Source organism: Brevibacillus sp. NPDC058079, assembly GCF_042885155.1.
GTDB lineage: Bacteria > Bacillota > Bacilli > Brevibacillales > Brevibacillaceae > Brevibacillus.
Genome location: NZ_JBHVSO010000008.1, coordinates 173015 through 229592, shown reverse-complemented (window position 1 = coordinate 229592; position 56578 = coordinate 173015). Strand labels below are relative to the sequence as shown.

Here is a 56578-nt window from a genome sequence, read left to right as displayed (position 1 = left end):
ACGTGACGGCTACTGATATCGTGACGGCGATTCTGGCTACGGTGCCAGGTGGACTCGCCGAAATGAGCTTGACTGCCTTGGCGACAGGAGCCGATCCGCTCTTAGTGACGGCGTTTCATCTGTTTCGTGTGGTCCTCGTACTCACGTTGTTTTCCTTCGGCGCTCGTGCGTGGACGAACCGCCACAGCAGGATCAAACAGCCAAAGGAGACCGGCGCTTGACGCAGTATTACAGTCGAATCAATGGTAAGGCCTGTACGTTCCCTGATCGGAACGGCAGGTCTTTTTGGCGTGAAAAAAATGAAAATAATCATAAATATGGTGTTTATCCAAATTATCTGAACAAACTAGGAAGCGTTTTCATCGGATGCTATGATCTCCTTAACATATTTGAAAACGCTATCATTCGAGGGGGTTATAAAGATGAAAAAATCAAACAAATGGACAAAGTGGACCGGAGTACTCCTCACTACGGCAATGGCACTTAGCCTCGCAGCCTGTGGAGGCGGTGGGCAGACAGCATCCTCTGGAGGAGCTTCTACCTACCCAGAAAAACCTATCTCGGTTATCGCTCCGTCTGGGGCAGGCGGCGGTTTGGATAAAACAGCGCGTTCCCTCGCAAAGGTGATGTCAGCAACGAAGCTGGTAGACAAGACGATCTCCGTTGAAAACAAGCCAGGTGGCGGACAGGCAGTAGGCTTGGCTGATTTCGTGACGCAGGATAAGAAAAACAACTATAAACTCCTGCTTCCTTCTACACCAATCGTCATCAACAATGTGAAAAAAGAAGGAAACAGCCCGCATTCCTACAATGATATGACTCCGTTGGCACAATTGACGAAAGATTACGGCGCGATTGTAGTAGCAGCCGATTCTCCATACAAGGATCTGAAATCGTTAATGGATGCAATCAAAGCTGATCCAACCAAAGTAACGGTTGCAGGCGGTTCTGCTCCTGGCTCGCTTGATCACTTGACCTTTTTGATGCCAGCTGTAAAAGCGGGAATTGATCCGAAATCAGTGAAATACATTTCTTACGATGGCGGCGGAGAAGCGATCGCATCTCTCTTGGGTGGCAATGCTGACGTACTGGCTACAGATGTATCCGGTTCGGGTGAATACTTGAAATCCGGCAAAGTAAGAATCTTGGGCGTTTCTTCCCCTGAGCGCTTGAAAGGTATGTTCAAGGACATCCCGACGTACAAAGAATCCGGTTATGACACGGAGCTGATCAACTGGCGCGGTGTATTTGGACCAAAAGACATGACGCCAGATGCTGTTGCTTACTGGGAGCAAAAATTGAAAGCGATGACAGAGACTCCTGAGTGGAAAGCAGAGCTGGAAGCAAACGGCTGGGACGATGGCTACAAAAACGGTGCAGACTTCAAGAGCTACCTGGGTGAGCAAGAAAAAATGTTCAAGGAAATCCTGGGCTTGCTCGGAATGGCGAAATAAAAAGGTTTGATGCGGGATGGAGAAGGAGCGATTCTTCTCCTCCTTCATTCTGGATTCTTGTACGAACAGGAGGGAACATACGTGAGCAAAACATTTGACCGCTTCGCCAGTCTGATTTTTCTCGTGTTGGGCGTAGCATTTGTGGTCGGAAGCCAAAACATCTCGGCGAGCGCTTACGGTAGCAATGTCGGACCAAACATTTTTCCGATGGGACTCGGAAGTCTGCTGATCCTGCTCAGCCTGCGATTATTTTATGAGACGTTCAAATACAAGCAAGAGGACGAGAAAGAGAAGCAAAAGCTCGATTACAAACGGTTCCTCATCATTCTTGTCGCGGCATTATTCTACGTATTGCTTTTAGAGGAAATCGGCTATGTGATTAGTACCTTCCTTTTCCTTTTAGTTGGATTTCAGACGATGCAGAAAGGGAAATGGCTCAACAGCGTGCTCATTTCCGGTGCGTTTTCATTCGGTGTCTACTTGTTGTACGTAGAAGTTCTCGATGGCACTTTGCCTGGTTTACCAACATGGTTAGGCTTGTAGGAGGTGGATGAAATGGGTGCAATTGATTATTTGCTGAACGGATTTGCTACTGCCCTGCAATGGCAAAATATCATCTTTGCGTTTGTCGGCGTCTTGATCGGGACAGTAGTCGGGGTATTGCCAGGGATTGGGCCAATCAGTGGCGTGGCCTTGTTGATTCCAGTGACAGCTTCGTTGACGAGTGGACTGCCGCCAGAAGCAGCGGCGACCAGTGCCATTATTTTGCTGGCAGGGGTTTACTACGGAGCGATGTACGGCGGCTCTACCACTTCGATTTTGTTGAATACACCTGGTGAGTCATCTTCTGTTGTTACCGTACTGGACGGATACCCGATGGCTAAGCAGGGAAGAGCGGGCGTCGCTCTCTCCATTGCTGCGATTGGTTCGTTTTTTGCAGGGCTAGTCTCGCTTATCGGTCTAGTATTTTTGGCAGAGCCACTCTCAGAGGTAGCGCTCAAGCTCAGTCCGGCAGATGAGTTTTCACTGATGATCTTGGGGTTATGTGCACTGAGCGGGTTGGCAGGTAAGTCCGTAACCAAAGCATTGATGATGACGGTTTTTGGCTTATTGATCGCGACGATCGGGCTGGACAATGTATCCGGCGTGGCGCGTTTTACTTTTGATATGCCCGAGCTTTATTCCGGTTTGGAATTTTTGACGATTGCCGTAGGGGTATTTGCGCTTGGGGAAGTGTTCAAGACGATCCTCGAACGTGATGTGAATGAGGGGGAGATCGCCAAAATCTCCCGAATCATACCGACCAAGGAAGACTTGAAGGAAAGTGCTGGACCGATTCTCCGTGGATCACTTGTTGGATTCTTTAAAGGAATCGTTCCTGGTTCTGGTGCAACACTGGCCTCTTTCCTCGCTTATTTGCTGGAAAAGAAAATCAGTAAAACGCCTGAAAAATTCGGCAAAGGGGCAATCGCTGGGGTAGCGGCTCCTGAGTCGGCGAACAACGCAGCATCTGGCGGGGCGATGATCCCACTTCTGACCTTGGGGATTCCAGGTACAGGGACGACAGCGGTATTGATGGGTGCATTGATTATGTACAACGTGCAGCCAGGTCCACTCTTGTTTGAAGATCATCCAACCATCGCTTGGGGCTTGATCGCCAGTATGTTCATCGGAAACGTGATGCTCTTGATCCTCAATATGCCGCTTGTAAAGGTGTTTGCGAAGCTGATTGAGACACCACCTAAATATTTGATCCCGATGATCGTTGCCATTTCCGTGTTTGGTGTATACGCAGTCCGAGTCTCGGTCTTTGATCTAGTCTTGCTGCTCCTCTGTGGACTCGTCGGTTACTTTTTGGCGAAAAACGATTTCCCAATGGCACCACTCGTTCTTGGCTTGGTGTTGGGTCCGATGATTGAAAACAATTTGCGACGCGCGTTGACGACGTCCAATGGTGATTTTTCTATCTTTATTGAAAAGCCAGTATCGTTGGTGTTCCTCATCATTGCGGTTCTCTGGATCACCGTTCCCTTGATCATGAAAATGAGAGGGAAGAAAGTAATCGTGAACGAAGAATAGAGGAGGGCGATTCTCATGCGCGATGACAAAAAGATCAAAGAGGAAGTCAAACAGCAGTTCGGTGCGAATGCCGAAAAGTATGTGAACAGCCAGACACATGCTACGGGAGAGGATCTCGCTCTCCTGAAGCCTTGGCTGATTCCTTCGCCTGATTGGGTGTTTCTCGATGTGGCAACGGGCGGCGGTCATCTTACCAAGGCAATCGCTCCACATGTCGGTCAAGTCTTTGCGACTGATTTGACACAGCCGATGCTTGCAGCGGCGCGAAACCATCTGAAATCTCACACTAGCAATGTCTTTTATGTGGTTGCGGATGCGGAAACACTGCCGTTTTTGAGTGAATCCTTTGACGCAGTCGGGTGCAGAATTGCGGCTCATCACTTTCCGAACCCAGAGGCGTTTGTAAAAGAAGTGGCCCGTGTCTTAAAGCCAGGCGGAAAATTCGTGTTGATCGACAATATCGCAGCAGAGGATGAAAAGCTCGATCGATTTGTGAATACGCTGGAAAAGCTTCGGGATCACAGCCATGTACGAAGCTACTCACGCTCCGAATGGTTAGCATGGATAGAGCAAGAGGGACTGGTGGAGAGTCATTCGCGCATCCGTAAAAAGACGTTTCCGTATGCGACTTGGGTCAGACGTACGACTGAGACTGAGGAGCAGGTTGAGCAAGTAACCGCGCATATCACAAGCGCCGATGAGGAAATCCAGGCCTACTTTGCTGTAGGAAAAGAAGGAGAGCAAGTCGTTTCCATCCAAGTTGATGAGTGGATGGCGTTGTTTGAGAAACCAGAATGATAAGGACGATGCTTCTAAGCTGGTCCCCGCTTACAATCAAGCGGGGGCTTGTTCTTTTTTGTATGGGTACCTAAGTAACGATTCGTAATGATAAGGGGGCTTTCACGACGGTTTTTGGCATTTTTTTTTTTGGATATTTTGCTCTGTATTTACTATTCGTTTGAATTCGGTCAATATAGAGTACGAATGGTCTATATGAAGGAAAATATGCTACTATAACCACAGGAGGTATGTGATGGATGAGGTTGACCTGAGAATTGTTCAATTGCTCGAGGAAAACGGTAGGATATCTCATGAGGAAATCAGCAAGCTACTGCACATCTCGCGACCGGCTGTCCACCAACGGGTTGCCAAGCTCGAAAAGAATGGTGTTATCAAGGGATACCGTGGCATCATTGACTGGAGAAAATTAGACCAAAGGCTGAAGGTATTGATCTTCGTCAATGCAAGATGTCAGGACTTCAAAGAAATCACAACAAAGATTGTGAACGTTCAGGTACCGAACGTGACCATCATCGAATGCCAGCGGCTCGCGGGAGAGTGGTGTATGATGCTAAAAGTACGTGCGACGGCACCGGAAGATATCACCAATCTGATCGATGAAATGGTCCAGTATGACGAAATACTGGAAACCTCCACGACCTTCATCTTGTCGACGATCTACGAGGATGGCTGGAAAGAAATTTGAAGACCAAGGTGGAAACACAATGACAGGAAAAAAAGATTCGAAATTATTTGTCGTTACGATTGCGTTGCTAGCGGTCTACCTGTTTTGGGGAGGCACTTATCTCGGAATGAAGATCGCCATTGAGTCGATGCCACCCTTTATTATGGCGGGTGCGCGATTTTTTCTAGCGGGATCGATCCTGTTCCTGATCGGGCGTTGGAAAGGGGCAGAGCTGCCCAGTGCAGCAGAATGGAGAGGGGCCGGAGTTGTTGGGGCGTTGCTGCTTCTCGGAGGTAACGGTGTAGTCGCATGGGCACAGCTCAAGGTACCGTCAGCAATCGCGTCCTTGCTGATCGCTACGGTTCCATTATGGATTCTCGTCTTCAACTGGATCGGTGGCAACAAAAAGAAGCCAACAGTTGGAGTCATGGGAGGAATCCTGTTTGGCTTGGCGGGGATCGCTGTGCTGGTTGTCCATCCCGAGAGCAGAAGCAATCAAGGGATCGATACCATCGGAATCTTGGCGCTCCTGTTTGCCTCGATCTGTTGGGCAGTGGGATCGCTGTATTCGCGCTATGCAAAGCTCCCAGCATCACCTGTGATGGCGACGGCCTTACAAATGATCATTGGAGGAAGTTTGCTGGGGATCGCGTCGCTGTTTCTCGACGATTGGACGAAGCTGCATATATCGGAGATTTCTCTGCGTTCCTGGATTGCCTTTGGCTATTTAGTTGGATTTGGTTCCATTGTGGCCTACACGGCGTACATTTGGCTTTTGAAAAATGCAGAGCCTTCCCTGGTCTCCACGTACGCCTATGTGAACCCGATTGTCGCAGTATTTCTAGGTTGGCTGATCGCTGATGAACAATTGACAAGCCAAACCTTGATTGCTGCTGTCATGATCATCGCATCCGTTGCCATTATCACGATGTTTCGGGAAAAGAGTCCAGGTGCGACACAACCGGTAGCAAGAAAAGAAAAAGGGAAGCTTCAGGTTCATAAATGAAGCTTTCCCTTTTTTTGCTATCAGGCATTATTTGGCCGTTTTTGCGGTACCCAGCGGTATTTTCGTTCCGGACGCCCGACGGTTCCATAGAACGTCTCGACAGTCACTTCATTAATAGAGACGAGAAATTCGAGGTATCTGCGCACAGTCGAATGGCTCATGCCAGCCAGTGCAGCCAAATCATCGGCATTCATGCTTTGGGTGGTCTCCTGCATTTTGTCCCTGATCAGCTTTAACGTCAGCTTGTCGATGCCTTTCGGGAGTGTGGTGACTGTCTCAACGGTTTTGGTAGCAGGAGTGTGTGCAGCTTTTGTAAACAGCTTGTCCACTGCTGTTTGATCAATGGTTGTATGCTGCTGCAACTGGCGTCTCGTATTTGCATATTGCTCCAAGGTAGACATGAATTTATCGATCATAATCGGCTTGATGATGTAGCTGTATGCCCCGCCACGTATCGCTTCTCTCACGGTTTCCACATCGTTTGCGGCTGTGATCATGACGACATCGATCCCGCGAAAATGCTTCCGAACTTCACGCAACAGGTCAATCCCATTCATATCCGGCAAATAAATGTCCAAAAGCAGAACATCCGGCGTAACGACGTGAAGCATCTCCAATGCCTGTTTTCCAGTCGTGGCCGTGGCAATAATCTGGAATCCTTCCAGTTTACTTGTGAATTGTTCATAGATTCTAGCTGCAATTTCGTCATCTTCCACGATCATGACGGTAATGGGTTTCTCAGACATTATGGATTGCCTCCTCTCTACTTGCTTTGTCCCATTTCTTAGGGACGACGACGGTGAAACGTGCTCCGCCAAGATCACTTTTTCCGAGTGAGATTTGCCCCTCTAATAGCTCGATGGCGTTTTTCACAATAGCCAAACCGAGTCCTCGATTTTCACCTGATTTCGTAGTGACACCGCTTTCAAAGATACGGGGCTCCAATTCTTTTGATACCCCATGTCCATTGTCCTCGATATCAAAAATGATATCGCCACCTAAATCAGTAAAGGATATGTGAACCATTGCGTCAGAGCCTTTGTATTCGAGGGCAGCTTCCATCGCGTTGTCGATCAAATTACCGAGAATGGTGACAAGTACCTTCGTATCGATGCTGTCAGGTACATCTCCCAAATAGCTGTCCTGATCTATTTCGAGTAATACCTTCAGCTCTTTGGAGCGATTGATTTTCCCTAGCAGACAAGCTGCGATGAAGGGCTCTTTGACTGAACTCATAATGAAGGCGAGAATATCCTGCCGTTCTTTAACTTCATCGGTGATGAGTTCGATTGCTTTGTCGTACTCCTTTAGCTTGAGTAGACCGTAAATAGTGTTCAAACGATTTAAATATTCGTGATTTTGTGCACGCATATTGTCCGAAAAGGAACTGATCTTCGTAATTTCTTCGGTGAGCTGCTCGATTTCAGACTCTGGACGAAATGTGAAGACGACGCCTCTAATTTCATTATTGCTCAAAATAGGAGAGTAGTCGGTTATAAAAATTTCGTGCCCCAGCAAAATTTTGTAGTTCATTTCTTGCGTATTTCGATTGACAGAAAGAATGATGTCGCGCAATTGCGGGCTAGCGATCGATTTCCCTACGGTCAAATCCTCTTGGAGGAGGGAACGTGCGCGTTTATTCATCGAGACGACACGCCCTTGCATATCGACTGCTACCGTAGCATCGCGAATCGATTCAAGAATAGCTGCTTTTTCCGTAAACAAAAATGAGATTTCTTCTGGCTCCAGACCAAAGATCAATCGCTTGACTCTTCTGGCAATGATAATAGCGCCAATAATTCCGATAACCAACAGCACCAAGGATAAGGAGACGACTCTTTCCTTGTATTCCGCGACCTTTTTCTCTACATCACTCATGACATAGCCGACAGAGGAGACGCCGATTGTTTCGCCTTTTTTGTTGACGATCGGTGTTTTCGCTTTGATGGCTGGACCTGAAATGCCTGTCCCCCGATAAATGACCGAGCGGTTTTCTAAAAAGACGGGGTCATTGCTGGTTCCCATCGGTAAGCCAATCTGCTTTGGGTCGTAGTGAGAGTACCGAATACCGTCCTTGTTTCCAATCACCACATAGCTGGCGCCCGTTTCCATCCGAATGGTTTCGGCTATCGGTTGTATCACCTTGGAAGGATGATCGGTCTCGAAGGCTGCAATGATGCGCTCGTCCATGGCAGATAGCTTGGCGACCGTCATGGCTTGCTGTCCAATATAACGATCCAAAATGTCATCTAATATGAAGGAAAATAAGGCAGTTCCTATCCCCATGCTGATCAGGACAACGATGGAAATGAGCAGAACCATTTGGGTCAAGAGGCTGATGCGGGCTTTTTTGGGTGTATGAACCATGGGCAAACCACCTTTGATGACAGGTCAAGATGTTAGGAATGTATGAAACCGTTTACTCCATTCATTATAACAATAACGCTTTCACATTTGTGACACAAAGTAAAAATGTAACAACGCGACAGCCAATAGGTTTATGAAAAAAGTTTTGACAATTTTTTTATAAAAAATTGAACAAAATATGAACAACAAGTGAATATTATGTTACAATAAGAGCATCAAACAAACACGGTCACGCAAAAAATCTATGATGATAGGGGTTTTGTGTTATGAATAACGATCGAAAAGCAGCGGATGTATTAAGATGGATGGCTTGGACAGTATTATTTGTCGGTGCTGTTATTATGGCTTTCACTGCAAGCGATTTCAGATCGCAGAACATGCCGTTGATGGTGTCGATCGGATTTTTGATCGCTGGTATGAATATCTTCATTATGAGCACGGTATTTCGCTTGATGACACTAAAAAGAACTGACGCCTAACAAGATAAAAATAGTCCCATAGAGAACCTCTCATTTTCTTCATTATTATGAGAGGTTTTTTTATTTATACGGAATTTTGCCGTCAGCCAAATGCGCTGGCGTTTTTTTGATTTTTTTATTAAAAGTGAAAAGAAATCTTGACATTCAAGATTGGGCGAGATGACCAAAAATGGGTGCTGGACTTCATTAGAGGAGAATCCTAACAAGAATATGATCAACTCGTGAATGCTATGTGAACACTTTGTAACAGAAAAGCTACGAAATATTGAACGTCGTTAAAAACGAGTACAAAAGCTCGCAGACTCTGCTAGTATGTATATGCGGCAAATAGTGAAGTTCACTTGTGTTAAAAAACCTCTATTGTGAGGAACTCTCGAAAAGTGTGAATGCACGTTAAAAAAGAAGGTTTTCCAAAACCTCGTTCGAGACCTCTCTATAGTGAGTGACTGCACTATCGACATATGTGAGGCGAAGTTCATCTGAAAGGAACTGCGCTCTCAAAGTATTACATGCTCGTTGTTTGTGACTAGGAGGGATTAGGAGAATGAGCGGAGGAAAAATGCTGAGGCATATCCAGTTTTGGATCTTGGCAGTGTTGGGCACCGTTCTGCTGACAGGCTGTGGTAGCGAATACCTCGTCTTGAATCCAAAAGGACCTGTAGCAGAAACGCAGTACAATCTCATTATTATTTCCACGATATTGGTCGCTGTCATTATCGTTCCGGTTATTGCGCTTACCGCTTTCATTGTATACCGCTATCGGGATACACCGGGCAATAAAGCAAGTTATAAGCCGGAGTGGGCACACAGTACAACCCTAGAGGTAATTTGGTGGATTATTCCTATCGTTATCGTTGCATTGCTGGGTTACTTTACTGTCCGTGATATTTATTTGTTAAAAGAGAACCCGAATAAAGAAGTTGCTCCTATGACCATTCAGGTTACGGCTTTGGACTGGAAATGGATGTTTACGTATCCAGAACAAAATATCGCAACTGTTAACCATCTGGAGATTCCAGCAGGTGTACCGATTCGCTTCCAGGTATCTGCTGATGCACCGATGAACTCTTTCTGGGTTCCAGAATTGGGTGGACAAATTTATGCGATGGCGGGAATGGCTACCGAGTTGTATCTGCAAGCAGATGAACCAGGTACATTCGCTGGATTTAGCTCCAACTTCTCTGGTGAAGGCTTCGCTAAAATGCAGTTTAATGTAGTGGCAAAACCGAAAGAAGAGTTCGATAACTGGGTCAAAGAAGTAAAAGGTACGACTCCAGCTATGACGAAGGCAGATTATGAAGAACTTCGCAAGCCTGGCGTGACAGATAAGTTTACGTATTCTGCATTCCCAGAAGGTATGTTTGAAGAGATCGTTGCCAAATATGGCCATGGTCACGATATGGACTATGTGATGGAGAAACCTCCTGCGCCTGCAGGTGACAAGTCTTCTAACGAGACTTCGCAAAATACGCAGCAAAAGACTGAATCGCATAACATGCCTGGAATGAATCATTCCAGTATGAACCACTAGGCGAGAGGGAGGAGGAATACCACGTGTGGGAGAACATTAAGGATTTTGCATCCACGTTCTTTGTAACAGGTGACCCGCTGATTTACGGTGCGGACGTATCGATTGTACTATCCATGGTTGCGATCGTATTCGTTCTGACTAAGTATAAAAAATGGGGTTGGCTATGGCGTGAATGGTTGACTACAGTTGACCATAAGCGTATTGGTATTATGTATTTGATCGCATCGCTTCTGATGCTGTTCCGCGGTGGGGTTGACGCCCTGCTGATGCGTTTGCAACTGGCATTCCCGAACGTAGAGTTCCTGAACTCGGATCACTATAATGCCATCTTTACGACTCATGGTACGATCATGATTTTGTTCATGGCGATGCCGATGATGTTTGCCTTGTTCAACATGGTAGTACCGCTTCAGCTCGGCGCTCGAGATGTAGCGTATCCGTTCTTGAACGCACTCAGCTTCTGGCTGTTTATGCTCGGTGCGATGCTGTTCAACATTTCGTTCGTAATCGGGGGCTCCCCGGACGCTGGTTGGTTGTCTTACCCGCCATTGTCACAAAATGAATTCAGCCCTGGACCAGGTCAGAACTTCTATATATGGGGGATTCAGATCTCCGGTATCGGTAGTTTGGCGACAGGGATTAACTTTATCGTAACGATTCTCAAAATGCGTGCACCTGGCATGAAGCTTTCCAAAATGCCATTGTTTAGCTGGTCCGTATTGTCCAGCTGCATTATGATTATCTTCGCTTTCCCAATCTTGACTGTAACACTTGCACTGTTGTTCCTTGACCGTTTTGCAGGTGCTCACTTCTTCACGATGGACGGCGGCGGTAATCCGATGATGTACCTCAACCTCATCTGGATGTGGGGTCACCCTGAGGTATATATCGTAGTAGTACCAGCTTTCGGTATCTTCTCTGAAATCGTGGCTACGTTCTCACGCAAAAAGATTTTCGGCTACAAATCAATGGTTTGGGCGATGATGATCATTGCCGTTGTATCGTTCTTTACATGGGCTCACCACTTCTTCACGATGGGTACGAGCGCAAGTGTTATCGCCTTCTTTGCAATATCAACGATGATTGTTGGTATCCCGACCGGGGTTAAGGTCTTTAACTGGCTGTTTACAATGTACCGTGGTCGGATATCCTTTAAACAACCAATGCTGTGGACGATTGCCTTTATCCCGTGCTTCGTAATAGGTGGAGCGACAGGGGTAATGCTGGCAGTAGCTCCGGCAGACTATCAATATCACAACAGTTACTTCTTGGTTGCCCACTTCCACCAAGTATTGATCGGTGGGGTAGTGTTCGGTTACCTGGCTGGTATTTACTACTGGTGGCCAAAACTGTTCGGTTTCAAGCTCGACGAGAAGCTGGGCAAATGGGGCTTCTGGTTCTGGAATATTGGTTTCTACGTGTGCTTTATGCCGCAATACGCGCTCGGTTTCATGGGTATGACTCGCCGTTACTATACGTACGGTTGGGATCGCGGTTGGGCAGACATGAACTTGGTATCCACTGTTGGGGCATTCATGATGGGTATCGGTTTCATCTTCCAAGTATGGCAAATCGCTTACAGCATCAAAAATGGTGAGCGCGACACGACAGGCGATCCATGGAATGGTCGTACGCTGGAGTGGTCGATTCCGTCACCTGCACCGTTCTACAACTTTGCTGTTGTACCACAAGTGAAAGAAATGGATGACTGGTGGGCAACAAAAGAAGCAAAAGCAAATGGCACCTATAAAGAAGAACCGGCGAAACTGGAGCCGATTCATATGCCAAAGAACTCTGGAATTCCGTTTATCATGGCGAACTTCTGGTTCTTGGTAGGTTTTGGTTTCACATTTGGTTGGGTTTGGATGGCCGTCATTGGATTCATTGGAGTATTCGCATGCATGTGGGCACGCTCCTTCCAATACGACACGGATTATTACGTACCGGTGGAGGAAGTGCGTCGCACTGAGGCTTCACTGGGGAGGGTGGTGTAACGATGGCGCAGCATCATGACCATGGTCACGGCCACGACCACGACCATCATGAAGAGCATGAACAATTAAAGGTTCTTGGTTTTTGGATTTTCGTTGTAACAGACTGCGTGCTGTTCGGTACATTGTTTGCAACATATGCGGTAATGATGAATAGCTTTGCTGGTGGACCAACTGGACAGGAATTGTTCCAGCTGCCAGGTGTTATTGCTTCAACCTTTATCTTGTTGACAAGTAGCTTTACCAGCGGTCTCGCTGTTCTGGCGATGAACAAAGGCAATGTCAAGCAGCTGATTGCATGGCTGGCTGTAACTGGTCTTTTGGGACTGTCTTTCGTAGTGTTGGAAGTCACTGAGTTTATGCACTTGATCAGCGAAGGTGCAACTATGGGTACTAGCGGCTACTGGTCCGCTTTCTACACACTGGTTGGTACGCACGGATTGCACGTAACGCTTGGTTTGTTCTGGATGACTGCTTTGATATTCCAGCTGAAGCGTCGTGGAATCACCGCGGTTACTCGCCGCAAAATTACCAACCTGAGCTTGTACTGGCACTTCCTTGACGTTGTGTGGATCTTCCTCTTCACAGTCGTTTACTTGATGGGGGTGATGTAAGGTGGCACAACATCAAAACCATGGCGGACATCATAGTCACGGATCGATGAAAGAGTACGTGATCGGTTTTATCCTGTCGATCGTGCTCACCATTATCCCACTCGTGCTGGTCATGAACCCGATTTTGAGTAAAACGGCGACCATGATCACGATCTTGGTAATGGCGCTCTTGCAGTTCGTAGTTCAGTTGGTCTTCTTCATGCACATCCGCGAAGGAGAAAAACCACGCTACAACGTACAGACATTGATTCTTGGACTTGTGTTTGTATTTACAATCATTGCAGGTTCCCTCTGGATCATGTTGTTTAACAAATATTAATCAGTTAAGAGCGTGGCACAGGCGATTCGTTGCTTGTGCCGCGTTTTTTTGTTTTTGAAGTGGCGGTAGTGGGAGGAAGAAGCGCATTTCCAGTCTGCGCTTCGGCCTACGCCCCGCAAGGGGTGGGGACTGTCCGCTTCGGAAAAAATGGCGGGAGCGCTTCAAACGTTGAAGTTTCGAAGAGGTAGTTCATAAGTGAAGCTGAAATTCCCCGCCATTTTTTCCTACGCTGAGTTGGGCTCCAGAGGCGCTTGGACTGGAAATGCGCTTCTTCTTACGCGGCTTTTCGTCAACTAATAGAAGTGATTCAAGAAGGTGAAAAATTGTTTGGCTAGTAACTCTCTCTTCTTGTAGCTATAATAGAAAGAATTTTACGCAAAAATATGCAAAGGGAGTGGAGTCGATGGCTGGGCAACTGTATGTAACGAAGCCTTGTGCAGAACTTCAAGCAGAGTATATTTCCTTTTACGAAGAGTGGAAAGAAAGTGGAGAGCCTATCGTACCGTGGGTGGTGGATCGGGAGCCTTATGATTTTCCTGCGTATCTGGAATTTCTGGAGAGTGAGAGTAGCGAGGAAAATCTTTCGGATGGCTATGTTCCTCATTCGACGTATTGGCTCATAAATGAAGAGCAGCGTATAGTGGGGGCGGTGAATATTCGGCATCGTCTTAACGAACGTTTACGAAAATACAGCGGGCACATCGGATATGGAATCCGCCCTTCCGAGAGACGCAAAGGATATGCGACGGAAATTTTAGCGCAAGCTCTAAACATCACGAGTGAGCTGGGGATAAACGAAGTATTGGTGATTTGTGATTATGATAATGTTGCATCGGAAAAAACGATAGTAAAGAACGGTGGCGTGTTTGAAGCGGAATGTACGGACGAGGATGGGATTGTGATCCGCCGTTACTGGATTACACGATAATGATGGAAAAGAATATCATGCATTCGGGAAGTCCACCTTTTCTATCATAGAGAAGGTGGACTTTTTTCATGAAAGTGTTTTTAGGACTTTTCTTTTTCGATACATAGTATATAATTATGTTATGAAAGTTATTTTGGAAGGGAGAGATTTCTTTGTTTGATATCGTAATTATTGGAGCAGGCCCGGCAGGAGGAAGTGCAGCGTTGTTTGCTGCAAAAGCAGGTAAGAAGACGTTGCTGATTGATAGTGATAAAAGCATGACCAAGCGCGCGTGGATGGAAAATCACTACGGCATCATGGAAATCTCAGGTCCAGACCTCATTGAGATTGGTAAAAAGCAAGCAGCGAAATTCGGTGCGGAGCTGGTAGCCGACCAAGTAAGCAGCATTACCAAAACAGAGCAAGGCTTGCTCGTAGAGACAGCGGAAAAAGGCAGCTTCGAGGCTAAGCATGTGATTCTGGCAACTGGAGCGCTCGTGACTTTGGCAGAAGCGATTGGGGTAAAAACCAAAGAAGGTACAGAGCCACGGATCAAAACTGTTGTCGATGTCGATGCACAAGGGAAAACGAACATCGAAGGAATTTGGGCAGCAGGTACGTGCGCGGGAGTGAGCGTACATACGATCATTACATCTGGTGATGGCGCCAAGGTTGCAATTAATGTCATCAGCGAACTGAATGGCGAGCGTTACGTCGATCACGATGTTTTGAAAACAAACTAAATCAGGTTAGAAACACCTTCTTATCATTTTCAAGAAGGTGTTTTCTTTTTTCTTCCAATCGACGATAGCTTGTATCGTGATCTCGTTTTTGACATAATGAAGCTAATTGTGCTCAGAGAAGAGAAGAATCCTGTCAGGTTGAAGAGCGTTCCTGTTGCTCTGGAGAATTGATGCGGATTCTATTTTTATCTAGATGGCCCTATGTAAGAAGGGAGGGAGACAGGTAGAATGTTCGTCAATTATATGGTGATTAGCTTGATCGTTTCTTCCTGCACGATCGCGCTAATTTTCTTGATTCGAAAAGTATTTCGCACCCAGCTGTCGGCTAGATGGCAGTACAATTTGTGGTTTCTCTTGCTGGTCGCTTTGACGCCAGTCTTTATTCCGAATTACTTTTTTGATTTTGGAAATCTATTTGTCTCAGGCATGAATCAGCGTAATGCAGCCGGCAGCTCGACGCTCGCTGCGCAAGCTCCTGTGTTTGAAAATGTGAATTGGGTACAGGATTTAACGTTGTCGGTAAATCGCCATACACCTGACTCCTTTCCTACGATTCTCGTCAGCATATGGGTAGTCGGCATGATCGTTTGTGCTTCGATCACGTTATCAGCCTGGTTAAAAATCCGGCAGATCAAGCGGACAGCATCTGTGATCACTAATCAAGAAATCATCGATTTGTTTGAACAATGCAAGAAGGATGTAAAAATAAATCGGAACATCGTGTTAGCAGAATCCAAGCAGGTCAAATCTCCGATGACGTTTGGCGTTTTTACGACGTATGTTGTTCTTCCCAGTCATTTTGATGAATGGCTGTCGATCAATGAAATGAAGTATATCTTTTTGCATGAGCTCATGCACAAAAAAAACAATGATATCGTCATGAACTACGTGACCGTCGTGTATCAGCTTTTGTACTGGTTCCATCCATTAGTTTGGCTGGCATTTCGGGAAATGAGAGTGGACCGTGAAATTGCTTGTGATGTAGCTGTGTTGAACTTTTTAGACAAGCGAAATTATGTGGAATATGGTCATACCATCATTAAGTTTTTGGATAAAGAAAGTCGAACTGGAAATGTTGTTTTGGCCAATCAGTTAAACGGTTGCAAGAAGGCAGTGAAAAAACGAATCGAGAAAATCGCATCCCACAAGGCCGAATCAAAGCTGTTGCAGTTAAAAAGTACGTTCATTTTTTCCATGATGGGCGTCTTGGTTGCCAGTCAGGTTCTTGTTGGTTCCGCTTTAGCTGACGATCGCAGTCGCTATCATTTTCAAGATGATCGAACCATTTACGAGGATTTAGACAACTATTTCCGTGGTTATGAAGGTAGTTTTGTCTTATATGATTGGAAAGCCGACCAGTATCGGATTTACAACAAGGCAGGAAGTACACAACGAATTTCACCGAACTCCACCTACAAGATTTTTCTCACCTTGTTTGGATTGGAGACCGATGTGATTTCGAGGGAAGGCTCCCTGTTAAAATGGGATGGAATCCGTTATCCATATGAGCAGTGGAACCACGATCAAGATCTATTTACCGCGATGCGATACTCCACGAACTGGTACTTTAAAGAGTTGGATAAGAGCATCTCTCCGGATACATTGCAAGCTTTTCTGGAACAATTGAACTATGGAAATTACAATACATCTGGTGGAATCGGCGAATATTGGATAGAATCTTCCTTGAAGATTTCTCCGGTGGAGCAGGTACAATTATTAAAAGCGTTCTATACGAACCAGTTTGGTTTTCAAGAAAACAATATCCAGACGGTGAAAGATTCCATCCGCTTATCGGAAAAGGCGGGTTCGATTCTTTCCGGGAAAACAGGTACAGGCGCCGTCAATCAAAAAGACGTGAACGGTTGGTTCGTCGGATATGTAGAGAACAAGGAGGGCACCTACTTCTTTGCTACAAATATACAAAGCGAAGATGACGCGAATGGACCTGCAGCAGCAGAAATAACCTTGTCTATTTTGAAAGCGAAAGGTCTTTACTAGCCTTTGTTCTTGCAGTCATGATTATCGAAAGGGGGAGACTTCATGTCTACATCTATGCCAAGTATTTCAGAAGCGGAATGGCGAGTGATGAATGTGCTATGGGAAAGGTCACCGCTGACGGCCAACGAAATTATTTCCTCCTTGGAAGGTCAAACGGATTGGAACCCAAAAACAGTACGTACTCTTTTGAATCGTTTGGTTCAAAAAAATGCCGTTGGAGTCAATCAAAATCAAAGAGTCTATACGTTTTATCCGTTGTACTCGCAAAATGAATGCCAGCACGCTGAGGCACAGTCCTTTCTGGAGCGGATTTACAGCGGAGCGCTAAAATCGATGCTGGTTCAGTTCATTCAGAAGGAATCCTTATCGGACGAGGAGATTCAGGAGCTGCGTTCCATATTGGATGCGAAACAAACATCGACTGATGCTCCTAAAAAATGAGGCACGCCCTTTCAAGCTGACTTGGAGAAACCATTTACGGTTATCCAGTTTTCTTGAGAGGGCGTCTTTTTTATTTTAACAAAGAAGGAATGTAGCTCTTTTCCTTGCAAGAAAAAGGAGATTGACACTAGTGGATTACGCGTGTAATATTATCGTGAAATCAATTGATTACAAATGTAATACGATATTACAAGAATAATCTACAGTTGTTATCTTCCTAGAAAGAGGTATGTCATCCATGAAAGCTCACCAATCTAAACGGATCGGATTCACAGTGAAAACGATTTTTCTCACGCTTCTCACGCTCACTGGTTGCTCTTCTCCAGAAGCACCTGTCGTAAAAACGGAAACGACAGCATCTGCAATGGATCTAAAGTTCGCTGCGCTGGAAAAGAAGTTTGATGCGAAGCTCGGCGTATATGCGATCGATACCGAAACAGATTTGGCAGTTGCTTATCGCGAAGATGAACGATTCGCTTTTGCCTCTACGTACAAGGCTTTAGCCGCAGGTGCAGTTTTGCATCAGAAACCGTTGGAAGAGCTAGACAAAGTCATCACCTACACCAAGGATGATCTCGTTACTTATTCACCCATCACAGAAAAACACGTAGCGACCGGGATGACTCTTCGCGAGGTTGCAGACGCCGCGGTTCGCTATAGTGACAACACGGCGGGAAATCTGTTGTTCAAAGAATTGGGTGGACCTAAAGGCTTTGAATCAGCTTTGAGACAGATTGGTGATAGTGTTACGACATCCGAGCGCTATGAGACGGAATTGAATGAGGCTAAACCAGAAGATATTCGCGATACAAGCACACCGAAAGCACTTGCAACGAGCCTGAGAGCCTATACGGTAGGGGATGCACTGTCGGCGGAGAAGCAGACGATTCTTATCGAGTGGCTGCAAGGCAACACGACGGGAGACAAGCTGATTCGGGCGGGCGTCCCCAAAGACTGGAAGGTCGGAGATAAGACGGGAGCAGCAAGCTACGGAACGCGAAACGATATAGGTATCATATGGCCACCGAATAAAAAGCCCATTGTCATTGCAGTGCTGTCGAGCAGAGATAAGCAGGACGCCACTTATGATGATGCGCTCATTGCTGAAGCTACCAAGGTTGCTGTTGACGCACTGACGGCTGTAAAACCGTAATAGATCAACAAGTGAGGTGATCACCAGATGATAGACAACGGTGCATACTTACTCGTAAAAAAAGGGGACCTCAACCAATTTGCCACGCGCAAATATCTCACCAAGGATCGCTGTACAATTGGGCGGAAGGGGACAAGCTTTCAACTGGACATTACATTTAATAGTCCGTACATTTCGAGAATGCATGCAGCCTTTCAAAGGATCGGGAACGATTACAAGATTATCGATCTGGAAAGCAAGCATGGCACAGAAGTAAACGGGACGCCCCTTCATTATTCGTCTCACATTCTTCGTCACGGCGATCAAATAAGCTTGTCAAAAGGGATAGCAGAGCTCGTCTTTTTACGAGAGGTCAATAGACTGGATGATACGGTGGAGCTCCCTCTCACGCAGCCAAAGAGCGATTCGCTTTTGCCAGGTTTGGAGTTTCATCTGGAGAGAAGAGAAGTTCGTCTCGACGGGACTAGACTGCATTTGACCGGAAAAGATATGGATTTGCTGAAGCTTCTCTACCAAAAGGCGAACCAGGCCGTTAGTTTTGAAGAAATTATGCTGACAGTCTGGCCAGAGCGAATGCTGCATGAGGGTAATGTCCCGGATGTCGGACGAGTGGAAGTCAATGCGCTCGTCTATCGATTAAGGAAAAAGCTTCGGCGCTTCGGGCAGCAAATCACGACGATTCCGCGATATGGATATCGCTTAGATGTTTAAAACAGGGAAAAGCAAAGTCCATGTTAGAAAGGTGAGATTCGTTTGAAGAATCATAAGGGTTGGATAGGGAAAGCAGTATGTAGTTTGTTCCTGACAGTCGCCGTTACTCTAACATCTTTTTCTAATCAAACGACGATTGCCCAAGTTACAACATCAACTCCCACTCAGATTACCAATCCAGGGAAAAGCATTGTGTTAACAAAATTAAATGACAAAGTATGGTTACATACATCCTATAATGAATGGAATGGCACAACCTATGACCACAATGGCTTAATCGTTTCTACGTCCAAAGGAGTCGTCCTGATTGATACAGCATGGGGGGACACTCAAAAAACGGAAGAGCTATTACAGATGATTAAGAAGCATTGGAAGAAAGACGTTGTTCTGGCTCTGATTACGCATGCACATGATGACAGCATTTCAGGTATCCGGGCGTTACTCCATCAAAAAATAGATGTACGCAGTACACGTTTGACGGCAAAATTAGCGAAAGAATATGGATATCCTTCGCCCAATCCGACACTCGATGAAAAGCCCGTAATAAAGGTAGGCGACACCATCTTAGAAGCCTATTATCCTGGGGAAGGGCATTCGAGTGATAACATTACCGTTTGGCTTCCCCAATCCAAAATATTATTCGGTGGATGCTTCGTCAAATCATTAGATGCTAAGGACCTCGGAAATCTTTCAGATGCCAATGTAGAACAATGGGATGACTCCGTTCAGAAGGTAATCGAAAAATATCCACAGGTCGAAACCGTTGTACCTGGACATGGGAACACGGGAGGCAAAAACTTGCTTGATCACACCATTGAGCTAATCAAACAACATTCTCAGAAGCAAGAAGCTGCCTTGAAATGAATCTCCTTCAAAACAAACTCCTTCTCAAAATCAACATGAGAAGGAGTTTGTTTATGTAAGGTGTTTTCTTTTTTCTTCCAATCGTCTAAACTTTTGATATAGGCCAGAAGTCATTGCTCTATTACCATAATCATTCAGTCATAGGAGTCCTTATTATGAAAAAAATCGTAGGTATTTCCTTGATGGTCGCTTTACTAGGCTTCAACGCCTATTTGTGGCCGACACTGATTCAAGCAGTAAAAACAGATGGACGAACGGATACAAAAGCAGCATCTGTCTCGCAAAAAGCAGGTACTGCAATGCCTGCTATGGATTTGGCCAATCAAGGTCCGCGCAACGCAAATGTTTCCGCCTATCCGGTTGAAAAGCCTGTGGCTGTGTCAGCTCCTGCACCAGCGTCAGCGCAGAAACAAAGCGAAGTGAAGCCAAAAACAAAAGCAGTAGCAGCTGCTAAAACGAGCACACCGAAGAAGAAAACACAAAAGACGAAAACCGCGACAAAAGCAGTCAAGAAACAGACGGCACGTCCTCCGGCAAATAAGGTGCCAACGTATCCGGCCTGGGATGATAACGGCCTCTATGTCGTAGACGATGGAGGACCAGGAAGTAGTTGGGTGAGGCTGTCGGATGGTTCTTTGCTGCGTAAGAGCGACGGGACACGGACATTTAACATGCCCTATGATAAGAATCCATTCACTGGAGAGATTAAGCCGACAGTGGAGCCGATGTCAGAAGCGGCGTATAAAATGTGGAAGGGCAATCAAGCCCAGCAGCCATCGCCATTCAGCCCGTCACCGTTCGGGCGATAATAGATTGCGAAAAATTGCTCCGCGAAAAGGAGCAGTTTTTTTCGATAAGTAGTCAAATTTGAATATAATAATGTATAGTACTTTGATTTGACCACTCAGGAGGGTGAAGCAATGATTGCAAGAGAAAGTAAAGTGAATAGGGTAGTAGCGGGGCTGCTGCTTGGTCTCCTGATGGCTTCCATGGACAATACCATTGTTGCGACGGCGATGGCTACGATTGTCGGTGAGATGGGCGGCATGGATAAGTTTGTTTGGGTGACATCAGCGTACATGGTCGCTACGATGGCAGGGATGCCGATCTTCGGTAAACTCTCCGATATGTATGGGCGAAAACGTTTTTACATATTTGGTCTCATCGTATTTTTGTTAGGGTCCATTTTATGCGGGACGGCAAACAGCATCGTTGAGTTGAGTATTTATCGGGCGATTCAAGGGATTGGCGGCGGAGCGCTGATGCCGATTGCCTTCACGATTATTTTTGACGTATTCCCGCCGGAGAAGCGTGGAAAGATGACGGGACTTTTCGGAGCTGTATTCGGTACGTCCAGCGTATTTGGACCTTTGCTGGGTGCGTATATTACCGAATATGTCAGCTGGCATTGGATCTTTTACATCAATGTACCGATTGGTGCTATGTCCCTCTGGTTGATCTCGATGTATTACAAGGAGTCGCTGGAATTCCGCAAGCAGAGCATTGACTGGTGGGGAGCGATTACGCTGGTGGGTGCTGTAGTGAGTCTGATGTTTGCACTGGAGCTGGGCGGCAATCAATACGCGTGGGATTCGATGCAGATTATTGGATTGTTCTCTTCCTTTTTCTTGTTGTTTGTGATTTTTCTATTTGTCGAGAAGCGGGCATCTGATCCGATTATTTCGTTCTCCATGTTCAAGAAGCCGTTATTTGCCGCGACAAATGCGATTGCACTGTTGTATGGAGCTGCTTTCATTATCGCTACGGTGTACCTGCCAATTTTTATCCAAGGGGTATATGGCGGGTCAGCGACGAATGCAGGATTGTTGTTGACACCGATGATGCTCGGTTCGGTTGCTGGTAGCCAGCTAGGCGGATTTTTGACGACGAAGACCAGCTTCCGCAATATTATGCTTCTATCCGCAGTCTTTTTCATACCAGGTATTTTCCTATTGAGTACACTGACGCCTGATATTCCTCGTTCGATCGTTACGCTTTATATGGTGATTGCAGGGTTTGGTGTGGGCTTCTCTTTCTCCACCTTGGGAATTTCAGCGATTCATGGCTTTGATATGCGTCAAAGAGGATCGGCAAGTTCGACGAACTCTTTTTCCCGTTCATTGGGGATGACATTGGGAATCACCGTGTTTGGTATCTTGCAACGTAATTCGTTTGAAAACGGCATGTTCTCAGCCTTCGGGGGTCAAGGGATGACGAATGCCATTACAGACCCGCGAGCGATTTTGACACCAGAAGCGCGCGAATCCATTCCGGCTCCTGTCTTGGATCAAATGATCGATATTCTCGCTTCTTCGATTGCGAATACGTTTATGTGGGCGCTCATTCCTGCAGTTCTTGCTCTCGTGTGCATTTTACTGATGGGAAATGATCGGGCGCTGGGGAAATCGCCTTCCGCACCGAAACCGGAACGCGGGTAGAGGAGAATCGTCATGAGTCTAAAATTGCTTGTTCTGGGATTGCTGATGGAAGGGGAGAAGCATCCCTACGAGGTTCAGCAGCAGGTGAAGGCCAGGGGAATGGATTGCTACATGAAATACGCCAAAGGCTCCCTCTACTATGCCTTCGACCAACTGGAAAAGAGCGGGATGATTGAGGTCAAAGAAGTCATTCGCGAGACTAGCCGCCCAGAGAAGACAATGTATGGGATCACGGCAAAAGGCGAAGAGCAATTCCAACAGCTTCTCTTGGAAGAACTGCAAAAACCAATGCAGCTGACCAATCCGATCTACGCGGCTCTTACTTTTGCTTCGTACGGTGATCCACAGAAAATGGATGAGGCGCTTGAAGGTAACATCCAGGAGGTAAGACGGTTAGCTGGATTATTGGAATCAATCCAGGAGGAAAAAAGAGAGAGGCTTAGCTGGGGCGCACGAACGATTCTGATCGGTGCCATTGAGCATTTGCACGCAGAGATGCGCTGGATGGAACGCATCCGAGAAGAAACTTGGGGCCGTTGATTTTGAATATATTATGAACATTGGACTATTTTCATCATTATGATAGTTTTTCGTTTATAATAGTGGTAATTTCAATGGCAAGGATGGTACCCGCACATGATGAATTCTGCCCTCGGACGCTTTCGTCTCATCGGCCTGATCGAAGGTATCTCGTATTTAGTACTTCTCGGGATTGCTATGCCGCTTAAGTATTTTTGGGATTATCCAGCCGCAGTAAAAATTGCCGGCTCGCTTCATGGATTGTTTTTTGTCCTGTATATTTTGGCGTTGGCACATGTTACAATGACCAATAAGTGGTCCTTCTTGAAAGTGATCGGGGCATTTATTGCTTCATTACTGCCATTCGGCAACTTTGTTCTGGATGCACGCCTGAAAAAAGAGCAGTAAGTATACACATTACAAATTACGTAAGGCACTAGAAGGCGGGTCATTGTACCCGTCTTTCGTACATATTCAAAAGAGAAAAAAATGGAGGGGATCTGTGTGGAGACCAGAATTTTAGCAGGAATTCTTTTGTGGGACGAAAAGGAACAGTACTTTCTTGAAACCGTGATGGAGGACCGTTACAAGCTGGTTTTGCCGCAGATTATCACGCTTGCGAGCACAGAAGAAAAGGTAGCGACGGATGAATTGAACGAGCAATATGTCGGTCAAAATGTGATTGCCAGATGCTTTGTTTGATGTGAACTGATAATTCCGAAAAAGGTGTGGATAGGTGTGGAACTGCGTGACCGCTATGCTGGAAGTTTGCTAGGGTTGGCTGTTGGAGATGCACTCGGCACTACTATAGAATTTCGCAAACCAGGCACCTTCGAACCACTTACAGAAATGGTCGGGGGAGGGCCTTTCGATTTAAAGCCAGGAGAATGGACGGATGATACGTCGATGGCGCTGTGCCTGGCTGAGAGCTTGATTACGAAAAATGGCTTCGATCCGGTTGATCAGATGAACCGATACGTAGCCTGGTTTCGAAATGGGTATATGAGCTGCAAAGATCATTGCTTCGATATCGGGAATATCACCAAAGAAGCGCTGTGGCGTTTTGAGCAGACGAATAATCCATTCAGCGGATCGGATCATCCGATGTCAGCAGGGAATGGCTCCATTATGAGACTAGCACCTGTCGCGCTCTATTATGCCAATCAACCGGCGCTCGCTATTGAATATTGTGCGCAAAGTTCTCGCACCACTCACGCGACGGCAAAGGCAGTAGACGGCTGTCGTTTTTTCGGGGCATTGCTCCTGGGGGCTCTACAGGGTATTTCCAAAGAGGAATTGCTTGCTGATTCGTTCTCTCCTGTAGCCGATCTATGGGAAAAGCAACCGCTTGATCCTGATATCGCCCGTGTCGCGAATGGCTCCTACAAAGAGAAAACTAGAAAAGAGATCAAAGGATCGGGGTATGTCGTCGATTCGCTTGAAGCGGCGCTTTGGGCTTTTTATTCCAGTAGTTCTTTTGAAGAAGGCCTGTTCCTAGCGGTAAACCTCGGTGATGATGCGGATACGACGGGAGCTGTCTACGGTCAATTGGCAGGTGCTTATTACGGAGTAGAGGGCTTGCCTCAACGGATGCTTGCGCTGTTGGCCAAGCGAGAATTGATGGAGGAGTTCGCACGGAAATTGTATCAAAACAACCAAACTTTACCGCTTTTATAAAAATACCTTCAATTATATGATTATCACGATTACAAAATCATCATGGTACCCGGTCTGGGTGGGGGTAGGAGAGCAATGGGTTTGGCGTTTGTTTTGATCATCATCGGGATCAACATTTTGTACGTTTCGTTTTTTACGCTGCGACTACTGATGGTGATCAAGGGCTATCGGGTGTTGGCATCCCTATTGGCGATGGTGGAAGTATTCGTGTATTTGAAAGGGTTGGAGATTGTTCTGGACAACCTAGACAATCCGATCAATCTCGCAGCCTACTGTATCGGTTGGGGAATGGGTGTATTCATCGGCAGCAAGATCGAGGAGTATTTGGCCTTGGGCTATGTCACGCTGCAAGTTGTTGTGGATTCCGTAGACTTGGAGGTTCCTGTGAAGCTGCGTGAACACGGCTTTGGCGTTACTTCCTGGGTAGCAGAGGGACGCGACGGACATCGTCTCATGATGCAAGTGTTGACGAAGCGCAGCAACGAGAAAAAACTGTGGAACCTCATTCAAGAGATTGCGCCAAAAGCATTCGTGATCTCTTTTGAGCCGAAACATTTGAAGGGTGGCTTCTGGGTGAACCGCCTGCGGGGATAATCTATTTTGACGAAAACAAAAAAGCAGCCAGTCCTCTTTTGCGGATGCAAAGCAAGAGAGGGCTGGCTTTTCGCATTGTTACTGCTGGCTTGCTTTTGCTGCCTGGAGCAGCATTTCTTTGGAAACTGTTGGCGAATCGGTAGCTACCCGATACATAATCGGTTGCTCTCCATCTTGATCCAACCAAGACAGCTCTTGATACTGACCGGATTCACTAAACAAGAACTGGTCGTTTTTCGTGTAATGCGCTTTTTTTCCGCTGACAGTTACTGCATCGTATTTCGTTGTTTCTGGCGTGCTCAATTGTACATCTAGCTGTTCTTTCGGAAATTTCTCTACTGTGACAAAGATACGTTCTTTTTGCTCGTTCTCATACAGGCTCGTATAGGCTTCGATAGGAGAAGTCGCTTGTGGAACGACTTTCCATACGACATTTTTACCTGTTTCCTTGCTTTCTTTTTGAAGCTCATGCAGCCACTGCTGTCCTTCTTGACCCATCATGACACCGTAGGGGGTACCTTGTTTGCCCTCAAGGAATGAAAAGCTGTCAGGGAGCTCGTGTGGCAAGGCATGTGAGAGAGAAGCTTCTGCACTGAGGACGGCAGTCCATACCTTCCAATCTTTCACGACATCCGGCTTTTCTATGCCGATCATGGGATTTTGTTGAAAGAGAGGGTGTTTCTCTTTTTCCAGCGCTGCGAAATAGACGAGGGCGGTCTCGCCTGTTGTCAGTTTGTTCTCTACGTTTGCCAATTCCAAACGTATTTCTTCAGGCGTGATTTGTGTCAATGTAAAATCCTTAAGCGCTTGAACTTCCATACGGACAGAGCCTTCATCAATTTTGTACAACAAGGTGTGTGTCGCATAACCAAAACCAGTGAGCAGGGCGAATGCTGCTGCAACATGTACCAGCTTTGGGCGAAAGCGCATCCCTTTGTGCAAACGCCATTTGCCAGCCAACTCATTTTTGGCTACTCGTTCGATTTTGCTGTCCAGTGAAGGATCAATCTGGAGCTTCCCTGCTGCCTGTGCATACTCTCTTCTCAACTTTTGCTCAATGAACATGAAAAGATACCTCCTCACGATTAATTCGATTCTCAAAATGCTCTCTCAACTTTTTCATCGCCAAGTGATGTCTCGATTTCACCGTTCCGAGCGGGATTTGGAGAATCGCTGCAATTTCCTCCAAGGAACAGTTTTGATAGTAACGCAGTACGACGATTTCCTTGAGCTTGAAGGATAATTTCTCTACGGCGGGAATGACCTCCAGCTCATCACTGATCGCCCCCAGCTTATCCTCCATCCCTGCAACAGGTGCTTCGTAGCCTTTTTCCTTTACCCGTTCCAGCAGGCGGAATCTTCGCCAAATGCTTCGATTCCAGTTGCGAACCTGCCGCACAATCAATCCGTTGAACCATGGGATAAAGGGCTGCTCGACATCGTACCTGTCGATGCTTCGAATCAACTCCACGTACACTTCACTCATCATGTCGTCTACATCCTGTTTGTGCGGCGCCAGAAAATAGATCAGGTTGTAGGCGTACGTACGAGTTGCTCGATAGACTTCTTGAAAAGCTTCTTCCTCTCCTTGGCGCATCCGGATGAGCCAAGGCTTTACATGTTCCTCTTTCATAGGCCGGCCTCCATTCAGGTCTTACATGATATATTGGCTCCCATTTGCTTGGTAGGTTCACTTCGTTTTTTTATTGTGTTTTATTAGAAAATTTTAAACAAAAAAACTTTTCTTTGTCTTTTTCAGTAGTTTTGAGTAGTTCGACATTAGTATACAAAATAAGACATAGAGCAAGGGGGGATTTAAGGTTGATTAGTTTTCATCAAGTAAATAAACATTACGGAAGCTTTCACGTCCTCAAGAACATCAACCTGCACATCAACCAGGGAGAAGTCGTCGTGGTCATTGGCCCGTCAGGATCGGGTAAAAGCACGATGGTTCGCTGCATCAACAGATTGGAAACGGTTACAAACGGAGAACTCGTGGTAGACGGGGTGAAAGTGAACGATAAAAACACCGATATCAACAAGCTGCGTCGGGACATCGGCATGGTGTTCCAGCACTTCAATCTATACCCGCACAAGACCGTATTGCAAAACATTACGCTGGCACCAACTAAGGTACTGGGCGTATCGCAGAAGGAAGCCGAAGAAACGGCTCTCTACTATTTGGAAAAGGTAGGGATTCCGGAAAAGGCAGAAATGTTCCCAACGCAACTATCTGGTGGTCAACAGCAACGCGTAGCGATCGCACGCGGACTGGCCATGCGACCAAAAATCATGTTGTTTGACGAGCCGACCTCTGCACTTGACCCCGAGACGATTGGCGAAGTGCTCGACGTCATGAAGAAGCTGGCGAAGGAAGGTATGACGATGGTGGTCGTGACGCACGAAATGGGCTTTGCCCGCGAAGTGGCAGATCGCATCGTGTTTATGGATCAGGGAACGATTCTTGAAGATTCTACACCAGAGGAGTTTTTCGCAAATCCGCGTGAAGAGCGTGCGCGTTTGTTCTTGAGTCGGATTTTGAATCACTAAAAAAATAAAACGATAGAGAAAAGGGGTATTCAGATGAAAGCAAACAAGCTTTGGAAAAAGGTAGCAGGGATGGGTCTCGTTCTGATGCTGAGCGCGACTGCGTTGGCAGGCTGTGGTGGGGGTAGTACAACAGAAGGCGGCGCAAAAGGTACACCATCTGCAGCAGGTACAGGCACATTGGCAAAAATCAAAGAAAGAGACAAATTCGTAGTCGGAGTTAAGTACGACCTGAACCTGTTCGGCTTGAAAGACCCGGCAACCGGAAACGTAGAAGGCTTCGATATCGATATTGCGAAGGCAATTGCGAAGAAAGTGCTCGGGGACGAAAACAAAATCGAGCTGAAGGAAGTAACCTCCAAAACGCGTATCCCGATGCTGAAAAACGGTGAAATTGACGCGATCATCGCAACGATGACCATTACAGAAGACCGCAAAAAAGAAGTAGACTTCTCTGACGTATACTTCCTGGCAGGTCAATCTTTCTTGGTGAAAAAGGACACCTCAATCAACGGTCTGAAAGACATGCAAAAAGGCATGAAGATCGTGACCGCAAAAGGTTCTACTTCTGCGAAAAACATCAGAGCGAGTGCTCCTGATGTAGAAGTACTTGAATTCGAAAACTACGCGGAAGCCTTCACAGCACTCAAAGCTGGTCAAGGTGACGCGCTGACAACTGATAACGCTCTTTTGTACGGCATGGCGAAGCAAGATCCGAACTACCGTGTAACAGAAGAGACCTTCACTGAAGAGCCATACGGTATTGCAATCAGCAAGGGTGACGCTGAATTCGTGAAAACCGTGAACGATGTGCTGAAAGAAATGAAAGAAAACGGTGAATACGACAAGATTTATGAAAAATGGATCGGAACAAAACCTAAAAAATAATGCGGTTCGACTCCATAAAGAATGAGCGGTTTACTCTGCCGCTCATTCCCTTATATTCCTAACAGAATTTTGCACACAAGGAGGATCGCATAAGAGATGATTGATTTTTCTATCTTGTTTGATCACATGGATATGTATCTCAAAGGCTTTTGGAACACCTTGCAGGCGAGCCTGCTTGCTCTCGTCGGGAGCTTTGCACTGGGGACGCTCTTTGCGATCTTTCGGATTTCTCCGATTCGACCACTCAAGTGGATTGCTACGGTTTACGTAGAGTTTGTGCGTAATATCCCGCTGATTCTCGTCGTTTTCCTCTTTTTTGTGGGCTTACCGGCAATTGGTATCGTGCTGGAGCCTTTCATTGCAGGTACGCTTGGCTTGACGGTGTATACGGCAGCATTTATCGCGGAGACGATCCGCGCAGGTATTCTGGCGATTCCAAAAGGACAGACAGAAGCCGCTCGTTCTTCGGGATTGACGTACGGACAAACGATGCGCTATATCATCTTGCCGCAAGCGATCAAGGTCGTGATCCCGCCGATGGGCAACCAGTTTATCAATCTCGTAAAAAACTCCTCTGTATTAGGTGTGATTGCAGGTCTTGACCTGATGTACTTTGGAGACCTGATCTCCGCTGATACGTTTGTTACCTTTGATGTGTACATTTTTGTAGCTGTTTTCTATCTGATTCTGACCCTTCCGTTGAGCGCGTTCGTCAGTTATTTGGAGCGACGCTTGGCTGGAAGCCGCTAAGGAGGAGGGGACATCATGGACTTTATCGGAGCCTATACGCCCAGTCATTTGACCTTCCTGCTCGAAGGCTTTTGGGTCACCTTGCAGGTCGCTTTCTTGTCAATTGTCTTCAGCTTTACTATTGCGATTATCGTAGGGGTTTTGCGTTACTCAAAAATTCCCGGAGTCTCACAAGTTCTCGGGACAATCGTAGAGCTGATTCGCAATTTGCCGCTCTTGTTGATTATTTTCTTTACGTATTTTGCTCTCCCGGAAGTGGGAATCAAGCTGGACAAGTTTTGGGCCGCTGTTCTGGCATTGGTTATTTTCGAAGCAGCGATGTTGTCGGAAATCGTGCGAAGCGGTTTAAATTCGGTCGAAAAAGGACAAATTGAAGCTGCACGTTCTTCAGGTTTGAATTATGTCCAGACACTGTGGAATGTTGTCCTGCCACAGGCTCTCAGAAGAATGGTTCCGCCGATTGTGAGCCAATTCATTTCGCTCTTGAAGGATACGTCGCTGGCCGTCGTAATCGCATTGCCAGAGCTGATGAACCATGCGCAAATCATCAACGGACGCAATGTCAACTACGTCATCCCGACCTTCCTGATGGTGGCAGTGATGTACTTTGTCGTCAACTACGCGTTGTCAGTCGTCTCCAAGCGACTGGAAAACAAGCACGCTTAAGCGTTCTATCTTTGCAGATCTCCGATTCTTAGTAAAATAAGAATAGGAGATCTTTTTCCGTACGAAAGGAGCAGCTATGCGAGAACGCCTTTTGATCCTGTTTATTATCATGCTGGCAACTGCTTTTTTTGGAGAGATGAAGGTAAACCCCGTAGGAGGGTCGTTTCGTTTTTCCTTGGGCATCGCTGCTTTCTTTTTCGGGTTGTTGTGGTTTTCGTCCGTACCTGTATTGTTGACGGGATTTTTTACAGGGACGTTTATCTTCGGATTTCGCGTCGGAATGGATGTCTTTTTTGCGTACCGTCCGTACATGGAGAGTGTGGCTGCGCATCTTCCCTCAGCCTTTTTCTATTTCAGCTTTACCGTCCTGTTTTATTTGCTCCGTGCGCGTAGCTATCGGGAATTTCCTTTATGGTTGGGGCTGATAGGTGCATCTATTGATTTCGTCTCCAATGTGGTAGAGATCCAAGTACGACAGTATTTCACTGATTTTCCGCCGATCACCTGGCAAAGCTTTTTGATGCTTCTCTTTTTTGGGGTCCTGCGCAGCTTTTTTGCTGTCGGCTTGTACAACAGCTTTTCAATCAGGCAGTTACGGGCAGTGGGAGAGGTGCGTCAACAGGAGTTGGAGCGTCTGCGGATGATCAATACGGAGCTGTATGAAGAAGCCTTTTACTTGCGCAAATCGATGACGCATCTGGAGGAAATCACGCGAGAGAGCTACCAGCTTTACAGGCGTCTGCTCACCTCGGGTCATGCGGAATCCCCGACGGCCTTGTCGATTGCCGAGAATGTACATGAGGTGAAAAAAGATTCGCAGCGGATGCTGGCGGGTATTTCCAAGCTGATTAATCAGGAGGGACTAGCACCACAGCTGCCGATCAAAGAGCTGTGTGAGTTGGTTGCACGCGCGAATCAGAAATACGCAGAGATGTTGGGAAAAGATATACGAATAGAGTGGAGCTGTAACATCAACCTGTCGACCAGCCAAATCTATGCGCTGCTCTCCGTGCTAAACAACCTGGTAGCCAATGCGGTAGAGGCGATTCCCACGTCGGGACGGATTGAGCTGAATGTGAAGCTGATTCATCGTCATCTGGTGTTCAGTGTACTTGATAGTGGTCCGGGAATCCCGCTAGAAGAGCAGGAATGGGTGTTTCAGCCCGGGTATACGACCAAATACGATGAACAGGGAAATGCATCTACCGGAATTGGATTGACGCATGCCCGCGGAATTGTCCAAAGCCTGCAAGGAAGCTTGCGTATTTTACCTGATCAGAAGCAAATGACGCACTTAGAAGTACAAATTCCGACCGACCAATTGCTCGGAAAGGAGGGAGTGTAAGCAATGATACGTTTCTTTTTAATTGAAGACGATGCTGTAGTGCGCCGCATGCTCGAAAGGATTATTCAAGACAGCGGGTTGGGTGAAATTGTAGGGCAAGCCAGCGACGGCAGTCACGTATCGATTGATCAACTGTATGGGGTCGATGTTATTTTGATCGACTTGTTAATGCCGGGGCTCGATGGCATCCAAACGATCAAAAAGTTGCAGGCAGATGGCTTTGCGGGTCGTTTCATCATGGTGTCACAGGTGGAAAACAAGGAAATGATCGGGGAGGCTTATTTGCAGGGGATTGATACCTTTATTCAAAAACCGATCAATCGCCTGGAAGTCATGGCTGTGCTGAAGCGGGTATCGGATTACTTGTCGCTGGAAGCATCTCTGCAAACCATCCGCAAATCATTGCAAATCTTGGATGTCAAAGCAAAAGAACCGCATACCAGCGGCTTGAAAAGTCAGTCGTCCGATCAGGATATTCTGGCACAAAAAGCGAGAAAACTGCTTTTGCAGCTAGGGATCGCAAGTGAAGCCGGGGCTCCCGATTTGCTATTGATCATGGAATGGCTCGTACAGGATGAGCGACAAGGAGACAAGCTGCACGAATTGCAGCTCAAGGAACTGTATACACAAATTCTACTGAAGGTGCATGCCAGCCTGGATGAGCATGGAATTACTAAAGAGGTGCGTGCCATGGAACAACGGATTCGCCGGATGGTCCTGCAAGCCTTTACGCATCTTTCCTCCTTGGGGTTGACCGACTATGCCAACCCGACCTTTGAACACTTTGCACCACGACTGTTTGACTTTCAAGAAATTCGCCAACGGATGCAAGAGCTGGAGGCGGGCGAAAAAACGACGAAGTGCCGGATTAGCGTGAAAAAGTTTTTATCTGTCTTTTATATGGAAGCAAAGGCGCTATAAATAGCAAAAACGCGGGAGCCGATCAAAACGATCTAATCTCCCGCGTTTTCTTATTCATGCCTTTGCCTGATGAACAAGCTCGGAAAAGGCACCGTACAAACCAATTGCCCCATACTGCTGCTGGTACTCCTGTATCGACCCATCACGCACGATTTTCCCGTTCATCAAGAAAATCGCTCGATCCGCCACCGCATCTGCCACCTGCAACTGGTGTGTCGTAAAGAGAACGGATTGACCCGAGAGCTTTACTTCCCGTACGAGATCGACAAAGGCATCCATCCAATATGGATCGAGTCCATTGGTCGGTTCATCGAGGACGACGAGTGCAGGCTTTGCCAATATCGCTTGGGCAAACAAGAGGCGCTGCTGCATGCCTTTGGAGAACTGAGACACCCGTTTGTTTCTCACTTCATGCAGTCCCACCATTTTCAGCAGTCGATCCGCCTCTTCTGCGGTGCGATTGCGCAGGGAAGCGTAAAATTCGAGCGTTTCTTTCGCAGTAAGTCCGGCAGAAAATGTAAAGTGATCCGGCATATAACCGATTTCTTGAAGATACTCTACGCGATTATCGTTCCAGTTTAACCCGTTTAGCTGAATGGTTCCGGAAGTAGGCGGGAGAATACCGACCAGCATCCGTAGGATCGTACTTTTTCCTGCACCGTTACCGCCGCATAACGCGACGACCTGACCGGGTGCAATGTCCATACTGAATGGGTGGACGATTGTTTTCCCATTGATTTCCTTGGTGACCTGATCGATGGTGAGTCCTAACATATTCATTGCATTACCTTCTTTCCCATACCCGGATGGCTATGAACAGGGTCGCACTGATCCAGAGCAGACTGAGTGCGACGAAGATGAGATCACCAAGCGGGGAGTCGGCCCAGTACACCCATTTGTAGTATTCAGGTCCAAAGATCGAGCCACCGCCTAATCTGGCAACGGAAAAGATTCGTACAAACTCCGCTGGGTTGAGAAATGTTGCAAGCTGAAGCAGAGGCTTGATCCATGTATAAGGGACGAAGCTGAGCACAGAGATGAGCAAAGTAGGCCATGCCAGAATATAGAAGAACCAGACGCTGACTCCCATTGTCAAAGCCTGCCAACGGTTTTTACTGATGGCGCCAATCAGCATGGCTAGACCTAAAAATAACAGAATGAGACAAATGGAAAAGGCAAGCAAAAACAAGAGCGTCGAAAATGCAAAGCTTTTTCCTAACAGCATGCCAGCCACACCAGACAACCCATACCCGAAGGCGACAATTGCAACTAATACGAGTGCTTGTCCCAAGTATTTCCCCAACAAGAAGGAGGAGGTTGTCATGGCATAGGTAGAGAGGAGCTGCCAACTTCCCTCTTCTTTTTCCGCCGTCAAGGAAAAAGAGGAGAGAAGCATCGTCATCAGTGGGAGCAAATACAAAATCAGATTCAGCATGGTACCTGTCGTATACGTATAACCCTTCATGTAGGACTGCGATTGGATGATCAAGAGTCCCAAACTAAACAGGGAGAACAGAGCCATAAACGAGTAGGACCATGGATTCCGAAAGCCTACCTTCACTTCTCGTTTGGCAATCAGATTGATGTGCAAAGACTCCACTCCCTCTGTTAGTTATGTGTGGTTGGGGTAGTGCTGTTGCTTCCGTGATCGGCTGGTTTGCTTTCGTGACCGCCACTATGTTGCCCTTCGGAAGACTGACCGTCTTTGTTCATGTGCTTGCTCATGCCATTTTCCCAGCTATGATTTTTCAACTCTTCCGCACTCATGACAATGCCTTTCTTTTGTTCCTGAACGAAGCTGTCTGCAGCAGATTTCTCTTTGAAGGAATAGATGCCATATGTCATTGGTGTTTTGAAGTCTTTGTCGTAAGCGTAAGTCGCTTGCTCTGCTTTTGTCCATTCTGCTGTGTAGTAATCGCGGACAAATTGTACAGCCACGTTATCGGTTCCATTCTCTTTCGTCCAGTTGTTCAAGCAGCCGAGATCATCGAACTTCAGTGCTTTTCCATCTTTTAAGACGATTTCAGTAGCATTGTGATCGTTAGGGACATGCATTTTGCAAAGGTCGCATTTGTCTACGCCTTCCGCGATATCTACAGGTTTCGGCTCTTCGCTTCCGCAGCCGACCATAAGTAGGCTAATTCCGATAATTGCTCCGATTGATGTGCACCATTTTGTCATTTTGTTCATGATTTTCTCACTCCTATATAAATGATCGAACAACTTCCTATTAACAAGATAAGTCCAAGAATACCTGCACCCCAACCGCTCGTTTTCCCAGATTCCATTAGCACGGTGTCCGAGGGTTGCATTAAAGGAGACGCGTCCTTGATTGCTGAGCCTGCCCCACTTGTAAACAAGCCTTCCAGAAACACGAATCCCGGAGCTTGGAAAAACAGCTGGTAGGCAGGAACCGCGTCGGTCAAACCTAGGTAAAAAGGATTCATCTCGTACGGTAAATCACTGCGGGAATCCCCGTTCACATCGAGTCCTTGCAGATTGTCCCAGTAGTTTTTGTTTAAGTTGTTGTTCTGACTATCCTGGGCTTGCGCTTGGATGACGTTGGAGACAAATTGATTATCGGTTAATACGTTGTCAGAAGAAGACAAAAACTGCATACCGATAAAGTTGAGACTGAGTAAATTGTTTTTGACCGTAATGCCGGATGATTGCTCTAAATACAGTCCAACGCGGTTTCCCTCAATCGTGTTGTTTGCAACCAGTGTATCTTGTACGGTAATGAGAAGAATTCCTTGCGAACCAGGATTTTTTTGCTGTTTCAAAAATTGATTCCCGGTAACCGTCAATTTGCGCGACTCCATAAGCTGGGAGCCTGTCACATTTTCCATTCCAATGTTGTTGATGACTGTCGTATCAGAGGTGCCCATGAAGTGATAGCCGTACCGCGAACTCGTCACCAGATTTTGTTCCAGATGGTTTCGATCGCTATTTTCGACGTAAAAGCCATCTTCGACATTCGTTACCTGATTTTTAATGAAACGGTTATGATGCGATTCACGCACGTCAATTCCGTTTCCTCGCTTCGCTTTTTCCGTTTGCTTTGGCTTTACTTCAGGCTGCGCTCCGTGATTATGTCCAGAACTGGTCGTTGGACTGCCATCGCCTTTAATTTTTCCGATGACTTGAACGTTGTGCAGCGTGTTGTAGTCTGCTTGGCGTAATTGAATACCGATCCCTTTTGTTTCAACAATGACATTCTCCAGAAAGTTTTGATCGCCACGGATGACAAGAGCGGCTACGTCACTGTTGATTCGCTTGTCCACGATATGGATTCCTTGCACGCTCACATTGTCGCTTTCAATCGTGAGCGTTGCCTCCTCTTCGGTCGGATTGATGATCTTCACTGGATCATTGGCTACCAATTGAATCGGCTTGGTAATGCGGATAGGACCTTTGTACAAACCATACGGGATGGTAACGGTATCGTTAGGGCGTGCTTGATCAATCATCGCCTGCAAGGAGTCAGAATCTGCAGGCGTCGCCTTGGCTGTGATAGGCAGCTGTAGAGCAACGATACAAATGACGGAGACGAAAAGTAGCGGGAGAGATAATTTTCGATTGTTCCATCGTAATGACAGGGTGCATCCTCCCCTATTCCACTAGAGAGCTCTCTGGTTTTTTGCCGATAATCGGCTGCTAGCTACATTTAGGATAACAGCCTCTTTTCATTTTCGTATGACTCAACCGGGCTATAAAACGTGTCAAAAAACGCAACGATTTTAAAAAAATGGAAGGGTGCGAGAGGCTTACACCTGAGGTGGCATTGTGTAATCAAAGCGGTCATACTAAATGGGAGAGAAGAAAAGGAGAGACGATAAATGGATACAAACATAGAGAAAGCACTGCGCACGACGCTGGAGTATTGGGATCGGATGAAAAAGAGCCACGAGGACGACGCGGAGGACGATGCGAATCAGTTTGAGGCTTCGTTTTACCGCATGATGGAGCAAATCCGTGAGTGGTACGATCAGCTGGAGACGAAGCCTGATACGCTAGAGGATGCGCTGCTTCTTCCGGACATGGCAGAGGTTGCAGAACAGCTGCCTGTAGAGATCATGCTGAATTTTGAAACCGAGCTGGAATTGATCGTAGATGGGCAAATACGGGAGGAGGATGAGAAATACGATTAAAAACAGAGAACTTGTTGCATCCTATCCTTGACATGATTTACTAGAATTTTGTGTTTGGGGAGGGTAAGCACAAGTGGTACCTACTCTGTTGTGCGTCATTATCTTCATCATTCTTTTACCACCCATTGTATTTTTGGGTTACATGTATGCTCTGTCTAAACAGCCGAAGCACTCCATTATTCGGTCCCATCCGTTTTTGGGGTGGATGCGTTATTTGCTGGAAAAGCTCGGGCCTGAGCTTCGCCAGTATTGGTTTGACGATGATACAGACGGTAGGCCGTTCTCCAGAGCTGACTTCGTGGGCCTCATGTATGCGTCAAAATACCGGACGGACCTGATCTCGTTCGGAAGTAAACGTGATTATGAGAAGCCTGGCTTCTATTTGTCCAATGCGATGTTCCCGAAGCTGACGAGTGAACTGCGTATTGATAATGAAAAAGTCGTCCCTGGCAGAAAATACGAGATTACCCACGAAGGGCTGTTCACGAGAAGGGAAAAATTTATCGAGGAACAAGAGGTAAAGCCGTGGTTGTTGCATGACGAGGACGTCATTGTCGTAGGAGAAAACAGAAGGCAGCCTTGGCGGCTGAAAGGGATGTTTGGTGCTTCGGCTACCTCCTTTGGGGCTGTGGGAGAGAACTATATCATGTCCACAGGGCATGGGGCACGTATGGCAGGCGGCTCTTGGATCAATACAGGAGAGGGTGGCGTCGCAGAAGTTCACCTCTCGACAGACGCGGATATCATTTCGCAAATCGGGCCGGGGATGTTCGGCTTTCGTGATGACAAGGGCAAGTTTTCGATCGAAGAATTCAAGAACAAGGCTAACATTTCTAACATCAAGGCGTTCGAGCTGAAGTTTCATCAAGGGGCCAAAATACGCGGAGGTCACCTCGAGGGCTCCAAGGTCACAGAAAAAGTCGCGGCAGCAAGGCTGGTACCAGTGGGACAAACGGTCAATTCACCGAACCGCTTCGAGTTTCTCACCAATCCTGAGGAAGCCTTGCGATTCATCGGCAGTTTGCAGGAGGCGGGGGGCAAGCCTGTCGGTGTAAAAATCGTCGTCGGCGATCCGAAGCGATTGGAGCCGTTTTTTGAGAAGATGGTGGAGCTGTCGATTTATCCGGATTTCATCACGGTAGATGGCTCTGAGGGCGGTTCAGGCGCAATGTTCAAGGCAATGGCAGATGGCATGGGCTTGCCGCTTTTCGCCGCGCTCATCATTCTCGATGATACGATGAGGAAATTCGGCGTACGGGACCGGATCAGGATTTTTGCTTCCGGCAAGCTCGTTACCCCTGACAAAGTAGCGATCGCCATGGCATTGGGAGCGGATTGCGTCAACTCCGCGCGGGGCTTCATGATTGCAACTGGCTGCATCATGGCGATGCAATGCCATACGGGCAAATGTCCGACAGGAGTCACTACGACGGATTCCAAGTACCAGGAGGCGTTGGTTCCGGCAGAAAAGCAGTGGCGTGTCATGAACTATATTTTGCAGTTGAGGGAAGGCTTGTTCTCGCTGGCGGCAGCATGTGGCTTGGAGAGTCCGACTGAGCTTAGGAGAGAACATGTCGTGTTTACCAACGAAAGCGGGGAGACCATGCGTGTGGTTGACTTGTTTCCGTACCCGGTCGTGTCTAGATAATCATTTACAAAAGAGATAAATAATGGTATGATGAATGAATCAGGCTATAGTACACCTTCCTTCTAACCCAATCCGATATTAGGGGTACTGCTTTCCTGATTTTTTTATGCCTATAATTAAAATGAGAAGGCCGTATGATCCTGTGTAAGCGATCATGCGGCCTTTGTTTATGTCTATCGATTAGGAGATCGTGTTTTGCCCAGGCTTCCAGTCCATTGGGCACAATCCGCCTGATTGCAGAGCTTCGATCACGCGGAGCGTCTCATCTACGCTTCTGCCAACCTTGGAGTTGGAGATGACTGCGTATTGCAGGATGCCTTCTGGATCGATGATGAAGCTGCCGCGCAGCGGGGCTTTGGTTGCTTCGTCCAGCACACCGTATGCCATGGTCGCTTCTTTGCTGTAATCGGAAGCGAGCGGGAACGAGAGTGGACCGATGCCGTCACTCGATCTCATCCATGCTTTGTGTGTATGTATGCTGTCGCCGCTAATGCCAAGCACCTCGACATTCAAATCCGCGAACTCCTTGATCCGGCGGTTGAGGCTGAGGATTTCCGTCGGGCATACTTTCGAAAAGTCAAACGGATAAAAGAACAAAAGAAGCCATTTTCCACGATAGTCTACCAAGCTCTTTGGCAGGGGAAATCCGTTGTCAAACGTAACGGTGTCCATTGTAAAATCAGGTGCAGGAAGTCCAATACGTGCTGTCATCGATCAATCTCCTCGTTTCTGATACCGTATGTCTGGTATTGGTATCAAAGTATCACGAAAGATCAAGACAATCAATTAGTTCTGAATATCAGAAGTATGGTGGAGCTTTTTTGCATCGTTCTTTTGTAGAAGGAAGAAAATGATTGGAAAGAAGGCGACCAAGAAACAACAGGCGGCGAGAATCGGAAAAACGGACATTTCCAAAACAGCACGGCCGAGATAGGTTTGCCAGCCGATTGCAGCTAAACCGAGCAAGTAGGCGATACCCGCGAGATGGATGAATCCAGTTCGAGCAGTGGACACATGCTTTTTACGTTCAGCTAACCAAGCGACAAAAGGTACGGCTTGCAGAGCATGAAAGCCAATACCATGGAGCCAAATGATATTCCCTTGCTGCCCGACCACTCGACCATCATTGAATGAAATCCAGAGGCCTGCCGCAAACGATAGCATAATCGCAATCATTGCATAACGGATGCCAACTGCCAGTTCTGGGTGTAGGGAATAAGCTTTTCTGCGGAAAAATTGAATGGCGATGAATACATAAAAGAGGACCAAGAGAAGAGCCACAAAAGTAAAAATGGAACCGACAGCGACGTCGAAGGGTGTGCCATTTTTGACGAACCTCGGGTCCACGCCACGGAAGTTTTGTATAGTTTCCGCTCCGTACGAATATAGCGCAAGCAGAATATAAGACCAGCGAAACAAAGCTCTACTTCGCGTGCCCAGGGCAGATAACGGAATGATTGCGGCTGTCGACAATAAAAATATTCCGAGTGCGGCATTAAAGGAAAACGCTTTCGAGACATCGCCATTAGGAGCGACGGGTCCTCCGTACAGCATGACCCAGATTGCGCATATGGCAGCGAGTAAGAAGCCGAGCAAGCCGGTATACACTAACCATTTCTCTCCTTGAAAGAAAGGGGATGCTGTATGACTTTTCATAACAGATTGATTCATGAATCGAATTCTCCCTCCTGTAAAGTTTTGGTACTCTGCTACTCACTTTACAGGGGTGAAGAATATGGAATAACGGGCAGCGGAATGAAATCGAATTAGGTCCGGGGACGGATTTATGTCTCGTTCCTCCCGGAAGGCTTTACCATCTGACAAAATTGAAGTAAGATGGTGAAAAATTACAAAAAGGATTAAAAAATCAGGCTATTGTACACCTTCCTTCTGAGCTAAAGGTTTGGTTCACCATTAGGGGTACTGCTTTCCTGATTTTTTTCGTGATGCCAATGAAAAATCAAATCTACCTTCGCCGAAAAAATAAAATCATCGTACATCAGGGGCAGCATGAACTGCCTACCTCTTATTTAGCTGCGGCTTTGCGCAATATAGAGAGCTTGGGCTATACCTTTTCACTGGATTTACTAGAAAGAATCCGGACGCTGTCGGAAGGAGAGTTTTTCGCGCTCTATTCGGACGTGGTAGCTGTGCTCAAGATAAAGATCGGAGCATCCCGCCAGTACAAGCCGATGTATCCGAATTTTCCTAAGCAAGTCATGGAGGCTAGCGAGGGTGAGCTGTTTGTAAATACGATCATTCATTATTTGACGTTGGACCTTCCTGTGCACGAAGTGAAAAAACGTTTGCCTTTGCTAAGAGAATCTCGCCTGAAGCTGATTCATTTGGGGACAGATGAAGAGCTGCTACAGGTAGGAATGAACTTGCTGCGCTCCAATAGCTCGCTCTCTGCTACTGACAGGGAAGACTTGGAGGGCTTGATTCAGGCCTATGAAGGAATCGCAGAAGCTCTCCCGGCCGAGATTCCCCAAAAGGAAAACGTGGCGATTGCTGCTAGCCTGTTGCTCAAGTATGACAAGCTTCCTACTACTTTTTTTGCCCACTATTGCAAGACGGCGACAGATGTACTACGTCTGGCAGTGGCACTGTCTGACGGGGATGTGAGCTTGGCGGAGCCTGCGAAGTTTCGCAAGTTCAAACGCGGGGAAAGAAGACTACTCCTGGGCCTGCTGGAAGCCAGCTCGAATATCGTAGAAGATATGAATCGTTACAAAAACAGATGGATTCGTCTCGGGGAAATCTTGCATCCGTTTGAATATAAGGATCGCTATCCGAAAGCGGCAGAAGCATTCGATATTTTGCGCAATAATCACAAGATCGAGACGTTCAATAGCCAAGTAGAGCAGGCGCTGGTCCGTGCGGATGTGAATACGGCGATCAAACTGCTTGAACAGCGTCCAGGGGAATTTGCCCGTCGTCTGGATCATTTGTTGCGTTTGACGGAGCAGGGGAGTTCAGTTCTTTCTGCCTTCGAGAAAATTGCGGATGGTGTATCGACTCCAGTTCTTTTGCAAGTCATGAATCACTTCAACAAACGGGATAGCTACGGGGAATGGCGAACCTTTTTTCCGAAAGGGCAAGTGGCAAAAGTACAGGCAATCGAAAACCGAGTGGCAGGGCTGCAAGAGGACATCAGACAGAAGGCAGCGGATATTTGCCGGACATCGTTGTTAAACCGTTTTGCCCAATTGCCGTCGCTGGGTAACGTCTATATCGACCCGCGACTGCAGGAGCATCTCGTTCCGTTTTCGATGCGATCCGCTAGCAAAGCACTACGCACGATTGCACGCGGCTCCCGGCTATCGATCCCGGATGGAGGGACGATTCGCTTTTTCCTGTGGTGGAGAGAAGGGATCGTCAACGATGTTCCTACAGGCAGAGTCGATATCGATTTGTCTGCCGTGCTCTATAACGAGGATTGGAAGTACATGGAGCATATTTCCTATACCAATCTGCGTTCCGACAAGTATCAAGCGTGCCATAGCGGGGATATTGTGGAGGCTCCCAAAGGCGCGTGCGAATTCATCGACATCGACATGGATTCTGTCATCCGCTATGGGGGTCGATATGTCGTCATGAACCTGTATTCGTTTACGGATCAGCCTTATTGCGATTTGCCTGAATGCTTCGCTGGCTGGATGATTCGTTCGGCGCCACAGACAGGGGGAATTTTCGAGCCGCAGACGGTACAGGACAAGATTGACCTCGCCGCAAACACGCGGATTTGTATCCCGGTCATTCTGGATCTCGTGGAGAGAAAAGTGATTTGGACGGATATCTCCCTGAATTCCGATCCGCGGTTTGCCAACAATGTGGAGTCCAATGCTGGAGGGGTGGAGCTGATGGGAAGAGCGCTCACCTCGTTGGTGAAGCCTACTCTGCATGAGTTGTTTATGCTTCATGCACAGGCGAGAGGGACGCTGACTGATCAAGCAGGAGAGGCAGATACGGTATTTTCCTTGGAGGAAGGGATTACGCCGTTTGATACGGAGATCATCATGGCGGATTTTATGCAGTAACGTTAGGGGAGTGTAAGGCTTGGGTTCGGTATTGTACCGGACTCAAGCCTTTTCATTTTGTCTATTCTAGCTAAAAATTTTTCTGCTTTGTTCATGAAAATTTCAAATAAAACCCAATTAATAGTCAGAACGAGCTATTTTTTTGCTAGTAACTGGAACTCTATAATGTCAAATGTAAATGGACAATTGAATTTGGAAAGAGGAGGAAGAAGAATTGGAAATGGATTCGTTTTATTGGGAAATGGTCAAGAAAAATATTGGCGTGTATACCACTGAGGAACAAAACCGCTTAAAGAAAGGAAAGGTCATCATATTTGGACTCGGCGGGGTCGGGGGAATGGAAGCGATTCTTTGCGCCCGCATGGGGATCGGGCAGGTCACCGGAGTAGATCCTGATGAATTCGAAGTTTCTAACATCAATCGTCAAATGTTGGCAACGGTACATTCATTGGGTAAATCAAAAGCGGCGACGGCTGAAGAAGTTCTTCAATCCATTAACCCATACATATCTGTTCGATGCGTCCAAGCAAATGTTGATGAAGACAATGTGCTTGAACTGATGAAAGGGCATGATCTGGTGATAGAAGCAGTGGACGATATACCCTCCCGCGTCATCATCCACCGGACCGCGCGTGAGCTGGGCATACCAAGCGTGGGCATGTCAGGGAGCCCCCCAACCCGCGGGTTTGTCTCTTCCTTTTTTCCAGACGGCATCTCGTATGAAACAGCATTGAACATTCCAGGAGCAGGGGAGAAGTTGACCAATGAAGCGTTACGCCAAGAGATTGCTGACATAAAAAAAGCCAGGGCCTGGCACTCTGTCAAAGAAGGAGCTCCAAAGGAATGGGCAGAGGATTTTTGTGAGGGAAAGGCTGGCTGGATTATTACACCAGTTCGTGCCCATCTCATAGCGCTTTTCAGCTTTCATGAAGCCGTGCAAATCTTGACGGGCAGAGAACCGTTGGCACGTGCACCCAAAGGAGTTCTCATTAATCTAGATACGGACACACCGGTAAAAGTGACAACTCCCCCTGATGGAACGTGGAACTATGCAACATTATAACGATTTTGAAAGAACAAAGGAGATGATCGTATGCCATTGATAGAAAATAGCCAATTATATAACAACAGTTTTACCCGCAATTTCGGAATCATTACGAGTGAGGAGCAAGCCAAACTGCGAAATGCTAGAGTAACCGTGGTAGGTGCAGGTGGCGTGGGAGGAATCACATTGATTCAACTCGCCCGGATGGGTGTAGGGAAGCTTCATGTCATCGATCAAGACTCGTTTGAGGAAAGTAATCTCAATCGCCAAATGCTCAGCTTTGTCAGCAAAATCAACTCTCCCAAGGCGGAAGTAGCGAAGGAAATACTTCACGATATCAATCCAGAGCTGGAAGTAAAGGTAACAAGGGAGTTTGTTACCGAAGAAAATGCACATGATCTGCTGGGTGATACAGATGTGATTGTAGATGCTACGGATAATCTGGTTGCACGGGTAATCATCCATAGAACAGCAGCCGATATGGGTATTTCCTCCATCTGGATTGCGGTAACACCACCTTTCCGCGGAGGAATCATGTGCATGACACCCGACTCCTTGCCCTATGAGGTCGCCATGAGACACCCTTCCTATCAACAGCCTCTCACGCCAGAGATGCGTGAAAAAATTAATCAGATCAAAGACGAGCGTGCAAAGTATTCCGTATCGCAAGGCGCTTTGCCTGAATGGGCAGATGCCTATGTAAAAAGAGAGGCTCCATGGGCAGTGCTTGCTCCGGTAGCGAATATCGTCGGCGTATTGGCTAGCTTTGAGGCATTCAAACTAATCATTCAGAGACCAGACCTATTGCCAGCCGTTGCTCCCAATCTAGTCAAAGTCAATTTAGCTTCCGTCCAAATGGTACAGGTGGAAGCCCCGGCAGAGGGAAGCTGGGATAACACGCTACTATAAGGACTCTTATGTTGCATACCACCATTATCTTACTGGTAATCGCCCTCTTGTCATTAGTGGCAAAGGATCTGGTTCTCGTCTACGCTTCCCTCTTGCTGCTCGGATTATCTTTGCTAAAAGCAGTGCCTGTCATGGATGCCATCCAAAAACCAATTTTCCATGTGGGTCTGTTTTGTCTAATGGTATTCTTGTTGATTCCGATTGCCAAAGGAAAATATGATTTCATCTCCCTTAGCAAGGAAATGGTCAGTTGGAAAGCAACGCTAGCCATTTTAGCAGGTTTTATCATCTCTTATGTCGGGGGAAAAGGCTTAAGTATTTTGCCAGATCAACCGGTTGTTTTCATAGGCGTAACACTTGGAACACTTTTGGCAGTGCTACTGACTAATGGGTTGCCCGCAGGCTTAATCATTGCAGCAGGATGCATTGCGCTGCTGTCGAGAATCTTCAATTTCTAGCACCCTCTAAATCTAATTTGAAAGAAGTGCCAAACTATGAATTTCAATCATCAAATGAAAAATCATTTTCTTATGCTAGTCCTATCTTTGGGGCTACTTGTTCAAGGGTGTTCAAATCCTGATTCCCTCAATCAAAATAGTACAACACAAGCTCAATCCGTAGTGGAATCAACCAGTGAGATCGTAACGGAAGAGCTGAAAGTGCCAAGCAACGATCAGGACGTCTCCTTATATGTGAGGCATATGAGTGCCAAAAACAAGGAAAAGTTCACCAACAATGAGGTTGTATTGTTTCTTGAACCGTTTAGCGTACCTACCGCCCAAGCATTTGATGTTCCGGGATACTCCTGGATGGAGGAATACGCAAAGCAAGGTTACGATACATGGGCGATGGACTTCCAAGGGTTTGGGCATTCTACCCGACCAGTTGAAATGGATCAACCACCTGTAAAGAATGCTCCAGTCGTTCGTGCCAGTGAGGCGGTAAAAGATCTGGAGGCTGTCGTCCAGCACATAAAGAAAACTCGACAAGTGGATAAAATCAGTATCGTAGGATGGTCTTGGGGTGGAGTTGTTGCAGGGATGTACGCGACTGAACATTCCGATGATATTGAAAAACTCGTGCTTTATGGTGTTATGCATGGTTTTTCTTTGCCTTTGATGGCAACTCCATTTGAAGCAAAAGGGAAGCCAGGTGAAATCAATCCCCAATTACCAGCGTACCAGGTTGTCCAGTTTGACAAGGCCATGCACCATTGGCACATGATGCTAGATAAACGTGATTTGGTTTCTGGAGAGGCAATGAATGCTGTATCCAAGGTCTTCGTAAACTCTGATCCTAACAGCAGCAAGCAACCTGAACAGTCCATCCGCCGTCCAATGGGACCTTTGGTAGATCTGTATTACATCTGGACGGACAGACCAATTTTTGATGCAGCGAAAATTACGACGCCAGTGTTGATCATTCGAGGAGATCTGGACTTTTTTGCAGATAAGTCCCTCTTCCATAAGCTGACCCATGCATCTGCAAAACAAGAAGTGGTTATCAAAGATGCAACACATTGGGTGTTGTATGAAAAAAATCGTGATCAACTCTTGCGTGAAACAGACGAATTCCTGAAAAAGTAAGTAAACTCGTAAGGATGTGCTGGAAATGAAGCCGTTTCAAATTTTAGATGCAACACTGCGAGAAGGAGAGCAGCAAGCAGGCGTTCGCTTCACATGCGAAGACAAGATTCGCATACTACATCTCTTGGAAAGTTATCATATTAACCTCATAGAAGTGGGCCACCCTGGAATTTCTGCCCTGGATGAAGAAATCTGCCGAAAAGTGGCTCAATCGGCAAGACGAGCGCAAATATTAATGCATGCGAGAGCTACTGTTGAAGAAGTACATGCAGCAAAGCGCGCCAAAGCAGACTGGGTGGGGATATGGGCTTCCATTAATGATGTGTCTATCCAAACCAAATTCAGTCATCATCAGGAAAGCTATATACATGAGAAAGTCCAACAAGCTGTTATCGAAGCAAAAAAGCTTGGCTTACAGGTTAGATTCACGATTGAAGACGCTTCACGGACAGAGTGGGAAAGGATATCCAGCTTAGGTCATGTTGCTTTACAGGCAGGCGCAGATCGCATTAGTTTGGCAGATACTGTCGGGATATGGGAGCCTGATACATGCAAAAAAATCGTAACTCGTGCCATTGAGGAATTTGGATGCGAGATTGAAGTGCATCTGCATAATGATTTCGGTCTTGCTCAAGCGAATGCGCTGGCGGCTATTGATGCAGGCGCCTCTGTCATTGATACAACAATTTTAGGAATCGGTGAAAGAGCTGGCATTACTGACTTGATCCAGCTTACTGTCGCGTTGCAAAAGCTGCGAAATGATCATCGTTATTCTTTGGATAGAATTCCCGAGCTTGTACAAGCGATACGTCTGACGACAGGGTATAGACCGGACGAACTGCGCCCTATCACTGGGCAAAATGCCTTTACGCATACATCGGCTTACCATGTCCAAGCCGTAAAGAGAAATTCCAAAGCGTATGAGCCATTTCCTCCCGAAACGATTGGAAGAATACGGCTTCTCGAAGAAAAGCGTCCTCCACTAGGAAGCCCAAAGCTGCCTGTTTCCTTACAGGTAGGAAAGCCGTTTCCCAAAGGTGCTTCAGAGCTACAGTATCATCGTGACGGTCCAGGGATACGCTGGGTTATGATGGATTCGCGTGTTGATGAGCGAGCCTCATTCTATGTGATCCAAAGGATCTTTAGATTATGCGATTTGTCCGGTGTTTCTGAAAAACATGTAGACAGACATGCGCATCATTGTGACAGTGCCTTCCTCTTTTGGGGAGATGCACCTGATGGCACTAGTCTGGTGTGTCATGTTCAACTGGGTGAAGAAGAGAAGACTGTTGAGAGTCCAGCAGCTATTTTTATCCCAGCAGGCGTCGAGCATTCCTATCACTATGTGTCAGGGCGCGGAACTTATACAAATATTGTATTGTCGCCTGAATACAACAAAAGCCTTTTGGTTTCAGCAGCATCTTCTGAAATACCAGTGACCTAAGAGCTACAGGAATTTGTTGAGTTTGAAGAGTGGGCGGCCATCTGGGCATGAGTACGGTATCGACCGGGCTCATGCCTTTTTCGGCTGAATACTTGAGTATTTGTGGTTACATCGACAAAACCCCGCCATAGATCGGCTCCTGCTGCGTTTTTTGTCCCCAGGTGCGCGTCCCATACTCGAAATGCCACCATTCTTTCGGATAGTTGACGAATCCGACAGTCGTCATCAAATGATACAGCAGTCGGCGATTGTCTCGAATCTCGATGTCCTTTTGTGTAGGATGTACGAGTTCTTCATAATGGCGAGTTGCAGCCCTTACACTGAAATTATCGAAGGCTGTCCCCATCTCCAGCCAGCCATCAGGTCCTGCGATAGTCAGATCGACTGCGCCACCGGATAGGTGAGGGGACGGCTTGGAGAGGTCTGTTGTTGGATAAGCGACGAATTTGCTCAATTCATCGGTGAGCGCGGGTCCTTCCTGCCAGCCTTGTGAAAGCAAGGCTTCACGGAAACGTTCATACAAGGATGCCTGTACCTCGAACGAGCGCCAGCCGTCCAACACGACGAGCTTGTAGCCAATAGGCAGTTGCGCGGCTGCCATGGCGAGCTTGCGTGCTGCCCCTTCTCGCAAAAAGGCTTCTGGCTGTGTTCCGGCATAGCCCTCGTGGTAGTAGGCTGGATAGACTGTGATTTGTTCACAGAGGGAAGAGAGGGGGATCATCGGTTCGTCGCATTCCTTGATCGGCAGTGGGCTGGGCAAGACCATGTCTGGTATTTTTGGAATCGGAGGAAATAGCATGACTGCACACCACTTTCGATTGTTTGCCAATAGGGTAACGAAAATTTTCAGGTAAGTAAATGGTGATTATCTTAAATTTTCTGCCAATAGACACCTGCGAGGAATCGGCAGCTTTTGCTTGAATCCTCGGTAGCTTTTGCTATTATTAAAGCAAGTGCTTGTCAACGAAACGAATGACATTTACATATGGAAGAGAAACAGGTCCTTGTTTTTGCGAAACCGATTCGCAGGAGCAAGGTTAAAAGGGAAGTTTGGTGAAAAGCCAACGCGGTCCCGCCACTGTAAGAGAGTAGCTGTTCTTCAAGGCACCATGCCATCCACTGCCCATCCGGGAGCGGGAAGGAGAAGAAGAGCGATGATCCTCGAGCCAGGAGACCTGCCTGTTTTTATGTTTACACTGATTTCCTTCGGGTCAAAGGAAGAGGTGAGGATTGTTGCTTTCGGCTATCCGCGCTTTGTTTTTCCTTACGTACTGGGGAAACAGAGCGCTTTTTTTGTTGGCTTCGGAAAGTATTTGGAGGAAACAACGGAGTAAAATACATCACTTTTTGAGGTGGTTACGATGGAGAAAAACGATAAGAAGCGGGGCTTGACCCTCGTTTACACGGGAGACGGCAAAGGAAAAACGACGGCAGCAGTCGGATTGGCTGTGCGGGCGACAGGGCGCGGAAAAAAGGTGCTGATGGTTCAATTCATCAAGTCGCCGGAGCGTACATACGGAGAAAAGATTATTTTCGATAAATTGGGCATAGAAATTGTGCAAATGGGTGTTGGCTTCACATGGACGAAGACACCGGAGGAGCATCGTCAGGCTTTGAAAGAAGCTTGGGCGTTTGCGAGCGAAAAGCTCTCTTCCGGAGCGTACGATGTCGTCATTCTGGATGAGCTGAATAATGCATTGGCGATTGACCGCTTCCCGATTGACGATGTGTTGCCATTGTCCGATGTCTTGGAAGCGATTCAAAACAGGCCAAGTCATATCCACCTCGTGATTACGGGACGGGCAGCAAAGCAGGAGATTTTGGACATCGCAGATTTGGTGACAGAGATGAAGCCAATCAAGCATTACTACGATGAAGGGATTCCAGCTGTGCTGGGGGTAGAGTTTTGACAAGCGCAGGTGTAATAGAAACATACGGTCATGGTGGAGACTTGCTGACCGCAGCGCAGCGCTTTGGTCGAGAGCCAGGGCAGTTTCTGGATTACAGTGCCAATATTAATCCGCTGGGGATGCCAGCAAGCGTTCGTGAGATGCTGCTGGCTTCGCTAGCTGCTGTAGCGCATTACCCAGACCCTGGACATCGTGTGTTTCGTCATGCATTGGCAAAACGGCTGCAAGTGCCGGAAGAATGGTTGCTGCCTGCCAATGGTGCAGCGGAGGCAATGGCATTGGCCATCCTCGGCCTTTCGCCGCAAACGGTTGGTGTAGTGTATCCTTGCTTTTCGGAATACGCGCAACTTTCCGAGCAGTATGGTGCTCGCGTCATTGGCTGTTTCGGGAAGGAAGCGAACGGGTACAAGCCCGATCCTGAAGAGCTGCACACTCTTTTTACGCAGTCTGATCTCGTATTTGTCGGGTCGCCAAACAATCCAACCGGAATCCTGTATCAACCGGATGAGCTGCGCCAAATGGCGGAATGGACGAAAGAGACCAATACGTGGCTCATCGTGGATGAGGCTTTTCTCGATTTTGTGGAGGAAGAGCGGCAGTATACATTGGCGACGCAGCTGGAGCGCTTTACCCGTGTGATTTTGATGCGTTCGATGACGAAAATGTACGCGATCCCGGGATTGCGCCTGGGTTATGCGATTGCGCATCCAGATGTCATTGCGAAGATGCGCCAGAAGCAAGTGAGCTGGAGCGTGAATGCACTAGCCCTTTTAGCTGGAGAACTGTGCTTGCAGGAGCAGGCATACGAGAAACAGACGCGCAGGCTCATAAAAGCAGAACGTGCGTATTTGACTGATTGTATCCGTAGTGAGTTGGGCTGGCAGGTATGGCCTGGGGAGGCAAACTTTTTGTTGCTGCGATCGCCAGAAGGATTGCCAGCTGAACAATTGCAGGCACGGCTCGGCAAAAAAGGCGTTCTGATCCGCAACTGTGCGATGTATCCCGGTTTGACGGCACATGATGTGAGAATCGCAGTGCGTGGACGAGAGGAAAATGAACGACTTCTGGCAGCGCTTCGCGAGGTCCATGCGGAAGGAAGTGAACAGCGATGAGCTTGGTGCTGGTAACAGGCGGTGTCCGTTCAGGAAAAAGCCGCTACGCGGAAGAGCTTGCGATGACGTTGAGCAGTCGAGTCCTGTACGTGGCGACAGGCAAGGCCTGGGATGATGAAATGAAGCAGAGAATCGAGCTGCATCAGGCACGTCGTCCGTTGGATTGGGGCTGTGTGGAGGTAGGAGAGCGCTTAACCGATTACTACGCATTTAGTGAGCAGTATGATGTGGTGTTGATCGATTGTCTGTCCACCTGGGTGAGTAATCGATTGATGAGCGTGGATGAGTCGGAATGGAGAAGTCCTTCACACACGCAAGCCCTGTTGCAGGAGGCAAAGGCATGGCTGTCCCTCGTTCAGAATTCCCCGCAAAGAGTCATTGCTGTCACAAGCGAGGTCGGATTGGGCGGTGTAGCCTTGAGTCGTTTGGGCAGATGGTTCGCGGATGTGCTGGGCGATGTCAATCAGAGAAGTGCGCGACAAGCGGACGCCGTCTACGCGGTTTTGTCGGGGATACCGTGGAGGATCAAAGGATGAATGCACTTTTACACGCGATCTCGTTTTTTACGCGTATTCCGGTTCCGTGGCTTCGTCCTTCAGAGGAGGCATGGAGAAAAAGCGTCAACTGGTATCCCGCAGTTGGTTTGGTCATCGGTTTATTGCTATGGGTTGTACATCAGGCAGGCCTGCTGTTGTTTAGTCCTTGGATCGCGGCTATTTTGACGTTGGTCACATGGGTCTACGTGACTGGTGGTCTTCATATGGATGGGTGGATGGACCTCGCGGACGGTCTTGGCAGCAGCAGACCGAGAGAGCAAATATTTGCGATTATGAAGGACAGCCGCGTAGGTGCGATGGGCGTTCTTGCTGCGATTATGCTATTGCTGATCAAGGCGGGTGCAGTCGCAGAGCTCGCACATCCGGGATGGGGGAGCTTTTTAATCGTAGCACCAGTGGCAGCGCGGACACATGTGCTTTTGTCGATCAAGCTCTGGCCGTATCTTTCGGCAGACAAAGGGATCGGAAAAGGCATCAGTGCTGGGCTTTCCGTTTCCTCTATCATCGTGAGCTACATCCTCGTGTTTGCCGCAGGTTGGTATCTTGGGGGCTTGCAGGTCATCATAGCCATTTTTCTGTCGCTATTGTTCGCTCTATTGTTTTCACGCTCGGTTGCCAAAAAACTAGGCGGTTTAAATGGAGACTGCTACGGGGCTGTTATCGAAAGCAGTGAAGCGGTCGTTCTGCTGGTGTTAGTGGGGAGCTGGTGGTTATGAAGCTAGTTTGGATACGTCACGGGGAGACAGACAGCAATCGTGAGCATCGATATTTGGGGCATAGCGACGTTCCTTTGAATGAGAGCGGGCATCTGCACGCGAGTGATTTGGCCAAGGAATTACCAGTGCTCATTGGGGGACCTGCTGCGATTTACTCAAGCGACCTGCTCAGATGCATGCAGACTGCCGAACCACTCGCAGCTGCTTTGGGGCTATCGGTTATTCCGGAGCCAGCATTGAGAGAGCTGTCTTTTGGTGAGTGGGAGCTGATGACCTACGACGAGCTGATGGTGTCGGACCCTGTGCGAGCTACAAGGTGGTACGACGATCCTTTTCGAAATCAGCCTCCACAAGGGGAGAGTCTGGAAGAGCTGGGGATGCGCGTGGATCGTTGGCTACGTTCCTTGTTGGAGAGAGCGGACAAGGAGGAGGCATCCGATCCAGTCGTCATTGTCACACATGGCGGCGTGATCCGCTGGTTCCAGGCCGCGTGGCTCGTGAACAATCCTGACCGATATTGGCAGGTCGATGGCGTTAAGCATGGGGAGGCTCTGGTAGCGGAATGCTTGGATGCACAAGGGCAGAGTTGGATGCGACAACCCCTGAAGAGTAAGAGAGGGACAACATGACAGAAGTATGGATATTATGCGCGGCCTACTTGATTGATCGGGTGGTAGGAGACCCCAGGAGCCTGCCACATCCAGTGATCATCATGGGCTGGTGGATTACACGATTGGAGCGGGTCATACGTTCTCTCGTCAAAAAGGAGTCGCATTTGAAGCTAGCAGGAGTCCTGTTCCCGCTCGTGATCGTTGGCGGCAGCTACGCTGTCGTTTGGCTACTTTTGTGGGGAGTCACGTTCATCCATCCGGTGCTTGCCTGGATATTGGGTGCCTGGTTGATTTCCACGACGATTGCAACAAAAGGCTTGGCCGATGCCGGGATGGAGATTGCCCGTCATCTTGTGGCTGGGGATATGGAAGCGGCGAGACGTTCCTTGTCCATGGTAGTCGGACGCGATACAGAGCGGCTAGATGAACCGGAAGTATGTCGGGGAGCGGTGGAAACCGTGGCGGAAAACATCGTCGATGCGATCGTCTCTCCGCTGATTTACGCAGCGATTGGGGGAGCACCGTTGGCAATGGCGTACCGTGCCGCCAACACCCTCGACTCCATGGTTGGCTATAAAAACGAGCAGTATATGAATCTCGGCTGGGCATCTGCCCGCTTTGACGATGTACTGAACTACATACCCGCCCGTTTGACAGCGTTGTTGCTCGTTGCGGCAAGCTGGCTGCAGCGATTGGATGGGAAGCAGTGCTGGGCAATGATCCGAAGAGATGCGCATTTGCATCCGAGTCCAAACAGCGGTTTGCCGGAAGCCGGAGTCGCTGGCGCATTAGGCGTGCAGCTCGGGGGACTGAATTATTACCAAGGTGTTGCATCGAATCGGGCAAAAATGGGAGATGCGAAGCGACCATTGCAGGCAAGTGATATTGTCGCGACGATTCGTTTGATGTATCTCGTTTCGCTCTTATGTCTGTTCGTTAGCGTGATGATATCGATTTTATTATAAACAGGAAGCGAAAAGGGGAGGGGCCTTATGAGCGGCAAGTTGTTTGTGATCGGGTTTGGTCCAGGAAGTTTTGAGCATATCACCAAGCGGGCGCGGGAAGCCCTGCAGGAGGCCGATGTCATTATCGGCTATTCCACCTACGTAGATTTGATCCGCGGACTTTTGACGAATCAGCAAATCGTCAGCACAGGGATGACAGAAGAAGTGACGCGTGCACGGGAAGCCGTACGTCAGGCGGAAGAGGAAGGTAAAAAGGTAGCGGTCATTTCCAGTGGAGACTCAGGTGTTTACGGGATGGCAGGTCTCGTATACGAGGTGTTGGTGGAAAAAGGCTGGACAGAAGCTACTGGCGTACCAATCGAAATCGTACCGGGCATCTCGGCGATCAATTCCTGTGGGGCAATCCTCGGTGCGCCTATCATGCACGACGCATGCACGATCAGTCTGAGCGATCACTTGACGCCGTGGGAACTGATTGCTAAACGGATTGACGCAGCAGGGATGGCTGACTTTGTTATCGCGTTGTACAACCCGCGCAGCGGACGACGCACACGCCAGATCGTCGAAGCGCAACGCATTCTTTTGCAGTACCGCTCACCAGATACGCCAGTCGGTATCGTGAAAAGTGCTTATCGCGAACGCGAAACGGTTGTCGTGACGACCCTGGCGCAAATGCTAGAGCATGATATCGGCATGTTGACCACGGTGATTATCGGAAATACATCGACGTTTGTATACGACGGCAAAATGATTACGCCGCGTGGCTACCAGCGCAAATACACACTGTCTGCCGATGAGCAGCCACTGAAGCTACATCAGCGTCTGCGTGTAGAAAATGAGCCATGGTCGCTCGAGGCCTCCGAGGAGAGCAGCCTTGCGTCAGCTCCGGCAGCACCAGCAACACCGAAGGCAGAAAGGCCAATCGCCGTTACCGAGGACAGAGAAACTGTTACAGAACCAGCAAATCGTGCAGCAACGAGCACCGCAGTACTGGAAGCGCCGCCTGTAACAGAAGAAGCAGCACCAAAAGCTCCTTTCACATGGGCCATGGAGGCGTTGACGGCTATCAATGCGGCGAAAGGCATTGAAACCAAGCCCGCTTCCGGGCAGGTCCATCGTCCGGTATCTACCTTTACGCCAGAGATGATTTTCGAATGTGCGGTAAGTCCGGGGGTCGCCAATAAAAAAATCACGCCGCTGCAAATGATGACGATTGCCGAAGTGGCCGGCGAAAAAGGCGAGATCGAATACACCCCACACCACCAAATGATTTTGCGCGTGCCGACTGCCAACCCTGAGAGCATTACTAGCCGCTTGAGAGAGCTTGGATTGATTCTCAGCCCGATCGGAGACGTTTTGCAGGTAAAAGCGTGTGATTTCTGCGACGGCGAGAAAAAAGACAGCATTCCTTATGCCGACGAGCTGCACCAAAAGCTAGGTGGAAAAGAAATGCCGAAGGAACTGAAGATCGGCTTCAACGGCTGCGGGATGGCGTGCTATGGCGCGGTTCAAGAGGATATCGGGATCGTATTCCGCAAAGGAAAGTTCGATTTATTCCTGGGAGCAAAAACGGTGGGACGCAATGCACACTCCGGTATTCCGGTAGCAGAAGGTATCGAAAAAGAAGAGATTGTTCCACTCGTGGAGCGAATCGTGAACCGATTCAAAAAAGACGCGTTTCCGAACGAGCGGTTCCACAAGTTTTTCCAACGTGTAGGTGAGTTGGAGGGCTACGCATGGTACGAGCCAGCAAAAGCTGAAATCGAGAACGCTGCATGCGGAGATTAATGCAAGAACACCGAATAAAAACGAGGGGGACATAAAATGGACGCAGTATTATTTGTAGGTCATGGAAGCAAGGACCCGGAAGGCAATGAAGAGATTCGCCAGTTTGTAGCGACGCTTACTCCGGACTTGGATGTACCGATTATCGAGACGTGCTTTCTGGAGTTTGCCCGTCCTGACATGCTGCAAGGCTTGAATACATGCGTGGCACGGGGTGCAACCCGCGTGGCGGTGATTCCAATCATCCTGTTCTCTGCCGGACATGCGAAAATTCACATTCCAGCTGCTATCGACGAGGCGAAGGAGCTGCACCCACACGTTCAGTTCATCTACGGACGCCCGATCGGCATTCACGACGAGGTCATCAATATTTTGACCGCACGTATGGAAGAGGCAGGCTTTGCCTCCGGGGAAGACAACGATGACCTGGCTGTACTCGTAATCGGACGCGGCAGCAGCGATGCAGATGCCAATAGCGATATTTACAAAATGTCCCGACTGTTCTGGGAGCGATACAAAGCCAAGTGGGTAGAGACTGCCTTCATGGGCGTGACGTATCCATTGTACGACGAGGGTGTTGAGCGTTGCCTGAAGCTGGGGGCGAAGCGCATCGTTCTCTTGCCGTACTTCCTGTTCACGGGTGTGTTGATCAAACGGATGAGTGATCAGCTGGAGAAGTTCCGTGAGCAATACCCAGAAGCTCAGTTCGAAATGGCCGAGTATTTTGGCTTCCATCCGTTGTTGAAAGAAGTGCTCAAGGATCGTGTGGTGGAAGCGTTGCACGGTGAAGTGAAGCTGAACTGTGATACCTGTCAGTACAGGCTGGCAGCGATGGAGCACATCGACCATCACCATCACCACCATGATGACGAGCATGGACATCACCACCACCATGGTCACCACCATCATCATCACGACCACGATCACGACCACGATCATGACCACGATCACGACCACGATCATGACCATGATCACAAGCATGATCACAAGCACGATCACGTTACCAAGTAGGAGGGAGACAGCATGATTCTGGTACTGGCTGGAACGAGCGACGCGCGCGAGTTGGCTTTGCAAATCAAGGACAAGGGCTACGAGCTGTTGACGACGGTCGTCACTGACAATGCTGCGAAAAGTATGGAGGAGGCGGGCGTGCCTGTCCAGGTCGGACGCCTGACCGCCGAAGATATTCAGCAGCTGATCCAAGAGAGAGCCGTGCAATGCGTGGTCGACGCGAGTCATCCCTTCGCAGAGGAAGCCTCCAAAAACGCCATGGCAGGAGCACAGGGCGCGGGAGTCCCCTATATTCGCTACGAGCGGGAAAGCCTCTCCTCACCGGGTAGCGAGAAGCTGATTGTGGTAGAAGATTATGTTCAGGCGGCAGAGCTGGCGGCAGAAAAGCGCGGCGTCATCATGCTGACGACAGGAAGCAAGACGCTGAAAACGTTCACGGATCGGCTGTTGGGCCTGCCGGACACGACGCTGGTAGCACGCATGCTGCCGCGTCTTGACAATATGCAGAAATGCGAAGAGCTCGGTGTCGAGCAAAAAAACATCGTCGCGATGCAAGGTCCTTTTTCCAAGGAGCTGAACAAAGCGCTCTACGACCATTATGGTGTCACGCTGATGATTACC

The 56578-nt window shown here is 47.8% G+C and carries 61 protein-coding genes and 1 riboswitch (2 of these 62 cut by a window edge); of the genes, 50 read left to right on the top strand and 11 right to left on the bottom strand.

The features are described from left to right. From ACFVS2_RS23325 to ACFVS2_RS23295, 7 genes are all read left to right on the top strand, one after another. Window positions 1–221, top strand: partial view of an AbrB family transcriptional regulator gene (locus tag ACFVS2_RS23325; RefSeq protein ID WP_390238146.1) — the 3' portion only. Its footprint begins 847 nt before the window's first position; the window shows 221 of its 1068 coding nt (coding positions 848–1068); its start codon lies off the left edge, out of view; the stop codon is at window positions 219–221. Window positions 222–422: 201 nt separating this feature from the next. After that, window positions 423–1454, top strand: coding sequence for a Bug family tripartite tricarboxylate transporter substrate binding protein (locus tag ACFVS2_RS23320; RefSeq protein ID WP_390238143.1), 1032 nt, complete (start codon window positions 423–425; stop codon window positions 1452–1454). Window positions 1455–1535: 81 nt separating this feature from the next. Then, window positions 1536–1997 carry a tripartite tricarboxylate transporter TctB family protein gene (locus ACFVS2_RS23315; RefSeq protein ID WP_173621300.1) on the top strand — a complete coding sequence of 154 codons (462 nt, stop codon included), beginning with the start codon at window positions 1536–1538 and terminating at the stop codon, window positions 1995–1997. Window positions 1998–2009: 12 nt separating this feature from the next. Continuing rightward, complete coding sequence (locus ACFVS2_RS23310; protein ID WP_173621301.1) at window positions 2010–3533, top strand: tripartite tricarboxylate transporter permease; 1524 nt, start codon at window positions 2010–2012, stop codon at window positions 3531–3533. A gap of 15 nt (window positions 3534–3548) precedes the next feature. Continuing rightward, window positions 3549–4331, top strand: coding sequence for a class I SAM-dependent methyltransferase (locus ACFVS2_RS23305; RefSeq protein WP_390238140.1), 783 nt, complete (start codon window positions 3549–3551; stop codon window positions 4329–4331). A gap of 235 nt (window positions 4332–4566) precedes the next feature. After that, a complete protein-coding gene (locus ACFVS2_RS23300) occupies window positions 4567–5019 on the top strand; it encodes an Lrp/AsnC family transcriptional regulator (protein WP_390238138.1) in 453 nt (150 codons plus the stop codon). A gap of 19 nt (window positions 5020–5038) precedes the next feature. After that, a complete protein-coding gene (locus tag ACFVS2_RS23295; RefSeq protein WP_390238137.1) occupies window positions 5039–6004 on the top strand; it encodes an EamA family transporter in 966 nt (321 codons plus the stop codon). Between the two features lie 20 nt (window positions 6005–6024). Here the strand turns inward: ACFVS2_RS23295 and ACFVS2_RS23290 are convergent, their stop codons facing one another. Continuing rightward, a complete protein-coding gene (locus ACFVS2_RS23290) occupies window positions 6025–6750 on the bottom strand; it encodes a response regulator (RefSeq protein ID WP_390238135.1) in 726 nt (241 codons plus the stop codon). Continuing rightward, window positions 6743–8371, bottom strand: a complete 1629-nt coding sequence (locus ACFVS2_RS23285) for an ATP-binding protein (protein WP_390238132.1) — start codon at window positions 8369–8371, stop codon at window positions 6743–6745. The genes ACFVS2_RS23290 and ACFVS2_RS23285 overlap by 8 nt, the downstream gene beginning before the upstream one ends. A gap of 266 nt (window positions 8372–8637) precedes the next feature. On the opposite strand from ACFVS2_RS23285, the gene ACFVS2_RS23280 reads away from it, so the two are divergent. The 19 genes from ACFVS2_RS23280 (at window position 8638) to ACFVS2_RS23190 (ending at window position 25350) form a co-directional block, all read left to right on the top strand. Further along, complete coding sequence (locus ACFVS2_RS23280; protein ID WP_039960752.1) at window positions 8638–8850, top strand: hypothetical protein; 213 nt, start codon at window positions 8638–8640, stop codon at window positions 8848–8850. Between the two features lie 544 nt (window positions 8851–9394). After that, window positions 9395–10381, top strand: coding sequence for a cytochrome aa3 quinol oxidase subunit II (gene qoxA, locus ACFVS2_RS23275; RefSeq protein ID WP_173621307.1), 987 nt, complete (start codon window positions 9395–9397; stop codon window positions 10379–10381). 23 nt (window positions 10382–10404) lie between these two features. After that, complete coding sequence (locus ACFVS2_RS23270; protein ID WP_173621308.1) at window positions 10405–12375, top strand: cbb3-type cytochrome c oxidase subunit I; 1971 nt, start codon at window positions 10405–10407, stop codon at window positions 12373–12375. 2 nt (window positions 12376–12377) lie between these two features. After that, window positions 12378–12986: a cytochrome o ubiquinol oxidase subunit III gene (gene cyoC / locus ACFVS2_RS23265; protein WP_048031550.1), complete on the top strand. Its 609-nt coding sequence runs from the start codon at window positions 12378–12380 to the stop codon at window positions 12984–12986. Window position 12987: 1 nt separating this feature from the next. Beyond that, window positions 12988–13305, top strand: coding sequence for a cytochrome o ubiquinol oxidase subunit IV (gene cyoD, locus ACFVS2_RS23260; RefSeq protein WP_007722316.1), 318 nt, complete (start codon window positions 12988–12990; stop codon window positions 13303–13305). 403 nt (window positions 13306–13708) lie between these two features. Beyond that, entirely contained in the window at window positions 13709–14233 is a 525-nt protein-coding gene (locus ACFVS2_RS23255) for a GNAT family N-acetyltransferase (RefSeq protein ID WP_390238127.1), read from the top strand. A 152-nt stretch (window positions 14234–14385) separates the two neighbouring features. Beyond that, a complete protein-coding gene (locus ACFVS2_RS23250) occupies window positions 14386–14955 on the top strand; it encodes an FAD-dependent oxidoreductase (RefSeq protein ID WP_173621310.1) in 570 nt (189 codons plus the stop codon). A 228-nt stretch (window positions 14956–15183) separates the two neighbouring features. After that, window positions 15184–16953 carry a BlaR1 family beta-lactam sensor/signal transducer gene (locus ACFVS2_RS23245; RefSeq protein ID WP_390238125.1) on the top strand — a complete coding sequence of 590 codons (1770 nt, stop codon included), beginning with the start codon at window positions 15184–15186 and terminating at the stop codon, window positions 16951–16953. 42 nt (window positions 16954–16995) lie between these two features. Next, on the top strand, window positions 16996–17394 hold the full coding sequence (gene blaI, locus ACFVS2_RS23240) for a penicillinase repressor BlaI (RefSeq protein WP_173620150.1): 399 nt from the start codon (window positions 16996–16998) through the stop codon (window positions 17392–17394). 238 nt (window positions 17395–17632) lie between these two features. Further along, a complete protein-coding gene (gene blaBBI, locus ACFVS2_RS23235) occupies window positions 17633–18547 on the top strand; it encodes a BBI family class A beta-lactamase (protein ID WP_173620149.1) in 915 nt (304 codons plus the stop codon). 27 nt (window positions 18548–18574) lie between these two features. Further along, complete coding sequence (locus ACFVS2_RS23230) at window positions 18575–19258, top strand: FHA domain-containing protein (RefSeq protein ID WP_173620148.1); 684 nt, start codon at window positions 18575–18577, stop codon at window positions 19256–19258. 42 nt (window positions 19259–19300) lie between these two features. Then, window positions 19301–20122, top strand: a complete 822-nt coding sequence (bla, locus tag ACFVS2_RS23225; protein WP_173620147.1) for a subclass B1 metallo-beta-lactamase — start codon at window positions 19301–19303, stop codon at window positions 20120–20122. A gap of 155 nt (window positions 20123–20277) precedes the next feature. Beyond that, window positions 20278–20931, top strand: a complete 654-nt coding sequence (locus ACFVS2_RS23220; protein ID WP_390238121.1) for a hypothetical protein — start codon at window positions 20278–20280, stop codon at window positions 20929–20931. A gap of 111 nt (window positions 20932–21042) precedes the next feature. Next, a complete protein-coding gene (locus ACFVS2_RS23215) occupies window positions 21043–22560 on the top strand; it encodes an MDR family MFS transporter (RefSeq protein WP_390238117.1) in 1518 nt (505 codons plus the stop codon). A gap of 12 nt (window positions 22561–22572) precedes the next feature. After that, complete coding sequence (locus tag ACFVS2_RS23210; protein WP_390238115.1) at window positions 22573–23100, top strand: PadR family transcriptional regulator; 528 nt, start codon at window positions 22573–22575, stop codon at window positions 23098–23100. A 96-nt stretch (window positions 23101–23196) separates the two neighbouring features. Continuing rightward, on the top strand, window positions 23197–23487 hold the full coding sequence (locus ACFVS2_RS23205; RefSeq protein ID WP_007715976.1) for a DUF3817 domain-containing protein: 291 nt from the start codon (window positions 23197–23199) through the stop codon (window positions 23485–23487). A 96-nt stretch (window positions 23488–23583) separates the two neighbouring features. Further along, window positions 23584–23781 carry a hypothetical protein gene (locus ACFVS2_RS23200; protein ID WP_228088347.1) on the top strand — a complete coding sequence of 66 codons (198 nt, stop codon included), beginning with the start codon at window positions 23584–23586 and terminating at the stop codon, window positions 23779–23781. A 36-nt stretch (window positions 23782–23817) separates the two neighbouring features. Next, window positions 23818–24756: an ADP-ribosylglycohydrolase family protein gene (locus ACFVS2_RS23195; RefSeq protein WP_390238113.1), complete on the top strand. Its 939-nt coding sequence runs from the start codon at window positions 23818–23820 to the stop codon at window positions 24754–24756. A gap of 75 nt (window positions 24757–24831) precedes the next feature. Continuing rightward, window positions 24832–25350: a DUF2179 domain-containing protein gene (locus tag ACFVS2_RS23190; protein ID WP_390238111.1), complete on the top strand. Its 519-nt coding sequence runs from the start codon at window positions 24832–24834 to the stop codon at window positions 25348–25350. Between the two features lie 78 nt (window positions 25351–25428). Here ACFVS2_RS23190 and ACFVS2_RS23185 read toward each other — a convergent pair whose 3' ends face one another. Together ACFVS2_RS23185 and ACFVS2_RS23180 are read right to left on the bottom strand one after the other, a co-directional pair. Then, window positions 25429–26415 (bottom strand): hypothetical protein, encoded by a 987-nt coding sequence (locus ACFVS2_RS23185; protein ID WP_390238109.1) that lies wholly within the window; start codon window positions 26413–26415, stop codon window positions 25429–25431. Further along, window positions 26405–26983, bottom strand: a complete 579-nt coding sequence (locus tag ACFVS2_RS23180) for a sigma-70 family RNA polymerase sigma factor (protein WP_390238108.1) — start codon at window positions 26981–26983, stop codon at window positions 26405–26407. The genes ACFVS2_RS23185 and ACFVS2_RS23180 overlap by 11 nt, the downstream gene beginning before the upstream one ends. A 188-nt stretch (window positions 26984–27171) precedes the next feature. Between ACFVS2_RS23180 and ACFVS2_RS23175 the strand changes: the two genes are divergently transcribed. From ACFVS2_RS23175 to ACFVS2_RS23150, 6 genes are all read left to right on the top strand, one after another. After that, complete coding sequence (locus ACFVS2_RS23175) at window positions 27172–27900, top strand: amino acid ABC transporter ATP-binding protein (protein ID WP_390238105.1); 729 nt, start codon at window positions 27172–27174, stop codon at window positions 27898–27900. Window positions 27901–27933: 33 nt separating this feature from the next. Beyond that, window positions 27934–28785, top strand: a complete 852-nt coding sequence (locus ACFVS2_RS23170) for a transporter substrate-binding domain-containing protein (protein WP_390238103.1) — start codon at window positions 27934–27936, stop codon at window positions 28783–28785. Between the two features lie 96 nt (window positions 28786–28881). Further along, window positions 28882–29535: an amino acid ABC transporter permease gene (locus ACFVS2_RS23165; protein WP_173620138.1), complete on the top strand. Its 654-nt coding sequence runs from the start codon at window positions 28882–28884 to the stop codon at window positions 29533–29535. 15 nt (window positions 29536–29550) lie between these two features. Then, on the top strand, window positions 29551–30201 hold the full coding sequence (locus ACFVS2_RS23160; protein ID WP_390238101.1) for an amino acid ABC transporter permease: 651 nt from the start codon (window positions 29551–29553) through the stop codon (window positions 30199–30201). A 76-nt stretch (window positions 30202–30277) separates the two neighbouring features. Then, window positions 30278–31546: a sensor histidine kinase gene (locus ACFVS2_RS23155; RefSeq protein WP_173620136.1), complete on the top strand. Its 1269-nt coding sequence runs from the start codon at window positions 30278–30280 to the stop codon at window positions 31544–31546. A 3-nt stretch (window positions 31547–31549) separates the two neighbouring features. After that, window positions 31550–32467: a response regulator gene (locus ACFVS2_RS23150; protein WP_106778558.1), complete on the top strand. Its 918-nt coding sequence runs from the start codon at window positions 31550–31552 to the stop codon at window positions 32465–32467. A gap of 54 nt (window positions 32468–32521) precedes the next feature. Here ACFVS2_RS23150 and ACFVS2_RS23145 read toward each other — a convergent pair whose 3' ends face one another. Genes ACFVS2_RS23145 through ACFVS2_RS23130 form a run of 4 tightly spaced genes read right to left on the bottom strand, consistent with a single transcriptional unit; the run spans window position 32522 to window position 35946 of the window. Beyond that, window positions 32522–33247 (bottom strand): ABC transporter ATP-binding protein, encoded by a 726-nt coding sequence (locus ACFVS2_RS23145; RefSeq protein WP_390238099.1) that lies wholly within the window; start codon window positions 33245–33247, stop codon window positions 32522–32524. A 4-nt stretch (window positions 33248–33251) separates the two neighbouring features. Further along, window positions 33252–34058 (bottom strand): ABC transporter permease, encoded by an 807-nt coding sequence (locus ACFVS2_RS23140; RefSeq protein WP_007715938.1) that lies wholly within the window; start codon window positions 34056–34058, stop codon window positions 33252–33254. Between the two features lie 17 nt (window positions 34059–34075). Next, the gene (locus ACFVS2_RS23135) at window positions 34076–34657 is read right to left on the bottom strand and encodes a nitrous oxide reductase accessory protein NosL (protein ID WP_173620134.1); all 582 of its coding nucleotides are present in this window, start codon (window positions 34655–34657) and stop codon (window positions 34076–34078) included. Beyond that, the gene (locus ACFVS2_RS23130; protein ID WP_173620133.1) at window positions 34654–35946 is read right to left on the bottom strand and encodes a right-handed parallel beta-helix repeat-containing protein; all 1293 of its coding nucleotides are present in this window, start codon (window positions 35944–35946) and stop codon (window positions 34654–34656) included. Before ACFVS2_RS23130 ends, ACFVS2_RS23135 begins: the two co-directional genes overlap by 4 nt. Window positions 35947–36306: 360 nt before the next feature. Here ACFVS2_RS23130 and ACFVS2_RS23125 point away from each other — a divergent pair, with 360 nt between their 5' ends. Next, window positions 36307–36618, top strand: a complete 312-nt coding sequence (locus tag ACFVS2_RS23125; RefSeq protein ID WP_173620132.1) for a hypothetical protein — start codon at window positions 36307–36309, stop codon at window positions 36616–36618. Window positions 36619–36691: 73 nt separating this feature from the next. After that, window positions 36692–38266, top strand: coding sequence for a glutamate synthase-related protein (locus ACFVS2_RS23120; RefSeq protein WP_390238095.1), 1575 nt, complete (start codon window positions 36692–36694; stop codon window positions 38264–38266). Between the two features lie 180 nt (window positions 38267–38446). Here the strand turns inward: ACFVS2_RS23120 and ACFVS2_RS23115 are convergent, their stop codons facing one another. After that, window positions 38447–38977, bottom strand: a complete 531-nt coding sequence (locus ACFVS2_RS23115) for a peroxiredoxin (RefSeq protein WP_173620130.1) — start codon at window positions 38975–38977, stop codon at window positions 38447–38449. A 75-nt stretch (window positions 38978–39052) separates the two neighbouring features. Then, window positions 39053–39937: a hypothetical protein gene (locus ACFVS2_RS23110; protein ID WP_390238092.1), complete on the bottom strand. Its 885-nt coding sequence runs from the start codon at window positions 39935–39937 to the stop codon at window positions 39053–39055. A gap of 281 nt (window positions 39938–40218) precedes the next feature. Here ACFVS2_RS23110 and ACFVS2_RS23105 point away from each other — a divergent pair, with 281 nt between their 5' ends. The 6 genes from ACFVS2_RS23105 to ACFVS2_RS23080 all read left to right on the top strand — a co-directional run bounded on the left by ACFVS2_RS23105 (window position 40219) and on the right by ACFVS2_RS23080 (window position 47290). Further along, window positions 40219–42306, top strand: coding sequence for a TerD family protein (locus ACFVS2_RS23105; protein WP_390238089.1), 2088 nt, complete (start codon window positions 40219–40221; stop codon window positions 42304–42306). Window positions 42307–42520: 214 nt separating this feature from the next. Beyond that, window positions 42521–43369: a HesA/MoeB/ThiF family protein gene (locus ACFVS2_RS23100; protein WP_173620127.1), complete on the top strand. Its 849-nt coding sequence runs from the start codon at window positions 42521–42523 to the stop codon at window positions 43367–43369. A 30-nt stretch (window positions 43370–43399) separates the two neighbouring features. Continuing rightward, window positions 43400–44260, top strand: a complete 861-nt coding sequence (locus ACFVS2_RS23095; RefSeq protein WP_390238087.1) for a HesA/MoeB/ThiF family protein — start codon at window positions 43400–43402, stop codon at window positions 44258–44260. An 8-nt stretch (window positions 44261–44268) separates the two neighbouring features. Then, on the top strand, window positions 44269–44718 hold the full coding sequence (locus ACFVS2_RS23090) for a DUF441 domain-containing protein (RefSeq protein WP_390238085.1): 450 nt from the start codon (window positions 44269–44271) through the stop codon (window positions 44716–44718). A 36-nt stretch (window positions 44719–44754) separates the two neighbouring features. After that, window positions 44755–45846, top strand: a complete 1092-nt coding sequence (locus tag ACFVS2_RS23085; RefSeq protein WP_390238082.1) for an alpha/beta hydrolase — start codon at window positions 44755–44757, stop codon at window positions 45844–45846. 25 nt (window positions 45847–45871) lie between these two features. Beyond that, on the top strand, window positions 45872–47290 hold the full coding sequence (locus ACFVS2_RS23080) for a LeuA family protein (protein WP_390238081.1): 1419 nt from the start codon (window positions 45872–45874) through the stop codon (window positions 47288–47290). Between the two features lie 106 nt (window positions 47291–47396). Here the strand turns inward: ACFVS2_RS23080 and ACFVS2_RS23075 are convergent, their stop codons facing one another. Beyond that, on the bottom strand, window positions 47397–48089 hold the full coding sequence (locus ACFVS2_RS23075; RefSeq protein WP_390238078.1) for a M15 family metallopeptidase: 693 nt from the start codon (window positions 48087–48089) through the stop codon (window positions 47397–47399). Window positions 48090–48271: 182 nt separating this feature from the next. Further along, window positions 48272–48487: riboswitch (cobalamin riboswitch) on the top strand. Between ACFVS2_RS23075 and ACFVS2_RS23070 the strand changes: the two genes are divergently transcribed. The 10 genes from ACFVS2_RS23070 to cobK all read left to right on the top strand — a co-directional run. Then, window positions 48445–48624 (top strand): hypothetical protein, encoded by a 180-nt coding sequence (locus ACFVS2_RS23070; RefSeq protein ID WP_173620121.1) that lies wholly within the window; start codon window positions 48445–48447, stop codon window positions 48622–48624. It overlaps the preceding riboswitch by 43 nt. A 27-nt stretch (window positions 48625–48651) precedes the next feature. Then, window positions 48652–49200, top strand: coding sequence for a cob(I)yrinic acid a,c-diamide adenosyltransferase (gene cobO / locus ACFVS2_RS23065; RefSeq protein ID WP_017247397.1), 549 nt, complete (start codon window positions 48652–48654; stop codon window positions 49198–49200). Then, complete coding sequence (gene cobD / locus ACFVS2_RS23060) at window positions 49197–50312, top strand: threonine-phosphate decarboxylase CobD (RefSeq protein ID WP_390238075.1); 1116 nt, start codon at window positions 49197–49199, stop codon at window positions 50310–50312. The genes cobO and cobD overlap by 4 nt, the downstream gene beginning before the upstream one ends. After that, complete coding sequence (gene cobU, locus ACFVS2_RS23055; RefSeq protein ID WP_173620119.1) at window positions 50309–50848, top strand: bifunctional adenosylcobinamide kinase/adenosylcobinamide-phosphate guanylyltransferase; 540 nt, start codon at window positions 50309–50311, stop codon at window positions 50846–50848. Before cobD ends, cobU begins: the two co-directional genes overlap by 4 nt. After that, complete coding sequence (gene cobS / locus ACFVS2_RS23050) at window positions 50845–51585, top strand: adenosylcobinamide-GDP ribazoletransferase (protein WP_390238072.1); 741 nt, start codon at window positions 50845–50847, stop codon at window positions 51583–51585. Before cobU ends, cobS begins: the two co-directional genes overlap by 4 nt. Further along, the gene (locus tag ACFVS2_RS23045) at window positions 51582–52214 is read left to right on the top strand and encodes a histidine phosphatase family protein (RefSeq protein WP_390238070.1); all 633 of its coding nucleotides are present in this window, start codon (window positions 51582–51584) and stop codon (window positions 52212–52214) included. Before cobS ends, ACFVS2_RS23045 begins: the two co-directional genes overlap by 4 nt. After that, window positions 52211–53161 carry an adenosylcobinamide-phosphate synthase CbiB gene (gene cbiB / locus ACFVS2_RS23040; RefSeq protein WP_173620116.1) on the top strand — a complete coding sequence of 317 codons (951 nt, stop codon included), beginning with the start codon at window positions 52211–52213 and terminating at the stop codon, window positions 53159–53161. Before ACFVS2_RS23045 ends, cbiB begins: the two co-directional genes overlap by 4 nt. A 27-nt stretch (window positions 53162–53188) precedes the next feature. Continuing rightward, on the top strand, window positions 53189–54949 hold the full coding sequence (cobJ, locus tag ACFVS2_RS23035) for a precorrin-3B C(17)-methyltransferase (RefSeq protein ID WP_173620115.1): 1761 nt from the start codon (window positions 53189–53191) through the stop codon (window positions 54947–54949). A gap of 36 nt (window positions 54950–54985) precedes the next feature. After that, on the top strand, window positions 54986–55957 hold the full coding sequence (locus ACFVS2_RS23030) for a sirohydrochlorin chelatase (RefSeq protein ID WP_390238067.1): 972 nt from the start codon (window positions 54986–54988) through the stop codon (window positions 55955–55957). A gap of 12 nt (window positions 55958–55969) precedes the next feature. Then, window positions 55970–56578, top strand: the 5' portion of a protein-coding gene (gene cobK, locus ACFVS2_RS23025) for a precorrin-6A reductase (protein ID WP_173620113.1). It continues 159 nt past the right edge of the window; the window shows 609 of its 768 coding nt (coding positions 1–609); it begins with the start codon at window positions 55970–55972; its stop codon lies off the right edge, out of view.

What these genes read in the sequence shown, in the direction of transcription:
- ACFVS2_RS23185 (WP_390238109.1), bottom strand. Translation starts at nt 26,415, where the DNA reads ATGTTCATTGAGCAAAAGTTGAGAAGAGAGTATGCACAGGCAGCAGGG.
- cbiB (WP_173620116.1), top strand. Translation starts at nt 52,211, where the DNA reads ATGACAGAAGTATGGATATTATGCGCGGCCTACTTGATTGATCGGGTG.
- cyoC (WP_048031550.1), top strand. Translation starts at nt 12,378, where the DNA reads ATGGCGCAGCATCATGACCATGGTCACGGCCACGACCACGACCATCAT.
- blaBBI (WP_173620149.1), top strand. Translation starts at nt 17,633, where the DNA reads ATGAAAGCTCACCAATCTAAACGGATCGGATTCACAGTGAAAACGATT.
- cobJ (WP_173620115.1), top strand. Translation starts at nt 53,189, where the DNA reads ATGAGCGGCAAGTTGTTTGTGATCGGGTTTGGTCCAGGAAGTTTTGAG.
- cobS (WP_390238072.1), top strand. Translation starts at nt 50,845, where the DNA reads ATGAATGCACTTTTACACGCGATCTCGTTTTTTACGCGTATTCCGGTT.
- ACFVS2_RS23300 (WP_390238138.1), top strand. Translation starts at nt 4,567, where the DNA reads ATGGATGAGGTTGACCTGAGAATTGTTCAATTGCTCGAGGAAAACGGT.
- ACFVS2_RS23075 (WP_390238078.1), bottom strand. Translation starts at nt 48,089, where the DNA reads ATGCTATTTCCTCCGATTCCAAAAATACCAGACATGGTCTTGCCCAGC.
- ACFVS2_RS23180 (WP_390238108.1), bottom strand. Translation starts at nt 26,983, where the DNA reads ATGAAAGAGGAACATGTAAAGCCTTGGCTCATCCGGATGCGCCAAGGA.
- ACFVS2_RS23160 (WP_390238101.1), top strand. Translation starts at nt 29,551, where the DNA reads ATGGACTTTATCGGAGCCTATACGCCCAGTCATTTGACCTTCCTGCTC.
- ACFVS2_RS23230 (WP_173620148.1), top strand. Translation starts at nt 18,575, where the DNA reads ATGATAGACAACGGTGCATACTTACTCGTAAAAAAAGGGGACCTCAAC.
- ACFVS2_RS23030 (WP_390238067.1), top strand. Translation starts at nt 54,986, where the DNA reads ATGGACGCAGTATTATTTGTAGGTCATGGAAGCAAGGACCCGGAAGGC.
- ACFVS2_RS23215 (WP_390238117.1), top strand. Translation starts at nt 21,043, where the DNA reads ATGATTGCAAGAGAAAGTAAAGTGAATAGGGTAGTAGCGGGGCTGCTG.
- ACFVS2_RS23085 (WP_390238082.1), top strand. Translation starts at nt 44,755, where the DNA reads ATGAATTTCAATCATCAAATGAAAAATCATTTTCTTATGCTAGTCCTA.
- ACFVS2_RS23135 (WP_173620134.1), bottom strand. Translation starts at nt 34,657, where the DNA reads ATGAACAAAATGACAAAATGGTGCACATCAATCGGAGCAATTATCGGA.
- ACFVS2_RS23220 (WP_390238121.1), top strand. Translation starts at nt 20,278, where the DNA reads ATGAAAAAAATCGTAGGTATTTCCTTGATGGTCGCTTTACTAGGCTTC.
- ACFVS2_RS23295 (WP_390238137.1), top strand. Translation starts at nt 5,039, where the DNA reads ATGACAGGAAAAAAAGATTCGAAATTATTTGTCGTTACGATTGCGTTG.
- ACFVS2_RS23205 (WP_007715976.1), top strand. Translation starts at nt 23,197, where the DNA reads ATGATGAATTCTGCCCTCGGACGCTTTCGTCTCATCGGCCTGATCGAA.
- ACFVS2_RS23305 (WP_390238140.1), top strand. Translation starts at nt 3,549, where the DNA reads ATGCGCGATGACAAAAAGATCAAAGAGGAAGTCAAACAGCAGTTCGGT.
- ACFVS2_RS23285 (WP_390238132.1), bottom strand. Translation starts at nt 8,371, where the DNA reads ATGGTTCATACACCCAAAAAAGCCCGCATCAGCCTCTTGACCCAAATG.
- cobU (WP_173620119.1), top strand. Translation starts at nt 50,309, where the DNA reads ATGAGCTTGGTGCTGGTAACAGGCGGTGTCCGTTCAGGAAAAAGCCGC.
- ACFVS2_RS23090 (WP_390238085.1), top strand. Translation starts at nt 44,269, where the DNA reads ATGTTGCATACCACCATTATCTTACTGGTAATCGCCCTCTTGTCATTA.
- ACFVS2_RS23155 (WP_173620136.1), top strand. Translation starts at nt 30,278, where the DNA reads ATGCGAGAACGCCTTTTGATCCTGTTTATTATCATGCTGGCAACTGCT.
- ACFVS2_RS23165 (WP_173620138.1), top strand. Translation starts at nt 28,882, where the DNA reads ATGATTGATTTTTCTATCTTGTTTGATCACATGGATATGTATCTCAAA.
- ACFVS2_RS23170 (WP_390238103.1), top strand. Translation starts at nt 27,934, where the DNA reads ATGAAAGCAAACAAGCTTTGGAAAAAGGTAGCAGGGATGGGTCTCGTT.
- ACFVS2_RS23310 (WP_173621301.1), top strand. Translation starts at nt 2,010, where the DNA reads ATGGGTGCAATTGATTATTTGCTGAACGGATTTGCTACTGCCCTGCAA.
- ACFVS2_RS23150 (WP_106778558.1), top strand. Translation starts at nt 31,550, where the DNA reads ATGATACGTTTCTTTTTAATTGAAGACGATGCTGTAGTGCGCCGCATG.
- ACFVS2_RS23095 (WP_390238087.1), top strand. Translation starts at nt 43,400, where the DNA reads ATGCCATTGATAGAAAATAGCCAATTATATAACAACAGTTTTACCCGC.
- ACFVS2_RS23145 (WP_390238099.1), bottom strand. Translation starts at nt 33,247, where the DNA reads ATGAATATGTTAGGACTCACCATCGATCAGGTCACCAAGGAAATCAAT.
- ACFVS2_RS23105 (WP_390238089.1), top strand. Translation starts at nt 40,219, where the DNA reads ATGAAAAATCAAATCTACCTTCGCCGAAAAAATAAAATCATCGTACAT.
- ACFVS2_RS23125 (WP_173620132.1), top strand. Translation starts at nt 36,307, where the DNA reads ATGGATACAAACATAGAGAAAGCACTGCGCACGACGCTGGAGTATTGG.
- ACFVS2_RS23210 (WP_390238115.1), top strand. Translation starts at nt 22,573, where the DNA reads ATGAGTCTAAAATTGCTTGTTCTGGGATTGCTGATGGAAGGGGAGAAG.
- ACFVS2_RS23290 (WP_390238135.1), bottom strand. Translation starts at nt 6,750, where the DNA reads ATGTCTGAGAAACCCATTACCGTCATGATCGTGGAAGATGACGAAATT.
- ACFVS2_RS23045 (WP_390238070.1), top strand. Translation starts at nt 51,582, where the DNA reads ATGAAGCTAGTTTGGATACGTCACGGGGAGACAGACAGCAATCGTGAG.
- ACFVS2_RS23255 (WP_390238127.1), top strand. Translation starts at nt 13,709, where the DNA reads ATGGCTGGGCAACTGTATGTAACGAAGCCTTGTGCAGAACTTCAAGCA.
- blaI (WP_173620150.1), top strand. Translation starts at nt 16,996, where the DNA reads ATGTCTACATCTATGCCAAGTATTTCAGAAGCGGAATGGCGAGTGATG.
- ACFVS2_RS23070 (WP_173620121.1), top strand. Translation starts at nt 48,445, where the DNA reads ATGATCCTCGAGCCAGGAGACCTGCCTGTTTTTATGTTTACACTGATT.
- ACFVS2_RS23115 (WP_173620130.1), bottom strand. Translation starts at nt 38,977, where the DNA reads ATGACAGCACGTATTGGACTTCCTGCACCTGATTTTACAATGGACACC.
- cobO (WP_017247397.1), top strand. Translation starts at nt 48,652, where the DNA reads ATGGAGAAAAACGATAAGAAGCGGGGCTTGACCCTCGTTTACACGGGA.
- qoxA (WP_173621307.1), top strand. Translation starts at nt 9,395, where the DNA reads ATGAGCGGAGGAAAAATGCTGAGGCATATCCAGTTTTGGATCTTGGCA.
- ACFVS2_RS23245 (WP_390238125.1), top strand. Translation starts at nt 15,184, where the DNA reads ATGTTCGTCAATTATATGGTGATTAGCTTGATCGTTTCTTCCTGCACG.
- ACFVS2_RS23280 (WP_039960752.1), top strand. Translation starts at nt 8,638, where the DNA reads ATGAATAACGATCGAAAAGCAGCGGATGTATTAAGATGGATGGCTTGG.
- ACFVS2_RS23190 (WP_390238111.1), top strand. Translation starts at nt 24,832, where the DNA reads ATGGGTTTGGCGTTTGTTTTGATCATCATCGGGATCAACATTTTGTAC.
- ACFVS2_RS23110 (WP_390238092.1), bottom strand. Translation starts at nt 39,937, where the DNA reads ATGAATCAATCTGTTATGAAAAGTCATACAGCATCCCCTTTCTTTCAA.
- ACFVS2_RS23080 (WP_390238081.1), top strand. Translation starts at nt 45,872, where the DNA reads ATGAAGCCGTTTCAAATTTTAGATGCAACACTGCGAGAAGGAGAGCAG.
- ACFVS2_RS23320 (WP_390238143.1), top strand. Translation starts at nt 423, where the DNA reads ATGAAAAAATCAAACAAATGGACAAAGTGGACCGGAGTACTCCTCACT.